Genomic DNA, 57,671 nt, shown 5'->3' with positions numbered 1-57,671 from the left:
ACCCCAAGCCTGAGAACCCTGATGGACAAATCCTTAATTGTTATTGCTGCTACACTCGACGTAGAATACTGCAAGATTTTGAAACTTTTGCCTGATGATGACTTTCTGTTCGAAACCGGAATTGGATGGAAGATTGAAGATATAGGCAGAGTTATTAAAAAAGATGCGGCATCGACTGCCGGGTACACGGTGCTATCGAAAAATCCTCTCCTGATAGACGAGTTAAACAAAAAGGGCTCCATTGAAGGAATGGGACTCAAAGGATATCAGGGAATCAGGGCCGGAATAAGCGTCTTGATCGGAACTGTTGAAAAGCCCTATGGAGTGCTGGCAGTCCACAGCACAAAAAAAGAGAAATTTACAAAAGAAGAGGCTTATTTTTTGAATGCCGTTGCATTCCTGATTTTGTTAAATATTGAACGAGATAGGATAGAAGGCACCCTTCGGGATAAGATACATTTTCTTGAAATGCTGCTTGATGCCATTCCTGCCCCCGTCTTTTATACGGACAAAGAAAGGGTCTACCGCGGCTGTAACGAGCTCTTTGCCAGGATGATTCTCGGGAGCTCAAAAGAAAATGTAACGGGACGCTCTACGGACGAAATTTCCGAAGGGATTCACCCTGAACCTGGAAACGCCTTCAGGAGAGTGGACCGACAGCTCCTCCAGAGAGGAGGAAGCCAGGTTTACGAGTCAAAAGTCATGTGCTCTGACGGGATCATCCGGCAGTTTCTTTTTAATAAAGCCGTATACAGGAACCTGAATGGGACTGTGGAAGGGCTTGTAGGAGTAATGCTTGATATAACAGGGCGCAAACGTACCGAAGAGAACCTGGTAAAGAGTGAAGAAAGGTACAGGCTGGCTGCCGAACAGACAGGGCAGCTGATATACGAATTCGACCTGCAGGACGGACATGGTGAATGGGCAGGGGCAGTCACGGAACTCACAGGGTACAGCTACAACGAGATGCAGGATTTTACTTACTACGACTGGCTTGATCACATTCACCCCGAAGAGCGCAGAAGGGTGCAGCAGGAATTTAAGAAGTGCTGGAACACAGGAGAAAAGTTCAATGAAGAATTCAGGTTTCAGCGGAAAGACGGAACTTATTTTTTCGTGGAAAACAAAGGGGTCTATCTGAGAGATGAAGACGGTTGCGTCTGCAAAGTCCTCGGAGTGATGAAAGACATTACTGAAATCAAAATTTCCTCGGAAAAACTGAAAGAAAGCGAAGAACTCTACCGCTCATTCTTACAGAACTTTAAGGGAATCTCATTCAAGATGGACAGAGATTTCAATACTCTCTTCCTGGAAGGTGCTGTTGAGGAAATAACCGGTTACATTGAAGAAGACTTTACCACCGGCAGAACAAGTTTGTATGAGCTCATTGATCCCGATGACAGGAAAATCCTCGACGTAAGCTGGGAAAAAATGAATTGTTTCCCGAACTCCATTATGGAGCATGAGTACAGGCTCAGGCGGAAGGACGGGACTGTAAGGTGGGTTCATGAGTTAATCCACAACATCTGTGACGATTCAGGAGAAGCCGAATTTATCCAGGGCTATGTCTACGATATTACTCAGAAGAAAAAAGCCGAGGAAACTCTTGCAAAAGTAGAAGCTATCGGCATGAGGGAAATTCACCACCGGATCAAGAACAACCTCCAGATAGTATCGTCCCTGCTCAGCCTGCAGGCTGATAAGTTCAAAGACAAAGAAGTTATTGACGCATTCCAAGAAAGCGAAAACCGCGTCATATCCATGTCCATAATCCATGAGGAGCTTCATAAGTCCGAGGACACGACAAACATAGATTTTGCAGCCTATCTCAGGAAACTGACTTCCGAACTCCTTTACTCTTACAGGATCGGAAACGAGAAAGTCCGGTTTTTCCTCGATGTTGATCATGTGTTCCTCGGAATCGACACGGCAATTCCCCTCGGAATCATAATTAACGAACTTTTTTCAAACTCCCTTAAATATGCATTCTCCAAAGGTACTGAGGGGGAGATCAGGATCTCTCTTTACAGACAGCCTGTCCCTTGCAGCCTGCCTTCCTGGAATCAAAAAGCAGATTCGGGTGTGTATTCCAGTTTTACACTGGTTTATTCGGATAACGGGGGAAGTTTCCCTGAAAGTATCAATTTTAAAAGCCCCGAAACCCTTGGCCTGCAACTCGTAAATGCCCTTGTTGAACAACTTGATGGGACAATTGCGCTTGAGAAGGGAAGAAAAACAAAATTTACTATCAGGTTCGATGATAAGGGCCTTTCGGGGAAGAGCTGAAAAAGCTGTTAAACCCGTCGAGGGTACAAATGGAACAGAATTAAATAGTATTGAGAATCACTCTTTTTAGAGTCTTTTTCTTCCTTGTCAGCTGGGTAATAATTATTGTCTGGCAAATGAGAGTCCGTCATTCATACGTAAAACCGGATACCAAACCGCCCTGACGGAGTTATGTGCGGAGTACCGGCGCGTTAGTCGAAACAAAGCACACAATTATTTCTATGTCGAGATCATTTGAAACTGGGAATCAATTAAGCCCAGCTACAAATACTGAAAAAGTACGAAATAAATTGAAAGATGAATTCATTCATGTGAGGATAGGCGAATTGTGAATGCTTATAGGAATTGATGTAGGGGGCACCACCACGGATGCGGTGCTTATCCGGAACGGAGAAGTATACAGTACAGCCAAGGTTTCAACCGAGAGGGAGAACCTGCTGAAGTCTCTGCTCAGGGCTCTTGATGATGTCAGCAGAGGAGTTCCCCCCGAAGAGCTTGAAAGGGTGGTTTTCAGCACAACCGTAATCACAAATCTTATTGCCGAGGGCAAAACTGACCGTGTGGCTCTGTTGCTCATTCCGGGTCCGGGGGTTAACCCTGAAAGTTATATTTTTCCGGACAGTTTCTACCTTAAAGGAGCTATGGATTACAGGGGAAGGGAAATCCAGCATCTTGACGAAGACGAGGTTCGGGAAAAGGTGAGCCTAATCCTGGAACAGGGATTTTCCAGAGCTGCTATTGTAAGCAAGTTCGGGCAGAGAAACCCTTCCCATGAATTCAGGATCGAAGAAATACTCAGGGAAATGCATCCCGGCTGCAAAGTAGAACTCGGGCATAGGGTTTCGGGAAAGCTGAACTTCCCGAGAAGGATTGCAACTTCCATGCTGGCTTCTGCAACAGGGGAACGCTACCGGGAGTTTGTTGCCGAGATCAAAAAAGCCCTTGAGGAAAGGGGGATCATGGCTCCTGTATACATCCTTAAGGCGGACGGAGGGACTCTCCCGATTGAAAAATCCGTAGAGGTCCCTGTGGAAACTATTTTTTCGGGGCCCGCAGCAAGTACGATAGGCGCTCTTGCCCTCACGCCTGAGGGACATACATCTGTTGTGGTGGATATAGGCGGGACAACTACCGACCTTGCCCTTATCCTTTCGGGAAAACCGCTTCTGGCATCCAAAGGCGCAAAACTCGGAAGCTTCCTTACCCATGTCCGGGCTTTTGCCGTCCGCTCGATAGCTGTAGGAGGGGACAGCATTGTAAGGGTCAGGGAAACAGAGAGCGGGACCAAAATAACCATTGGTCCGGAAAGGGCAGGTCCTGCTTACTGTATGGGAGGAAAAGAACCGACCCCTACGGATGCCCTGAGAGTGCTCGGGCTTGTTGAGGTAGGAGATCCCGAACGTGCAAAAGAGGTTATTGCATCTGTCGCTTCCAGTTTCGGAAAATCCGAGACTGAAACCGCTTCCCTGATAGTGGACATAACTGCAGGGATGATTGAAAAAGCCGTCAGGGAAATGTTTCTCGAATGGGAACAGGAACCTGCTTACAGGATATGGGAAGTACTGCAGAAGAAAAAAGAAAGGCCCGAAAATGTGGTCGGAATCGGGGGAGGTGCAAGAGGCCTGATTTCGGCAGTTGCAGAAAAACTGAATGCAAAACCGATTATCCCCGAACATTCGGAAGTAGGAAATGCTATAGGGGCAGCTGTTGCAAGGCCTACACTTACCCTTAACCTGCGCATCGATACACAGCAGAAGGTCTATTCGGTAGCAGAAGATGGAGAGATCGTAAGTCTTAACTCAACGGATATCGGGAATTTCAATAAAATGCGCTCGGAGGAAGCCGAAGCCCTTGCAAAAGAACTTCTCAGAGACCGCGCAAAAAGGTTTGGGATTTCGGATTATGCAGATGAAGCCGAAATTTCGAACAGTGAGGTCTTTAACGTGGTTGAGGGCTGGTTTACCGCAGGGCGGCTTTTTGATGTGAGCATGCAGATCCCTGCAGGCCTGATCCCTGAATGGAGGAGGGAAAAAGTATGAAACTCGGGCTTGGGAAAATTAAAGATGCCCTCAAAGGCGGAGCAGAAAAAAATGCCGAAACGGAGAAAAATGAACTAAAAGAAGAGACAATTAAGCCTGATAAAGTAGAGGAAGTTGCAATGAAAACAAAAACTTCAGAGCATAAATCTGAAGATGTATTGAAAAATGAACCGGAAAATGAGCCCATGGTTCCGGCAGACCGGTCAGGAGCAAAAAAGACAGGCCTTATTTTCTTCCCGGCTTTTGACTGGGCAATTTCTCCAACCCACCCGGAAAGAGAGGAGCGCCTACTCTATACACGGGACCAGATCTTTGAAGAAGGCCTGATGGATCTCCCGCAAATTGCGGAGTATAAACCCCGACTTGCTGATTTTAAGGACATTGCAAGAGTACATTTCTGTGTCCCTGACATAAAAGCCCAGGCTACAACTCCTCACCTGATTGCATCAGGTAGCTGCCTGGTCCTTGCTGACGCGCTCATGCGGGGAGAAGTAAAAAATGCTTTTGCCCTTGTCCGCCCTCCGGGCCACCATGCAATGACAGTATCCCATGGAAACCGCGGCTTTTGCAATATCAATAATGAAGCAATCCTTGTCGAGTACCTGAGAAAGAAGTATGGAATCCGCAGAATCGCAATCGTGGACACGGATGTCCACCACGGGGACGGGACGCAGGATATTTTTTACAACGACCCTGACGTGCTTTTTATCTCATTCCATCAGGACGGAAGGACGATATTTCCGGGGTCGGGTTTCACGAATGAACTGGGAGGCCCTAAAGCTCTCTGCAGGACAATCAATATTCCTCTACCGCCCGGGACGCCGGATGAGGGTATCCACTACGTGCTCGATACCCTGGTATTTCCCATCCTTGAGGATTTTAAACCAGAACTTGTCCTCAATTCTGCAGGGCAGGACAACCATTATACGGACCCGCTTGCAAACATGCGCTTTTCCACACAGGGATATGCAAAATTGAACGAGAAACTTGCCCCTGATATGGCAGTGCTTGAAGGAGGCTATGCTATCCAGAGTGCGCTGCCCTATGTGAATACTGGAATAATACTTGCTATGGCCGGACTTGACTATTCATGTGTAAAGGAGCCTGACTTCAGGCCAGGGATGTTTGTGCAGGCTGCAAGGGACAGGCGGGTCCTGGAAGAAGTTGTTGCAACCCAGCTTGAAAACTGGAAAAATCGGGACAGGCTTGTAGCGGCAGAGGTGGCAAAACACGGAGAGTTCTACCGCCGGAAAAAACAGATCTTCTACGACACCGATATGATACAGGAATTCCAGGAGGAAACGGTCAGGATGTGCCCTAACTGCCATGGTTATGTGACCATAGACTCCCACGCGCACAGGAGCATAAACGATACCAGAATATTCGGGGTTTCTGTTCCCATCTATGCCTGTGACCGCTGTCAGGCTGAAGCCAGAGCAGAGTACAGAAAAAGGCTCAATTATCCTGAGTATGAATACGTGTACCTTCAGGATAAAAAAGCGGATGAATACAAAGAATTCGATAAAAGGACAAAAAAGGAAACCTCATATTGAAATCCAGGAAAACGAGTATTGAGAGAGGGAATCAGTTTACTATCCGGAAACCGAGGTTTTTTGACAGTTCCGGTTCATTTAAGGATGTCAAGGATAAAAGATTCTGTGAACAGGTGATTATGGGTTTCTTTTCTCATTTGCTTCTTTTTTCTTTCCCATTTTTAATATGTCCGACTCCTCCTCAGTTCATTTATTTTTTGAGTATTTTTTCCTTCCAGTGTTTTTTCTTAACTTTTGTTTCTTCCCTTTTATTTTTTTCATTTATAATTTCCGGAATATGTGAGCCGTGCTGATATTATATTTTAGATAAGATATCACTTATTTCCGGGGTAAACAGTGTAAATATATTAACTTTTCTCTCCGACATTATAATAGTTATGTCTCTAAAGAAAATCGATTCTACAGTTTGAAAAATACTATCTAAATATATATAAAATATTATAAACATGAAACGGAATGGATTCTAAATGGACAAAATAAAAAAATAATGCTTTTGTGGCATAATAAACCTGAATTTTATACGGATAATGCTGGAAAATGAGCTAATTTTGGTAGAAATTTTCTAAAATAAATTTCAATAAACATAGCTATTATTTGTCCCGATTTTGCTGAAAATATTACCTTTGAAAAATATTAAATAGAACCAGTACATTTATATTGTACACGTTGTTAATTTCTAATTAATTGTAGAATGTACAATTCTAAATTTCTTCTACTTGTAGAGGGAGGGATACGAATAAACATATTAAGGATTTTACTATTAACCACTCTCATACTCACCCTAAGTTCCTTTGTAGGGGCAGCGGATGTAATTCATGCTAATTCTACGCTTTCAATACAGGATGCAGTGGACAGTGCAGATCCAGGCGATGAAATTCTCGTCGCACCCGGAACTTATACGGAAAACATCTTCATAAACAAAGATAACCTGGTAATCAAGTCTTCCGGGGACTCCGGGGACACGACAATTGTTGCGGACGACTCGTCCACATACGTGATCAATATACAGGGGGATAATGTAACAATTCAGGGACTGAGTGTTTCCGGAGGACTCCACGGTATAGTTCTGGAAAATTCAAAAGATAGCACTTTAAAAAATAATGTGGTATATTCAAACCTGTTTTTCGGTATCTATCTGTCAAATTCAAATAACATCACTCTGGAAAACAATACGATTTACAACAATACCAACGGAATCAACCTGGTATTTTCTTCAGGAAACCAAATTTCGGGCAACAAGGTTTTTAATGACACTCTGGGTTCGAGCACTCATAACATTTTCCTGAATAATTCTCACAATAATAAGCTTCAAAGAAATACAGTTTCAAACGGTGACTATGGAATCGCCATGCGGTATTCCAACAATAATAACCTTACAAGCAATAATGCTTATGCAAATAACAGAGGCATTTACCTTACCTTAACGTCCGGCAAAAACACGCTTTTAGATAACCAGGTAAATTCGAATTTAATGAGCGGCATAATTCTGGATAACGCCGGCAGCGGAAACAACCTTATCAACAATACTGTCAGGTTGAACACTGCTACTGGCATCTGGCTTGCAAATTCTAGCAACAATAACCTGAACATTAACAATGCATCTGAAAATAGTAAAGGAATATATCTACAGTCTTCTGCCAGTGAAAATACACTTTCAGGCAATATTGTGAATTCAAACACTGGTAGTGGGATTGTACTTGAAAACGCTGGCAGTAATAATAACCTTACCGGCAACATTGTAGATTCTAATGTTAATTACGGGATCTATCTGGTAAGGTCCAGCAATAATTACCTGCTCAGCAATAACGCCTCGCGCAATTCTAAAGGTATCTACATAGTGGATTCATCCGGGAACAAGGTTTCTAGCAATATACTATCGGATACCATTACCGAAGGGATAATGCTCTCAATTTCTAACGGTAACACTCTTTCAAGAAATAGAGCTTTTAACAACAGCTTTGGAATATATTTGAACTCCTCGGATAGCAACAACATATCAAGTAATACTGTAACCTCAAGCCGTAGATTCAGTATTGGTCTGTGCGCCGCTAGTAATGGTAACCAAATTTTTGATAACCACTTCAATAGCACATATAATACAAGGGTTAGAAACGCTTCAAATGACTGGAACGAAACCAAAACCAAAGGTACAAGTATTGCCGGCGGGCCGTACATTGGAGGTAACTTCTGGGAAAAACCTGATGGAACCGGGCATTCTCAAATCTACAATGACACAGACGGGGACGGCATTACAGACGAGGACGGTATTATTAAAGTATTTACCACAGAGAACGTTATGGACTACCTCCCGCTTGTAGCTGTTGCTCCACCTGTAGTTCCTGCTGCAAACTTCAGTACCAACGTTAGCAGCGGATATGCTCCCCTTACAGTTCAGTTTACCGACCTTTCAGAGGATGCAACATCAAGGAACTGGGACTTTGGAGATGGGAACAATTCAAGTGAACAGAACCCAATCCACTCTTATCCGATAGTAGGAAGTTATACTGTTAACCTGACCGTGTACAACCCGGACGGTACGGATTCAAAAACTGCGGTTATAACCGTGCTGGAAGAAGGGGGAAATGAAGGCAATGAAACTGAAATTCTTCCCACAGCAAATTTCACAGTGAATAAGACCGGCGGTTATTACCCTCTTACAGTCCTCTTTACCGACACTTCACAGAATGCAACAGGAAGAAGCTGGGACGTTGATGGTGACGGAGTCGAGGACTCTAATGAGGCAAGCTTTGCTTACACATACACTTCCAGAGGGACTTACGAAGCTAAACTGACTGCAATCAATGCAAACGGCACGAATATAAAAACTACCACAATAACTGTGGAGAAAAAGAGCAGCGGCGGAAGCAGCAGTGGTGGCGGTGGAGGCGGTTCTCCCGAATCTGCACAGAATGTGGAAGTAAAGGAACTTTCCCAGGTCTTCATCACGAATGACAAGACTATAAAGTTTAATTTTGTGAAGAATGCAACCTGTGTTGTATATGTGGAATTTGATGCAAAGAAGACCGCAGGTAAGACTACAACCATTGTTGAGCAGTTAAAAAATACATCTACCCTAGTTTCAGGGGTGCCTTCGGATGAGATATATAAGTTCTTTAATATCTGGGTTGGAAACAGCGGGTATGCAACTGAAAAGAACATCGAAAACCCTGTAATCGGTTTCAAGGTTGAAAAGGCCTGGGTTCAGGATGAAAAGATCGACCAGTCTTCCATTACCCTGAACAGATACAGCAACAAAACATGGGAGCAGTTGCCAGCCAGTCTGTCAGGGGAGGATAACAAATACCTGTATTTCACAGCCGAAACTCCGGGTTTCTCTTCCTTTGCAATAACAGGAAAGGCAAGTGCCTCTCAGGAAAAAACTGCAACTGAAATACAGTCAGAAGATGAACCTGACAACTCTGAAGAGAATACGGGGGATACAGGATCGGAAGCTGAGCAAGAAACTGAACCGGAAAAAAATATGGGCATGCCGGGCTTTGAGATGATTTATGGTGTGGCTGGTCTGCTTGCAGTATTCCTGTATAAGAAGAAATAAGCAGTAGATTAAAGACAAGAATAGTGAGTTTAAGTTCAGAAATGGGATGAGGGAGGTTTAATACCTTCATCCTGCTTTTCTTTTTGTTTTTCTCTTTTCCTTTTGTTTTCTTTTTTCCTTTTATTTTTTCTGCCTTATTCTTTTTCCTGAACAGCTTTCTTCTTAATTTTTAACTTATTTTCTTGAGTTTGGCTCAACGGATTTGTATTGATACTCTTCCCCGCGTACTTTTACATATATTATTCTGACATTATTTTCTAATAGATTTATATTATTTCATGTTTATTTTATATTGGGAAATGTAAATTGAAAATAAAGAAATATTGGCGTGGGGGATTTATATCCAAAGGTTTATCACTCTATTTTTAGCCTTAGTCATCTTTACGTTAAGTTCGGGGATCGGAGCTGCAACTGAGATTATTGTCCAGCCAGGAGAATCAATACAGGATGCAGTTAACAACACTGTTCCGGGAGATGAGGTCGTCGTGAGTCCCGGAAGCTATACTGAAAATCTCAGGATAACAACAGGGAACCTGATAATAAGGTCAGCTTCCGGGGACCCTGAAGATACTACAATTATAGCGAACAGTCAATATGAGGATGTATTTTATGTCGAAGCAAATAACGTAAAAATTACGGGATTCAGTATTAATGGTCCCGGGACAGATCGTGCAGGAGTTTACCTTGTAAGGTCCAGTAACTGTATCATCGAAAATAACAGGTTAGCAAATGGCACCCTGGGAATATACCTTAAACAGTCAAATTACAACCTTATCCTCAATAATACGGCAGTAAATGGTAAGAGGGCAATTAATATTGAGAGATCGAATTATAATAAGGCTTCAGGAAACACAGTTTCGAATCAGAGGTTCGGAATATATTCTCTCTTCTCCGAAGGGAACATACTCTCGGATAACACAGTAAGTATGAGCGCCGACCATGGCATTGTCCTGGAAAGCTCCAGTAACACCAGCCTTGAAAACAACATTGTAAGTTCAAATGGAGATTATGGTATTTACCTTGCGAGTTCGGGTAACAGCAACCTGACCGGAAATACGGCAGATTCCAATACAGTCTATGGTATCTATCTGAAGGATTCCAGTGGGAACAACCTGGTAAATAACAAAGTATTGAACAGCAGTAGAGGTATTTTCCTGTTAAGGACGGGGGATAGTATGCTCTCGGGGAATCTGGCTTCAAATAATGAAAGAGGTATTCAGATCACATCCGCAGGAAACAACAATGTCTTGAAGAATTCGGTTTCGGATAATTCCTTCTCCGGAATTTCATTATTGAATTCTACTCAATGTAATATAAGTGAGAACATACTATCGAACAACACTATTGGAATTAACCTGGCTTTTTCCAGCAACGGTACCGTTTTTAATAACACTGTACAGAACGGAGGAAGAGGGCTTAACTTGCAGGACTCCAATTACAATGCGCTTTTAAACAACAATGTTGTAAAAAACAGGTACGGAGCTTACCTGCTGCGCTCGGGATGGAACGTCCTCTCGAACAACGATCTGAGCGAAGGTGAGGATCATGGTATTGTCCTGGAAAACTCAAGCAATTATAATGACCTGACCGGCAACATAGCAAGCTATAACCGCGTTTACGGGATCTACCTCAAAGATTCGAGTAACAATAACTTAAATAGCAACGAAGCGGCTGGCAATAATAGGGGAGTTTTCCTTACGAAATCAAACGGGAACACGCTTTTGAACAATACTATTCTGGACAACAGCGAATACGCAATCCTGCTGACTTACTCCTCAGAAAACAACATCTCAGAAAACGACGCTTCCAACAGCAATCGGGGCATCCACCTGAGCACTTCCAGTGATAATACGATTTCAGGTAATAATATTGCTTCAAACGGCGTTTCAGGCCTTTATATGACTTCCACAAGCAACAACAATACCGTATTCAATAATTACCTGAACAACAACGTTAACGCAAATATTAAACCTGCAAGCTTTGGAAATGTCTGGAACACAACAAAAACCTCAGGCACGAATATTGCGGGCGGACCTTATATAGGAGGAAACCTCTGGGCAAAACCTGATGGTACCGGCTTTTCTCAGACTGCAACGGATGCGGATGGAGACGGCATTGCAGACGGAGTGTACAATATAGGAACCAGTGGCTATACGGATTATCTCCCGCTTGTAGCTGTTTCTAAAACCGAACAATCCACACCTCAAGTAGATGTAACAGAGGAACAGACGGAAACACCTGCAGAGGAATCTGAGACCTCCACTGATGACCAGATAGGAGCACCCACGGATGAATCTGAGACCTCCACTGATGACCGCTCTGAATACGATGATCAATCTGAATACGATGATCAATCTGGGTCCGATGATCAATCTGGGTTCGATGATCAATCTGGGTTCGATGATCAATCTGGGTTCGATGATCAATCTGGGTTCGATGATCAATCTGGGTTCGATGATCAATCTGAATACAGATGAATCAGAAAGATTTATGGACTAATCAGAGACAGCTGCAAACTAACAATAATATTACTTCCTATTCAATAAAAAGAAGCTGACATAAAAGGAGCTGACATAAAAGGAGCTGACATAAAAGGAGCTGACATAAAAGAAGCTGACATAAAAGGAGCTGACATAAAGCTTGGTTTCATAAAGGTCATAACCGAATAACTGAACCAGCACGAAGAAACCGGGTGGAGGAATGACCCCTTCATCCTGTTTATTTCTTTATTATTTCTTTATTTTATGTGTACGAAGTTTCGGGAATCTATACTGTTAATCTGACTGCAAGCAATGCAAACGGCACGGTTGCAAAAATTCTCGAAGTCAAGATACTGAGGTACAAGCTCGAAAACAGCCATTATATCGATTATTTGCCACTTGTGGTTTACAATCCCCTGAATCCGCTTATTCCCACCGCAAACCTGATCATCAGTATCCCTGGGGGTTATGCCCTGTTTTCTTACAGCTTCCGGGACCTATATCGTCAATTTGACCGCAACCAGTGGGAACGGAACAAATTCAAAACTCATTATAATAAATGTTGAGGAAAATACCGTAGTTGAGATACATCCTGGATCAGAATCCGGGAGAAAAATATGGACATTCCGGGATCACAGGCCGGGCAGAATACAGAGCAGGAAGGTATCAGCAGCATACCTGGATTTGAAATTATTTGCGGAGTCTTGGGGTTTCTTACAGTATTCCTTTATATATAATCCGGATAATGAGCAGCAAGTGAAACAGAAAAGTGAAACAGAAAAGTGAAACAGAAAAGTGAAACAGAAAAGTGAAATAGGAAAGGGAAATAGAAAAGGGAAAACAGAAGCTTCATCAGGAAGAAACCGCACACTAAGGAAGCATCATAAGGTGAATTTTCATCCGGAGGGACCTTAATAAAACCCTGGGAAGCCTTTGAAAGATATGCAGAAGAATACGATTCCTGGTATGAGAAATATAAGCCTGCATACGAATCCGAGCTTCTTGCCCTGAAAACATTCTTCCCGGAAAATCCGGGAAATCTCAGAACCCTTGAAATCGGAGCCGGGACAGGCAGGTTTTCAGCTCCTTTCGGGATTGTGTACGGGCTTGAACCTGCAAGGCCAATGGCAAAGATAGCAGAAAAAAGAGGTATGCGAGCCGTTCTTGGAGTTGCCGAGTCCCTGCCTTTCAAAAGACATAGTTTTGATCTTATTTTGATAGTAGCTGCCCTTTCTCTTTTCAAAGACCCGGTACATGCACTCCATGAAGCTGCGAGAGTCCTTAAACCTGGTGGGCAAATCGTCATAGGGATACTTGACAGAAACAGCCTTTATGGAGATTTTTATGAATCGAGAAAAAAAGAGGGCAGTTTTTCTTCGGAGGCAAAATTTCTCTCGACTGCAGAAGTGTCAGGCTGGCTTATACAACTTGGATTTGAAGAAATTAAGACCTGCCAGACCCTTTTCAAGCAGCCCGAGAAAATAGAGCGGATAGAACTCCCACAAAAAGGATCAGGAACAGGGAGTTTTGCTGTGATCTCAGCTAGAAAAACATTTTGTGGATTCGTTGATTGAAAGATTAATATCCAGGATTAATATAATAATGAATGAAAAAACAGAGTATTTTCACTCATATTTTTAAAGGGAATAATAAACCTAGGGGGTTAAGACCCATGTCTATGGAAAAAATTCCGGGTTACACCTATGGAGAAACCGAAAACAGGGCTCCTTTCAACCTGGAAGACCTGAAACTTTTAAAAGAAGCCGTAATGTTTACAGCAGAGGATGAAGAGTACCTCCGGAAAGCCGGAGAAGTGCTGGAAGACCAGGTCGAGGAGATCCTTGATACCTGGTATGGATTTGTGGGCTCACATCCTCATTTACTGTATTATTTTACCAGTCCGGACGGCACACCTGATGAAAAATATCTTGCTGCTGTTCGAAAACGTTTCTCCAAGTGGATTCTTGATGCCTGCAACCGTAGCTATGACCAGGCATGGCTGGACTATCAATATGAGATCGGGCTGCGGCATCATCGAACCAAGAAGAACCAGACCGATAATGTAGAGTCTGTTCCAAACATCGGCTACCGCTACCTTGTAGCTTTTATCTACCCGATAACAGCAACGATAAAACCTTTCCTTACCAGGAAGGGGCATACTCCCGAGGAAGTAGAAAAAATGCATCAGGCCTGGTTTAAAGCAACTACACTCCAGGTAGCTTTATGGAGTTATCCCTATGTGAAATATGGTGATTTCTGAGGGATTTAAAAGCTCGAAATTTTTATTATCACGATACTGCCTGGGAAACTTTTTCAAAAAATAGAGATGTGCCTTAATTAAATTAAGGCTCTTTTGTTTTTTCTTTCTTTATCCTCCTCTCTTTGTCTGCATTTCCTGCCTTACAACTATCTTAAATCCTGGCATTATCTCAAAAACTTTGAGACAAAAGGAGAAGTTTCTCCTCTGCGCAGGAAATGTCCGGAAGGCTCTTCTCCGAGGAATTCGGAGAACCATGACTCATGTTCGATTTCTTCGTTAAGGATCGCTTGGGACAGGTCATAGGTGCGGTGGTCTTTACCGGCAGTTAAGTTGCAGATTTCGGTGTATCCGCGCACTGCACATCTTTCTGCTTCAACAAGCACTTGCAGCATTGCCCGGATGTCTGTCGGGTCTTCCGGGAGATATGCCGGAGAGCAGGCAGAAATATCGTGGAAGTCATTCATGTTTCTGGGAAGTTTCCCGCCCAGTTCGTAAATCCTGGGTACAAGAGCTTCAAAGTGGTTCCTGTCTTCGACCCGGGCCGTTTCTGCAATCTCTTTTATCCCTTCCCCTTCCAGGCCAATTAAATTAAACCTCAGTATGGTATAGTAGTAGTAAGTTGTGAGCTCGGCAGAAGCATTTTTGATCAAAAGTTCTAACAGCTTTTCAATATCAACTCCTGCCTTCTCTACAACTTCTCTTGCCACTTTTGCCACAGTAATCACCCCTGTTGTAGTTATCGATTTTGATCTATTGTTCTATTGTTATGTTTTTATTAAATTATTAATATATTCTATTTGGCCTTATATATCCATTTTGAAACAATCTTACCTCTATAATCTTAAATCTAAAAAAGAAAGCAAGCAACATGAAAGCAAGTAACCTTATTCTGTCTTTTCTCTTTGATTCTCAGGGAGACTTGGGCCAGAAAAATATGTCACAGATCTGAGAAAAATCCGAAACCTCCGTGAGAAGTTAATCACACGGAGATTGTTTGAGATAAATTGTCAGCCAAAAGCCACATCAAGAACCATCATTACCGAGAAGCCTATCATTGTACCTATTGTTGCAAGGGGAGCATTCCCTCCGTGCTGGGACTCGGGGATTATTTCTTCGACCACAACAAAGATCATGGCACCTGCGGCAAAGGCAAGAGCATATGGCAGGATAGGCCGTACCAGAATAACTGCTGCTACCCCGACCACACTTGCAATAGGTTCGACTATTGCGGAAGCCTGGCCGTAATTGAAGCTTTTAAAACAGGACATACCTTCACGCCGAAGAGGAACGGAAACCACAAGCCCTTCCGGAAAATTCTGGATCCCGATCCCTGTAGTCAGGGCAATGGCGGCCGGCAGGCTATACATGTAACCTGAAGCTGCAGCTCCAAAGGCAACCCCGACGGCAAGTCCTTCCGGGATATTGTGCAGTGTTACGGCAAGAACCAGCAGGGTGTTTCGCCTCCAGGATGTTTTTAAGCCTTCGGTAGCTTCAGTCGCCGAACCAAATTGAAGGTGAGGAAGTATTTTGTCTATCCCTCTGAGGAAAAGGCCTCCGAGGAGGAAGCCCATTACGGCAGGAAGCCATGCTGGAACATCCCTTCCTTCCGACATTTCAATAGCTGGAGCGAGCAGGGACCAGTAACTAGCAGCGATCATTACCCCAGCTGTAAAACCCAGCATCAAATCAAGCACTCTCCTGCTAACCCCGCTGGTAAGAAATACGGATGCTGCTCCGAGCGCAGTCATTCCCCATGTGAAAATTCCTGCAAGTAGTGCCTGTTCCAGTGGGTGCAACTGCTGCAAAAAATAAATAATATCTCCAACCCCCTTATATACATCCGGGATAAGTAACCCTTCTAAAGTATTCGCAGCCACATTTTTTGAATACAAACATTTCCAAAGTTCACATTAAAAGCCTGAGAAGCATGACACTCGGGAACTAAAATTAAATCTGACTAACATTGAAAACCTAAAATTAAGATCTGTAAATGAATATGTTACGGTAATATTATATAAGAATAGAAAATATTGTTTCGAATTTGAGATTCATCATTTCTGAAGCTACATTTTTTTTCGGTACGTTTTTTTCGGTACGCTTCCGTCAAATCTTCATTTTAGCTTGTATTTCTCTCAGTCTTTTTTTCCCGAGCTCAACAATTTTCATCAGCTCTTTATGCTCGCTTTCTGAGATCAAGCTTCCTGGAGGTAAAGTTTTTACAGCATCCCCGTTAGAGTAAAGCAAAATTCCATTCCAGGCCGCAAAATGAGAGCCAGACAGGTATTCACAGGGGAGTTCCCATCTGGGTTTTATATTTTCAAACCCTTCAAAATTATAGAAAACTTTTCCGTTTTTCAAGATCATGGTAAATTTCAGGAGTACATCAGCCATACTCTCATCCGGTTTGGTTTTATGAAAAAACTGAAAAGGAGAAAAATAGTACAGAAAAAGTAAATTTCCATTTTTAAGATTTTTTGGAAATCCTCTTTTGTAAGTTATCTTTTGCAAGCTATCCTTTGAAGGCTGTTAACGTTCATCCTTTAAAGTTTCTTTTATCCCTCTTAGCCTTCTAAAGACAGTTAAAGCCCTATTTCGGTTACTTTTTCTCCTTTTGCGTTGGTAACGGTTACGGAAATGTCTTTAAATTTAGGGATCCCGGTGCCACCCGTTTCATCCGAGACCAGCATATTTGACCAGGGGCTGGCGGGCATATACGCAATTCCCCTGTGAGGGTTTTCATATCCGGACTCCTCAGCTTTGACCACAATAGTTCCGAAGGAGTTTTTCAGGACTACGGTGTCGCCTTTTTTCACGTTCAACTGCTTGAGGTCGGCAGGATCCATTTTTATTACGGCAGAAAGGTTCCTGTACTCTTCTCCAAAACGGTTTTCAACCATCGCTTTGTCCTGAAAGATATCACTGTAGGTTATGACCCTTACGTTTATTTCAGGGGCTTTAAGAAAAGATCCGAAATCCATCAGAGAGCCTCCATTATCTTTTTGAGAACAGCTTCATCCGAGAGCCGCTTTGTTTCAACAACAGGTTTAAAGTCTACCTTTACCCCGTCCATACGCGTGGCAGTCCCTCCGGACTCAACTCCGCTGATTGCAGTGTTAATATAGACTTTCGCGTTTCTGGAAGTCAGGGTTTCGCAGGGATTCAGCGAGATGACAGGAATTTCAAGCAGGTTCTTTACAATGGACCTGGGAAGGCTTGAAAGCGGGTCTGAGCCGATGATAAGGGCCGCATCCGGGGTTTTTGCTTTAAGAGATTCAACGATCGAAAATTCGGGTCCGTGTTTCACGGCGCCGTCTTCAAACTTTACACTGTTTACGTGCCCTGTTTCCTCAAAGAGGTTTTCATTAAAGCCCCGTGTGTTGGAGTGCCCCACCATGGGTATCAGGTGGAAATTTGCTTTTTCGTTCAGGGCATCCATGAGCCGGAAAAGAGGTTCCAGGTTTTCCAGGGAGTAAACCAGGCCAAGCCCTGCAAAGACCACTCCGAACTTTGCCCCCTTAAGGATGTTTGCCAGTTCAAGGATTCTTTTTGGGGGGAAGTTGTAGGAGGTTTTCGGAAGCTTTCCGGAAAGGGCTGCAATCAGAGCATCTATGAACTCGGCATCTCCTCCCGGCGGGATCTCAAAGAAATAGTTTCCGCAGATCTTTGCGGTATGGGACTTCCGGACATCTATTGCAATTGCAGTCCTCTCTTCTTCCCAGCCCCGCTGTTTTTCCTTGCCTCTGGGGAAATAGGAATGTTTCGAAAGGTGGCGGGGATGAGAGTCCGAAGGGTTCGTCCCCCAGAAAATAGTAACATCGGCTTTATTCCTCACATCATCAAGCGTACAGGTCTTAAACCTGTTTTGAAGGAGGGCTTCAACAACACTCCCCAGGAGGAAGGAAGAAGGATCATCAAGAGTTGCACTGGTTTTTTTTGCAATCTCGATTGCAAGTTTCTGCGCTTCATTGCTGGAAGTCCCAAGCCCGAATATCAGGGGGTTTTTTGCATTCTTCAGGATAGCTGCAGCCTCACCGATTGCAGTTGCTTCATCAACAGGCTTGTCGTCAACCCGGAAAACTGCACTATCCCTGCCTTCTTTCATGTGGGCTACCCCAACTCTGCAGGCGGTATAGACTTTGTTTACGATATTCTTTTCAGCCTCGACCTCGATATCGTCGCAGAGCATTCCACAGCCTGTGCATACGTAGTAATTTTTTTCCATCCTCTCTGCCTCACACAAACTCTATTGCCTCTACCGGGCAGGTTACTATACAACCGTTACAGAGGATCTTGTTCTTCCCGAATCTGCGGCACTCCCCCAGGTTCTGGGCTTTGACAACCCCGTCTTCTACGGTCAGGACCAGCTTATTAGGATTCGTAGGGGCATTTCCCGAGCCTACCCCGTAGGGATCGTTTGCTACATTAGGAGGGCAGGCAACGACGCAGTTTCCGCAACCGAAACAGAGGTCTTCATGCACTATGAGCCCTGTTTCGGTTGCGCCTTCCGACGGCTTGAAAAGGCCGCTGATCTTTTCGTAGTTTTCTTTATATTTGGTTTCTTCTTTCAGGGGCGGGCAGTCCTCAGGCGTCAGCTCATGGGCCATAAGGGCAACTGCAAACGCCATACAGGAGGTTTTTCCACATTTTTTGCAGTTAGTCTTTGGAAGCATCTGGTAGAGTTCCATTGCATTTGTCATTTCAGGTCACCCTTGAATCAAATTTATCCTATAAATTAAAGAAATGGCAGGTCAATACACACCATGGAAATAGTATCCTTAAAGGCCAGTAGTGTGAACCGGAAATTACTCCTTAGAATATCCGATTTGAAGGAAATGCGATCTAAGAATATTGAATGTCTAAGAGCATTGGAATACAATGTTAATAGATTTATTAAAGATGAATTTAATCCACCTTAAACTATTGCTTTTTAATTCTCAATGTTAATTTTGAGTTTCAGTGTTAACAGGCTTCATGTTCCCAGATAAGGTTTTTGCTTTCTGCAGGCTGAAGGACATGAATTTCAATTTAACTGCTCATCCGGAAAGAAAAAAATAAGAATTTACGTTTTTATAATAATTCACGTTTTTTAATTTATCGGTATCGGGCTTCAAATGGTACAAGATATACGCCATCGGCTCTTTTTTGGCCTTTTACCAGCTCACAATGTCTCAGGAGAGCAAACTGGTTTTCGGCTTCGCGGGAGGATATCTCGAATTTTTCGACAACTTCTTCCTTTTTTACTCCTCCCCTGGAGACGATGAATTCATAAATGGCTTTTTGCAGTTCGGTCAGGCCTTCAGTCCCCTCAAGTCCGGCTTCTTCCCTGAAAATCTTTTTCGAACGGACAGCCCAGGGATCACATGCCTGGATTTTATGGTGGCTCTCTATATAACAGTCCTCACAAAGAACCTTGCCATTTTCTTCGTAAATGTCTTCTTTTTCCAGTTTGCATCCGCAGACCGAACACTCGGTTTTTTCTTCTGTAATCTTTTATCCCTCCTAAGTTTCAAACATTCATTTCATCAAGAATTTTGAGAACAACCATTGACCCGTAAGCTACCGAAGGCCCTCCTCCCATTACTATTGCAGTGCTGACAGCTTCCATAATCTCTTCTCGGGTTGCTCCAAGGTTTATGGCTTCGGGAACATGCTTCCAGAGGCAGGGTTCACAGCGCAGGGCAACTGCAATCCCTACCATCATCAGCTCTTTTGTTCGGGCACTTAAAGCTCCGTCTTTGACGACTTCGGAATGAAGCCCCATCATAGAGTTCATCACTCCCGGGAGTTCTCCGGCGATTTCTTTCATCCTTTCGTTCATTTCGGTTATATCTATCAACTTCTCACCTCAGAAAACTTCAGAGTACACATATACATATAAGAAATATTAGGAATCGAAAGGTACCATATACATTTCTTCTCCCATTTTTCTCCACTTCAAAAGTTCGCAGTGCCGCAATATTGCCAGCTGGTTCCTGGTCTCCTGCGGAGTAAGCTTGAAAAGCTTCGATATCTTTTCGGGGGTTACTCCTCCCTCCTCCAGGATAAAGTCATAGATCTCTTTTTGCAGTTCGGTCAGGCCTTCAGCCCCTTCAAACCCGTGCTGTTTTCTGAAGAGTTTTTTAGAACGCACTGCCACGGGGTCTGCAAACTTTATTTTCTGGTGCCCTTCCAGGTAACAGTCTTCACATACCTGCTTTCCGTTTTCTTTGAAGTATTCGTTTCCCGGAATTTCCTTCCCGCATCCAAGACACGTTACAAAATAAGCTATTGACTCGTCAATTTCCCTGTTCCCGGCTTTATTAGTCTTTATAAGGCCGTGAAACTCCAGATAGCCCACTATTTCGTAAACTGTCGACCTTGATAATCCATATCCGTTTTTAGCTTTCTTTATAACGTCTCGAATGTGAAATCCCTTGTCTATATGGGCTTCTTTTATGCATTCAAGAACCCATATCTCTTCTTTATCCAGCACAAGAGCCATTGAAATTTAAGTCCTTTGAAGTTCATTAGATTCTTATTCGGTCCGGAGTAGTATTTTGAATACTCACTGTCTTGATACCTTACTTTTTCATTCCCTTGCTTCTTATATTGTTCATTAACAGCTTTTCTCACTATATCCGTTTTGTCTCTCTATCTCTGTCATCATTATATTAATAACTATCGATAACAATATATACAATATTTTGCAAAATCGACTCCTTGATAAAATTAAGAAATTTCTCAAATATTGGATGTTCTTCGAAAAAATTCGGAGTTTATGGGTTTTATGTGGACTCGCGATTTTCTGGAAACTTCCGGTCAGATCCGGCATTCGCGTCCTCTTTCTTTGAGGATCCGGACCTGCTTTTCATAAGAATCAACAAACTCGTCCTGCACGGCTTTTCCTGTAGTAAGGGCAGGGTCAAGAGGGGTATGGTGATTATATCCTCTTCTTCCCATTTCTTCCACAAGAGCCTCATGCCTCAGGTAGAGAGGATCTTACTTGGACTGATCGTCCCTGTCGGGGAAGAAAGCCGGGATTTTACTCCGGACCCGATCCTTATGGGTCCCGGACTTGCTGAGGAAGGAGAAGTGTCGGAGACTTTAGAATTACCTGATGGATAAGGGGCAAAGGTCTTTTCGGGAGAGATGCCTGAAAGCGCAACATACGAAGGCTCTACTCCGGCTGCTTTCTACCCCCTTGCTCGGGCAGATCTCCAGGCGCCGGAAAGCGGCACATACTATGTAGCGGTGATTTCTATTGAGGAGAGAGGCAATTATGGGATTAGTCTGGGATACCAGGAAAAATTTTCCCTTCTTGAGCGGCTGTTAATTCCTCTGAACCAAATAAAACCTTACCTCTGGGGAGGACAGAACCTGCCTTTCATTTTCTTTCCGTTGGGATTAACGCTTGCTGCAGGGATTCTGGTAATTTCACTTAAAAAAGAAGCTGCATCCGGGTTTAATCCGGCACGCTGGGCAGAAGCTCGACTTCGCCCGAAGTAAATCACTGTCCTTTCAGAGCGGCAGGACTTTTCGGATAGGATCTAAGTGAAAAACTTTGAGAGGCTGGAAGGACAAAAAGTATTTATAGAAATTGTCCTCCCCCACCTTCGCTGATAACATTTAAAGCCCGTTTTTGGGGCAGGTCTGGCAGAACAAAGTCCTATCAGGAGGGCTTGAAGAAAAGTTCACAGTGGCAGTTTCCGTCTTTTTCAATTTCATCTTTATGATAGATGCAGGGGCAAACTATCTTTTTATCCTCATCCTCATCCCCGGTTACTATCCTGCAGGGACAGTAGCGCCTCCCAAACTTTTCAATCCTTGAAGCAAGCCCGTCAAGAACATAATCAAGAGCCTCTCTATCCGGGTTAAGCCTGTAGCCTGCCTTGTTTGCGTATTTTTCTGTCCATTCATACATCTTATTTTTTAATTCATCATGTTCACTCATTAGAGTTCCCTCCTGTTTTTGTAAGAGTGATACTGGTTATTCGTGAGAAGATAGTACACGGAAATATTGGATCGGGAGTCAGAAGCGCTCTTATTCCGGCATAATTGTCTGAGATAATTACCTGAGAACTGTATTATTCAGGTTTTTGACAATTATTTTTGAGAATTATTTTTGAAAATTTTATTATACCCCTGCTCACAGGAAAATTCCCGCATACATAATAAATAACAATTCGACATTGACTGGTAGATTACGAGTTAAGTTCTCAAACTATAAATTAATTGGTGAGCCCAAAAAACCTTCGATCAGTCTAACTGAGATTACTCTCTCAAATTAATCAGTATCTTTTCAGGGAACTTAAACACAGGCCTTGGTAAAAATCTAAAACTTAATATATATGAAATTAGTATAACTCTGATATAAATATTTATTATAATATATATAATATGTGTAAATATTTTTTCCTATATATAGTCTACGGATTACGCATGATGAATTGCAGCTGCCTTGAATATTTGTTTATACTACTAATAAAACTAAGGAAGGGTAATATGAAAGCCGCTGGAAAAACTAAAAAGGTTATTGTTTCAGGCCAGTGATTTTGAATTTGATAGAATTTATCAGGAAAAAGCTGCAGGACAGAGGCTTTGAAAACCTTTACAAAATAAAGGTTTTGATTTTGTATAAAACGGCTACATTTTTATCCTGTTTGAGGGAAAATTTATATTGAGATTTATAAAACACAGAGTCCACAGGTACCCGGAAAGTCTGAAGGAAAGCCTGAGTGGATAACTAAAGGATAACTAAAGGAAGTTTTACTAAAGGAAGTTTTTTCAAGCTCTTGCAAAAAATAAGCCGAACCGGGACCATACAGGACCTTACTTTTACTGCACAGGCGTGAATGATGTGTAGAAAAGTGTTCTGAATTATAATTTTCAAAATTTTAACTTATATATTATATATAAGATCACATCAAAAGATATATCAAAACTCAATTCGAAGAATATTTGTAAATATAAGGAGTCAACAAGCATGCGAATCGGAGTCTACATTTGCCATTGCGGACTGAACATTGCAGGAGTAATTGACGTTTCAGCCCTTGAGGCAATGGCAAACGAACTGGAAGATGTGGTGCTTGCCCGGGAAGTACAGTTTCTATGTTCCGATTCCGGACAGGAAGGCATCATTAAGGACATAAAAGATAACAAACTTGACAGGGTTGTGGTAGCTGCCTGTTCCCCAAGGCTGCACGAAAAGACCTTCAGGCACGTCATGGAAAAAGCTGGCCTTAACCCTTACCTAATGGAAATGGTAAACATAAGAGAGCAGTGCTCCTGGGTGCATGCGGATGACCCGCAGATGGCAACCCAGAAAGCTTTTGACCTGATAAGGATGGGGGTTGCAAAAGCCCGGTTCCTAAGGGAATTGAGTGCAACAAACTCAAAAGCCAGCCGAAATGTTCTTATCATAGGGGGAGGGGTTGCAGGAATCGAAGCCGCCTTAAACCTTGCAGAAGCCGGTTTTCCCGTAACCATGGTCGAGAAGGAATCTACAATCGGAGGCAAAATGGCCCTGATGAATGAAGTATTCCCGACAAACGACTGCTCGATCTGTGTGCTTGCTCCCAAAATGACAGAAGTTCAGAACCATCCCAACATCACTCTTTATACATATTCCGAGGTTACCGATATCTCAGGGTCCGTCGGAAAATTCCACGTCAAAGTCAAACGCAAACCAAGGTTTGTACTTGAAGACAAATGCAAGGGCTGCGTTGACCTCTGTTCCGGGGTCTGCCCCGTTGAAATCGAAAACCCCATGAACTACGGGATCGGAAAGACCCGGGCTATTTATATGCCAATCCCCCAGTCCGTTCCGCAGGTTGTACTTATCGACCCTGACCACTGTGTAGGCTGCGGACTCTGCCAGCTGGCCTGTCCTGCAGAAGCTGTGGATTACGAACAGAAGCCGGAGGAAATCGAATTCGAAGCCGGGGCCATAATTGTTTCTACAGGTTATCAGCTCTTTGACGCTTCCCGGAAAAAGGAGTACGGGTTTGGAAAATATCCTGACGTCATAACGAATATGCAGCTTGAAAGGATGCTGAACTCTGCAGGCCCGACAGGAGGGAGAGTCCTAGTACCTTCCACGGATCAGCCCCCGAAAAGCGTTGCATTTATCCAGTGTGTAGGGTCAAGGGACAAAACCGTAGGCAATGAATACTGTTCAAGAGTCTGCTGTATGGCAGCCCTTAAAAATTCCCAGATGGTAAAGGAGCGCTATCCTGATACTGATGTTACGATCCATTATATCGATATCCGGGCTGCCGGAGAGATGTACGAAGAATATTACACAAGGACACAGGAAATGGGTGTTGACTTCATCCGCGGAAAGGTTGCCGAGGTCTATGCCGGTGAAGACGGAAGGCCGGTTGTCCGTTACGAAAATACCCTGGAATCCAGTGTTGAAGAAGAAGCCCACGACCTTGTTGTGCTCTCCACAGGCTATGAGCCGACCAAGGCAGCAGAGGGAATAGGCAGGATGCTTAACCTTGCCCGGCGCCCGGACCGTTTCTTTGCAAGTGCCCATCCGAAAATGCGCCCTGTAGATGCCCCGGTAAGCGGAGTTTTCCTTGCAGGCTGTGCTTCGGGGCCCAAAGAAATCCAGGTCTCCATAGCTCAGGGCAGTGCCTGTGCCTCCAAAGTTATGCAGCTTCTCGGGACAGGAGAACTTGAAGCCGATCCTATGGGAGCCCATGTTGATCCTGATAAGTGCATTGGCTGCAGGACATGTGTGGAAGTCTGCAAATTCGGAAAGATCAGCATTGAGAATAAAAAAGCTGTTGTGGACGAAGTCTCCTGTTACGGCTGCGGGGACTGCAGTGCCGCATGCCCTGTTGGGGCAATTCAGATGCGTAACTTTGAAAACGAGCAGATCCTTGCCCAGGTCAGGGAGGCAACTGCTCATAAGTCCCAGTGCCCCTTTATTGTGGCTTTCCTCTGCAACTGGTGCAGTTATGCCTGTGCCGACCTTACAGGGATGTCAAGGATCCGTTATCCGACAAACATCAGGGTAATCCGTACCATGTGTTCGGCAAGGGTAAACCCCGAATTCGTGCTTGAAGCCCTCAAAGGCGGAGCGGACGGCGTGCTTGTTGCGGGCTGCAGGATGGACGAGTGCCACTATATTCACGGAAACTTCGACGCTAAACAGCGTATGGACGTCTTAAAGGAGATCATAAAGGAAATCGGGCTTGACCCGAAAAGACTCCGGACTCTCTGGATCTCGGCTGCCGAAGGAGAGCGTTTCTCAAATACGATTAACGAGTTTGTAAAGGAACTCGAAGAAATAGGGCCCATAGGAAGCGAGTTCAAGCAGGAATGTGCTGTTCCCGGGGTTGAGGAGGTGACACAGTGAGCGAGAATGAACCCGAAGAGTGCCCTGAACAGGAAACTCAGGCATGCGATGGGTGCTGCTGCGGAGCCGGAGAAAATGAAGAGCCCGAAAAAGGAGAAAATGAAACTGAGGATCTCGAATCCGAAGATTTTGAGGAGCCGGAAGAGGCAGAACCCGAAGAAGAAAATCAGGAAAAGCTCACGGTTACGACCAGCATGGACCTGCAGGGAAGCCATTTCCTCTATACGCAGGCAACCGAAAAGTCCCTCAAGACCCTCGATTACGATTACAAGCGCTGCAACGGCTGCGGGATCTGTGTGGATATCTGCCCCACAAAAGCTCTTGAACTGGGCCCCATGCATGAGATCGCAACCGGACTTGATGCTCCTCCTGTAATGATGGACCTTGATAAATGCACCTTCTGCAGGATGTGCTCAAACCTCTGCCCTGTGCACGCCATAACCTTAGAATCCTTAGGAGATGTTCCTGATAAAAAACAGTATCCAAAATACGATGCGTTTGTGAATATCAATGAGAAATGCCTCCCATGTGCCCTCTGTGAGGGAGCCTGCCCGCAGGACGCAATCGAAGTCGAGTTCACTTTCCCGAAAAAAGAAGAGATCGCTCCCTTTAAGGAAGGAGCGGAGGGCGAAATCGAAATTGATCCCGACAAATGCAACTTCTGCGGAATATGCGCCCGTTTTTGTGACGCTTTCATCCTGCTTGAACGCGAACCTACCCCCGATAACCCTGTGCCTTTTGAGCAGCTCCTTGTTGACGAGGACAAATGCGACTACTGTGTGCTCTGCCAGGATCTCTGCCCGGAAGAAGCGATAAAGGTTAAAGGGGAGCGCCCCTGCGAAGCCCCTAAAGTGGAAGGCAAGGTAACAGTTGACGACATGAAATGCACACAGTGCGCTCGCTGTCAGGCTGTCTGTCCCTACGAAGCTGTGGACCTGCAAAAGCCCATGGAAGGGAAACTGAGTCTTATTGAGCTTAACCTGAAAGAGTGCGACCCTCAGGGCTGTCGCGGCTGCTTTAATGTCTGCCCATCGGAACTCTGGTACGTGCCTACAGATCCCAAAGACCCGCGAAAGATTGCCTTTGCCGAGGATTTCTGTATGTACTGCGGGGCCTGTGTGAAAGCCTGCCACCTCGGAGCCATAAAAGTGGAAAGAACCGATGTCCACCATACCGAGATCCCGGATACCCCATGGGCTTCCCAGTGGAAAGATGCAATCGAGTCCCTGAAGACCGGAGTCCGGAAAGGAGTTGATCGTGCCGTCTTCAGAGAAACGGAAACCCTCAAAGCCCAGAAGTTTATGGGCATAGAGCTTCCATGTACTGATGAAGAGGCGCTTGCAGCCGTACAGGAAAAAATCGATTCTCTAATGCCTGTCCTTAAGAGTGCAAAGGTCAGGAAACTCTGGGAAACCGATTCTCCGGAAAGCACTGCTGTAGCCGTGAAAAAGAAGATCGAAGGCTGAATTGAAAACTAATTGAAAGCTGATTAAAAGCTGGATTGAAGTCAGATTGAAGTCAGATTGAAGTCAGATTGAAGCCGGATCTAAGTTAAAACGAAATCGTCTGCCAGGTTAAAGAAGAAAGTAAAAGAAGGACTGCTGAATAGAAATAGATTGATGAAGATGCAGAAAACAGAAACCTGAGGCTGAACGTTATTTTTTGGGGTCTTCAGCCTCGGTATTTGCATTTTTCGCTTATAACCATTACCGGTACCTTGGAGTGCCGGACAACTTTTTCTGCCACACTGCCGAGCAGCAGCCTGTCAAGCCCGGTCTTGCCGAGGGTTCCCATAATAACGACGTCCATTTCGTTGTCTTCAGCATAACGGATCAATTCTTCTGCCGGATGTCCTTCAAGCAGGATTGGGTCCACATTGACCCTTTCCATTTCTCCTGCCCTTTTTACATAATTGACGGCAGAATGTCCCTCTTTTTTCAGGGCTTCGTTCATCCTTTCCCAGTCAAAATCCACAGCCATAGAAGAGAAATAATCCGTAGACACAACATATACCGCATAAATAGTGCCTCCGCTCAAACGGGCAAGCTCTATCGCATAGTTCGCAGCTATCCTGGAACAGACAGAACCATCGGTTGCGATCATTATTTTCCTGAAATTGACAATTCCCATTCAGTAACCCCAATTACTTTATTCACCTGCAAGAAATATAATTGCATCGGATTTAAAAGATCTAAAAAGGAAGAGAAATTTAATTTCTGGAAGGGTGAAAGGGCAGAGAACTGAACAAAGGTCATCCCAGTGCAGCATAACTTATTGTCCTTGATCATACGAATACAAACTATGAAGATAGAAGACGAAAACTACAGGTTGCTGGAAGATAAGGCAAAAGAGTTGGGCGCAAAAAGTCTCAGACTCTTGCCCGCAGAAAACATCGTGGTAGAAGACCGAACCGTCCTGAAGTGCATTTTCGGCTGCAATGGCTATGGAAGCCGTGTCTGTCCCCCCTTTATTCCGACAGTGGAAGAATTCAAAAAAATACTTGCAGACTACGAATGGGCCCTTCTCGTTGAATGGAACTCCAATAATGTCTTTTCCCGGGAAGTCAGCGAGAATTTCATAAAATACGGCTTCGAGCCTCCTGAAGACGAAGCTGTAAAACAGCATTTCCAGAATAACCTGAAAACAATAATGAAAGACCGAAAAGAAATAATTCAGCCCGGAGTTCTGGAAATCGAAAAATTCGCCTGGACCCTGGGATATAACACCGCCCTTGCCACCTTTCCAGGCATGTGTACCTGGTGTGCCACAAAAGACTACTCCGACGTAAAGTGCGCGGGAGCAGGCGGACCCTGCCATCACCCGACTCTCCGCAGGCCGTGTCTTATGGGGCTCGGGGTAAGGATGGACAAAACCCTGGAAAAAATCGGCACTCCGCTTCAAAAGTTCCCGATGGATGATACGGCTCCTGTACCGTATACATTGATTCTGCTGGATTGAAAAGGTTTCAGTTTTCCCTTTTCTACAAAAACGGGAAAGTTCAACGCAGTGACTTTCCCAGGCAAAAAGCACAGTTGTCATAACCCTCCCAGTGAGCCTGAGCGAGAGTGTCTTTTGCAAACACAAGCGCATGTCCGTTTCGGATTATTTTATCTATCTGGCACTGTGCTTTTTCATTGTTCAGGTCATGGACCTCCCGACTGTTAGAATTCGCAAGGAAGCGCTTATCATCCGGCCTGGATTTTGCAGGGATAACCGTGATTTTACGGGCTTCCTCCCAGCGCTTTCTGGACTGTTTCATGGTAAATTCGTGTTCAATACGTCGCACAGTCCGGCTGTACAGGCGCACGTGGTTGCCGTCGGATTCTATAGCAAAAGCCCTGCGACTTTTCAGTAGGAGCTGCCTTTCTGCACATGCTCCGAAGTAGTGAACAAGTTCTTTTGGCCTGGAGGGATCCTTGAGTGAGAGTTCCAGGCTTTCGCCGTTTGTGGCGTGCAGGAAAAGTCGGGTTCCGTTTAACCTCACGGAATCACAGGCTGGCATGTCCGGCAGCCGGGAGACCAGTTCGAAACCTTCTTCTTTTCGGGAAAATAGGGATATTTCACAGGTTTCAGGAGTGCCGGAGGCGCCCGGAAGTTCTGAAGTGGCAGTGGTGATAAGCCATTTATCGGTCAGGGCAGATTTTTCGAGAGGTTTCGACTCAAATGTTGAAATGGTACTCTCTTCCTGAACAACTCCCGGAGTTTCGTTAGCTTTTTGGGGTACATTGAAGGTCCGCAGTAGCTTGCTGTCCGCAGTGGCGAATAAACGCTGCCCTTTCACTGTCACAGTGTAGAGGGTACGGACCCGGGAATCGAAAACTGTCCTCCCCATGAAAACCGGGGTTTGAAGTTCATGGACATCATAAAAATCCACATTTTTCCCGTTGGCGATAGCCAGGGTATGCCCGGCAAAAACCAGCTTCGAGACGGGGGAGTCAAACGCCAGTTCTGCTTCATATAGCAAAACGTCTCGTTTGACAAAAAAGTGAGGTTCACCGATCCCTTTTACCGGAACCGCCTTAATATCGTAAGATGAAGAGGCATTTCCTGACAGGGTAAGGGACTTTGTCTGGCTGCCTGTCGCAAAGGCAAGGATATTGCCTTTCTCATCAAATACCTGTAGCTGTTCTACGGCAGGGTCGATGGCGCTGACACAGAGTAAGTCAAGGTCATTAGGACCGGGCAGGTCTTTCCAGAAATCTGGAAATAGTTCAAATTCGGCAGCCGCCTGGAACATATCATCCGGGGTGTATAACTCAACCCACGGGTCAAAACGCATCGGGTCTTTTAAGGACATGGATAGACTGGAAGTTATCTTTCCCTTCAGGTCAAAGTACTGCCGGTGATTTTCCCAGGCCCCGTTTGTGCCCCGGATCTTGTAGTTTACCTGCAGGCGTGCACTGAATTCTTCTCCGCAAGCCGGATGAAGGGGTGCCCATAAAGCAGGTTCGCCATCCAGGCCGCCTGTTAAACGGGCAAAGTGGGGGCCAAAGGTAACCGTTACAGGAACAGTATTTTGCGGGGAGACAAGCTTGCTGCCCTTCAGGGTCGGAAGCTCAACATCTTCGGGCACCGCATCTTCCAGGGGTAGGGCAGGGTAGTCAACTACGGAGAAACAATGGTTGTTGTCGTCGACAATCTTCCAGCCACAGATGGCTACAAGTGCATTATCTTCTTTTTTCAGGTGGAATACCTTACTATCGAAGCCAGTGCTCACTTCCATCTGGTCTATTTCGAAAGCGAGAGCTCCGAGAAGTTCTTCTACCAGGTTCCCGGAAAAAGAGGCTTCCTGATCCCCGCTTTCCTCAGGTTCGGCGTCCTGATCTCCGTAGAGTACAACCCTGCCTTCGCTGTCAAGTGAAATTTCAACCAGCCTGAGAGGCCAGCCCAGACCCCCGTACAGGCCCAGTGCCTCGACCGGTGTTACGCGAATACGCCAGGTTTTGTCCCCGGCCCGCCACATCTTAAGGCCAGGCTCGTGCCAATTGTCCAGGTTGATCTTACGGGCTACCATATCGTCAAGAACACTATCGGAAAGGGCTGCAGCAATGGGAGTACAGAGGAGTGTTACCATTGGGGTCATCAGAAGGGCCATTGGGAGAGGAATGCTGTCAAAGAGCATGGAGAGCACTCCGCAGATCTCGGCCTGGCCCTCTTCCACATAGTTAGCATAATCGAGGTCGATATCCAGCTGGATATCGAGCACTCCCCCGGAAATCCGGAAGGTCGCTTTAATTTCATAATCCAGGTCAATGTCCACACTCACAAGGCCACATGAACCGGTGTAACTGACCCCGCCCGTAACCTTCAGGCAATTTTCAGAAAATTCTATGTTTCTTCGGGAAAGGGGTGAAAAAGAGATGTTTTCAAGCTCTATTTCCTCAACTGCAGAAAAAGCATCCAGAATCCTGTCTTTCAGGTACTCCTGGTCCACCGCAACCGCGAAACGGTTATGAGCTGCAATATTGCCCTCGATGATCCCATGGTTGTTTTCTGCAAATTCCGACGCGCTCGGGTAAACATCGGTTGTCAGAGCAAAAAGGGCATGTCCTGCCTCAGTTACCTTAACATAATAACGATATACGTTTCCGAACAAATTATTTTCAACAGGAAGGCGATAAATTACGGGCTTCAGGTGTTTCAGATACGCGAGAACCATGTTGAATTCCCAGAACATTTCCCAATCAAGCAGGCCCGTAGATTCCTCTTCCGTTTCCTCTTCCGGTTCATCCGCAGACTCGCCCATCAATTCTTTCATCAATTCATCCATTGATCCGGCCTTTATAAACTCCAGTTTGACCTCTTCATTATGTTCTCCGTCAAGGAAGAGCCTGAGCAAAATGTTTTCTCCAGTATGGGCCCCACCCAACCCGATACCGAAGCACAAATAGAGACTGTCCGTACCAGAATCTTCCGAAGGTTCCGGAAAATTAAGGTTCTGAACAGTCCATTCCACACAGACATTATTTATGCAAAGAGCTTTCTCACAAATAAAAAATCGGTTGATAGCATTTTCAATAACTTTTGGATCTAATTGCAGTTCAAGTTGTGCTCTTCCCGTTTCTACTGGCATCCTAATCTCTCCCAACTGTTGAATTTAATTATTCAACTTACAAAAGTATGGAATCTGTATGTAAAATAAGTTTTAGCCAGGCGTAAAAAATAATACCTTCTACGCTCTTAGACTCTATAATACTTTTATTTATTGTTTTGTCCCGGAAATGTTTCTCATCAAAATGTTTCTCATCAACTATGTTGATATGCCTAATTTCCACTGAAAGCAATCAAGCTCTTCTAACTCATTTTATGTCGTGAAAAGAATCAATAATTACTTTACTTTATATACAGAGATACCTTTATACATTCTACCGCACCTTTTACATTCAGTTTCTTTATGACAATTCCCTATAACTGCTAATGCAGCACCTAACAGAGCTAAGAGAGGAAACAAGCGCAGAAAGAGGGTTTAAAAAGAAGAGGAATTAATAGCGAGCCGATGGGCTTAAAAGAGAAGGAAGAGCAAAAAGAGCTGGATTTGCAAGAAAAATTAACGGAAAACTAAAAAATAACTAAAGGGAAGACTAAGGAAAAATTAGAGAGATTTAAAAAGGATTAAGGCGCCTCCTGCTTAGATTCGGGTGAAAATATGGAAAAATACGACTACAGTGAACTTGGGCTGAAAGCCGGGCTTGAAATTCACCAGCAGCTTGACTCAAAAAAGAAATTGTTCTGCAGGTGTCCTACCCTGATCAGGGACATCGGGGATTCGGACTTCGAGTTTTTCAGGTATCTCAGGGCTACGGAAAGCGAGATGGGAGAAAAGGACAGGGCTGCGGTGGAGCAGACAAAGATCAGGAGGAAGTACATTTACAAAGCTTATGACACTACCTGCCTTATAGAAAACGATGAGGAACCTCCAAGGGAACTCAATAAGGAAGCCCTGGACATTTCCCTCGGGGTTGCCAAGCTTTTCAACATGAAGCCTGTAGACCAGATGCATGTGATGAGGAAGATCGTTGTGGACGGGTCAAATACCAGCGGCTTTCAGAGGACTGCATTTCTGGCAAGCGACGGGTATATTGAGACTTCGGAAGGGCACTGCGGAATTGACAGCCTCTGTGTGGAAGAAGAAGCCGCCCAGAAAATCGAGGAAAAAGGAGACTCAATAGTCTATTCCCTGGATAGACTAGGGATTCCGCTTGTCGAAATTGCAACTGCGCCTGACATAAAGTCCCCAAGGCATGCCCGGGAGGTTGCAGAGTATATAGGAATGGTGCTCAGGTCCACAGGGAAGGTAAAAAGAGGACTTGGCACTATAAGGCAGGACGTTAACATCTCAATTGCCAGAGGGGCAAGGGTTGAAATCAAAGGAGTGCAGGCTCTTGACCTTATAGAAGACATCGTCCGCAGGGAAGTTGAACGGCAGTTAAACCTTCTTTTTATCAGGCAGGAAATCCTTGAAAGAAAAGCCTTTGTTTGCGAGGAGATCTATGATGTAACAGGGCTTTTCATGGACACAAAGTCCAAAGTCCTGCAAAAGGGCGTAAAGAAAGGCTCAATCCTTGCTGCCCTCCTGAAAAAATTTAATGGGCTTGTGGGCAGGGAAGTCCAGCCCGGAAGAAGGCTGGGAACCGAGTTTTCGGATAGGGCAAAGACTGCAGGTGTTGGAGGCCTTTTCCACACGGATGAGCTTCCGAACTACGGGATAACCGAAAAGGAAGTCCAGGCTGTAAAGAACGCAATCGGCGCAGGTCCTGAAGACGCCTTCGTTATGGTTGCGGATGAACCCGAAAAGGCCAGGCTTGCAATTGAGGCAGTAATTATCAGGGCAAAGGAAGCCTTTGAGGGAATTCCTGAGGAGACCCGAAAAGCTCTTCCCGACGGAAACACCGCTTATATGCGCCCTCTCCCGGGCGCGGCAAGGATGTACCCTGAAACCGATGTTCCCCAGATAGAAATCTCACAGGAATATTTCGATTCCATAGAGCGTCCGGAACTTCTGACCGAAAGGGCAAAGCGGTTTGCCTCTGAAAGCGGCCTGAATAAAGAACTTGCCGAAAAAGTGGCCTATTCAAGGTATTTGCCCCTATTCGAGGCTCTTCTCGAGACCTACATGAAAAACAAAAATGTTAACTCGACCCTTATTGCCAGAACCCTTGTAGGAATTGTGCCTGAAATCCGGAGAAATGGGGTTGAGACAGACCACCTCACAGATGAACACTTCGAAGGGCTTTTTGCAGCCATTTCAAACCAGGAAATTGCAAAAGAAGCCATTCAGGACCTTCTGACTGCTCTTGCAAAAGAGCCTGAACTGACAGTCCAGCAGGCAATCTCAAAGCTCGGCCTGAGCGCCTTTGACCCCGAGGAAGTAGAAAATTTCATAAAACAGATGGTTTTGGAAAAAGGAGATTTCATTAAAGACAAAGGGCCTTCTGCCCTTGGTCCTCTCATGGGTATTGTCATGAAGGAATATAGAGGGACAGTTGACGGAAAGATCCTGAGCCATATGCTGAAAAAGGAGATTGATAACTTTATCAATCAGGGATAAAACCCTGATTTTTTTCAGGTTCGGCTTTTTCAGTTATTTTATTTTTTTATCGCTCCTACCTTACTTGCCTTAATTCTTTCGCATCTTCCTGAACTTTTTTTAATAATAATAAGTATTTTTTGTAAAAAACAAATAAAATTGTTATAATATCCGAGCATCTTGTGAAATAACTTATTTACGTAAGATAACTTTTTATATTAATTAAAAGATCTTCTTACATATAGCATAAAAACTCAGTTGGGAAATATGCTCTAATGGTATTTCAAAACCATACAATATCAGATGACTTAATTCCTGTCTGTTGGGGTTGAGCTTGCAAAAGGGGGATAGAAGTATGAAATTATACCTTAGCTTGGCATATATGAGTTCCATGCAGGAACTACTAAAAATGCAACTGAACTGCAAAACCTCTTAACGGGAACATGGTGTTCCTTTTATATTGCAAATCGTAATGTTGCGGAGAAAACCCCCATGAAAGTACTGCTTGTAGACGACGACCCAGTATTTCTGGAGCTGTCAAAAACGTTCTTAGAGGTATTCCACGACATAAACTCCGATACCGTGGAATCCGCAAGACAGGCTCTTGAGAAATTAGATGAGCTCTCCTATGACGTAGTGGTTTCGGATTATGATATGCCTTATATGGACGGCATTTCGTTTCTGAGAACTATCCGTGATAAGAGAATTAATATCCCGTTCATCCTGTTTACGGGAGTGGGCAAAGAAGAAATTAAGAGTCAGGCTATCGAAAACGGCGTAGACTCCTTTATTCAGAAAAGAGGAGATCCTAAAGCCCAGTACTCTGAACTGTCACAGCGGATCTGGCAAATAGTTAAAAATGGTTCAGGTTAATAAGATTACAAATATGGATTGGATATCCTTGAGCATTTTTAACTAACCATTTTTAACTAACCATTTTTAACTAACCATTTTTAACTAACCATTTTTTAATTAACCATTTTTAATTAACCATTTTTAATTAACCATTTTTAATTCGTCCCTGTCACTCCTTTAGGAAAGTTATAAACAATAACAGTAGAATACTCTGAAAATATTTCAGTTAATCCGAAATCGTTTTCAGGATATCTATAAGTGGTATTATACTCATTGTTTCAGGGGGAATTGTGTGGTTCAGGAGTATAAATTGCATATAGGTGGGGAGTCAAAAGACTCAGCAACCGGAGAAACCTTTGATGATATCAATCCTGCTACTCTTGAAAACCTTGCCACTATACAGGTAGCCGGAAGCGTGGACGTTGACAGGGCAGTTGAGGCGGCAGAAGAGGGGTTCAGGGCATGGGGTGAAGTTCCGGTACCCAGAAGGGCTGAAGTGCTTTTCAGGGCAGCTCGCATTTTACAGGAGAGAAAGGAAGACCTTGCCAGGTTCATGACGGAAGAAATGGGAAAGGTGCTGCCAGAAACAAGGGGAGATGTGCAGGAAGCAATAGATATTGCCATTTATGCCGCCGGGGAAGGTAGGCGGATGTTCGGGGAGACAACGACCTCCGAACTCAAGGACAAGTTCTGTATGACCGTGCTCAGGCCTATAGGAGTTGTGGGCATGATAACTCCCTGGAACTTTCCTATGGCGATTCCCGGCTGGAAGATAATGCCGGCTCTTATAGCAGGAAATTCGATCGTGTTCAAACCTGCAAGCGATACGCCTCTGCTTGCAATTAAACTTGTGGAAATCCTTTTGGAAGCCGGCCTGCCTCCGGGGGTTGTAAATATTGTTACGGGGCCCGGTGGAAGCACTGGAAAAGCCATAGTCCAGCACCCCCGGATAAAAGCAATTTCCTTTACAGGAAGTCTTGAAACCGGGAAATGGATTATGGAAGAATGTGCAAAAACCATGAAGCGAGTCTCACTGGAACTGGGAGGAAAAAACCCGGTAATTATCATGGACGATGCCGACCTTGAACTTGCCCTGGAAGGTGTGCTCTGGGGGGCTTTCGGGACAACAGGCCAGCGCTGCACGGCAACAAGCAGGCTGATCCTGCATGAAAAAATAAAAGACGAATTTACAGCAAGGCTGCTTGCAAAAACAAAACTTCTCAGGATAGGAAACGGGCTTCTGCCTGAAACGGACATTGGACCCGTAATCAATAAAGCTCAGCTTGAAAAAATAGAAAGGTATGTCAGGATAGGAATAGAAGAAGGTGCAACTCTCCTGCTAGGAGGAAAAACCATAGATTCCGGGCTTCCGGGATATTTTTTTGAGCCGACTGTTTTTACGGATGTAAAGCCTGATATGAAGATTGCCCAGGAAGAGATCTTCGGACCTGTGCTCAGCATTATTACGGTTTCAGGGCTTGAGGAAGCAATTGAAGTTGCCAATAACACCAGATACGGGCTTTCCTCGGCAATTTACACCGAAAGCGTTGGAAAAGCCTTCAGGGCGGTTAATAAAATAGAAGCAGGAATCACATACGTCAATGCCCCTACAATAGGGGCTGAAGTCCACCTTCCTTTCGGAGGCGTAAAAGGGACCGGAAACGGTTTCAGGGAAGCAGGGACAGAAGCAGTCAAAGAATTCACAGAGGTAAAAGCCGTGTATATAGACTACAGCGGTAGGCTGCAACGAGCCCAGATAGATACGGAATGAAATATGGGGAGAGGGGGGAAGCATTCTGAATTACGACGATTCCGAAACTCTTGATAAACGGGATAATTCGGAAAAACCAGAAAGTTCAGAAAAAACAGAAGGATCAAAGGATCCTATGAGAAAACAGGAAACAGAACTTGACTTTTTCGGACAGGAAATCGGATTGCCTGATGTGGTCGGTCCAAGAGCCATGGAGATCATAGGGCAGGACTGTAAGGTAATGTCCGCATGTGTATCCCGCCCTTATCCACTTGTTGTTGACAGGGCAAAAGGTTCCATAATAAAAGACATAGACGGAAAAGAGTACATCGATTTCATCGCAGGGATTGCGGTCATGAATGAAGGTCACTCAAACCCGGAGGTTAATGCCGCCATCTCAGCCCAGCTGGAGAAAATGGTCCACTGCGGGTACGGGGACTTTTTTGCCGAGCCTCCGTTAAAGCTTGCCAAAAAACTAAGGGAACTTTCAGGCTACTCAAAGGTCTTTTACTGCAACAGCGGAGCCGAAGCGGTGGAAGCTGCAATGAAACTTGCTCTCTGGAAGACAAAACGCCCGAACTTCATCGCCTTTTATAACGCTTTTCACGGCCGGACCCTGGGTGCTCTTTCCCTGACCTGTTCCAAAGTCCTGCAAAAAGAACACTTTCCAACCATACGTACGGTTCACACCCACTATGCTTACTGTTATCGCTGCCCTCTGGGCCTTGAGTACCCTTCCTGCGGAGTCGAATGTGCAAAGCAGATCGAAAACCTGATTTTCCGAAAAGAACTGAGCCCCGAAGATACGGCTGCCGTTTTTATCGAGCCAGTCCAGGGAGAAGGGGGGTACATAGTCCCTCCCCCGGAGTTCCACAAAGAAGTGCAAAGAATCTGCAAGGATAATGATGTCCTGCTTGTAGCCGATGAAGTCCAGACAGGCTGTTTCAGGACAGGCCCCTTTCTGGCCATGGAAAACTTTGAGGTAAGGGCTGACATTACCTGCCTTGCAAAAGCCCTTGGTGCAGGTCTCCCCATAGGCGCAATGCTTGCAGATAGCACCCTCATGGACTGGCCACCCGGAGTCCACTCAAACACCTTCGGGGGAAATCTCCTCTCCTCAGCTTCGGCCCTCGCTTCCCTTGAATTCCTGGAAAAGGAAAATATGGAAAACCACGTAAGAGAAATGGGAGCACATATTCGGCAGCGTCTGAGGGAGTTACAGGAAAATTTCCCCTGCATAGGAGACTTGCGCGGGCTAGGCCTTATGATAGGGGCAGAAATCGTAAAATCCGACAAATCCGTAGATCCTATCCGAAGGGACAGGATCGTCAGGGAAGCGTTTAAAGAAGGAGTCCTGCTCCTCCCCTGCGGAGACTCCGTAATCCGCTTTTCCCCTCCCCTCGTCATGACCGAAGAAGAAGCCGACATTGGCCTTGACAAATTCGAAAAAGCGATGAGAAGAGAAGCGAAGTAAAAAAGTTTCAGTCTTTTTCGAAAAACTCCGGAAGCCGAGAAATTTTCCGGGAAAAGCCGTGGTAGAGAAAAAGCCTGAGGGGGAATAATCCAATAGAGAAATAGCTTGTTCAGCGAAATAGCTGTCTCAGAAGGTTAGGTGTTCCTGGAGAGAAAAAAAGATAATGGGAGTCCAATAGAATTCTTACGGGCTAACCACCCAATTGAGGAGAAGGCATTTGAAGCCCCGTTTTATTCAATGCCTTCCCCACTCAGTATTCCTTTTTTATGTTTTTTTCAGTTCCGGCATGTATGCAGGGAAGGGTTCGTCCTGCATCCATTTACCAATCATTTCCAGGCTTATCTCAGGTTTGTAATACGGGACCTGGTGTCCGGAATTGGGCAATTCGATTTGGGTCAGGTTTTTGTACTGTTTAATAAACCCTTTCACTTTGTCAGAAGGTTGTGCCCAGATTTTTCTGGGTAGGTTTTTCCAGGCTTCATTGTCTGCCGGATTATTCCATTTATTTAATTCGTACAGAATTAACTCCGTACTTAAGGAGCCACAGGCAGTATCAAAAGTTCCCGTGTACATCAGGATCTTATATAAATTTTCATTCCCGATAAATTCGGAATATACCGGGGCCGAATCTTCCATGTTGTCTTCGATGAGATTGTCGGCTACAGGGCCTTTGTTATCCGCACAATTCCATTTTTGGGCTTCAGGGACATGAAGTTTTTCTTTTACCGCAGGCATTTCCATATAGGCCTTAACCTGTTTCATCGAAATTTCTGAAAATCTCCGAATGTTGTAAACATTAAAGTTTCCACCCAGTGCAGATACGTTATTAACGATATTGTTCGATATGTTGTAGGCATCTTCATAGTTTTTGTTATCCAGGGCAGCACAGAAATTTTCGTAATCGCTCATCATCTGGAGTTGCTGGTTTGTGTCCAGATATCCCATCGTATAGGCATAATCGATGTACACTTTCATCTGTAAACGGGCGTCGATCCACCCATCTCCGACAGAAATTCCCTTCAAATTGATTTTCTTGGTTTCATTGGTTTCGGCGCTATTTTTGGTATGGATTTTCAGTGCGATATTGGGAACATATTTGCCCCCATAACTTTCTCCTGCAACGTAAACCGGACAGGAACGGTATTCGGGATGTTTGGAAAGAAAGTCCTGGAACGTAAGATAGAACATTTCGCTAAGTTCATCCTCATTTTTGGCAAAGGTTGTCTGCGTGTCCTCTTCCTTTACTCTGCTGTATCCTGTGCCTATCGGCTGGTCCCAGTATATAATGTGAGCATCTTTATTCCAGCTGTAAGGGTTTTCAAGCAGTTTTCCACCTGCGCCGTCCTGAATTCGGTAGGGGCCGTTTTCAAGAAAGAGTCCTAATGTAGAAGGCGCTCCCGGACCGCCATTTAACCAGACAAGTAGTGATGTTTTCCCTATTTCTTCATCATTTCTTGATTGGGTGGGATGGAATTTCTGGCTTTCAAAAAACCAGTAAAATAATTAAATCTCTTTACTGTTATATTGGGCATCTGCGTATCCGGCATAAGAAAGTACATTTAAGACGATTGTTCCTGAATTCTGGATATCTGCAGGAATCGTTTCTATTAAATCCTCAGCAGAAGCAGTACTGTTCATACTAATCCTCTTCATTTAATTTTTCAACCAAGCTTCAGTCACACCGATCTTCAGTTCACATGATCTTCAGTTCACATGATCTTCAGTTTACACCAATCACTGGATTCCGGACCAGGATCAGAATGAGAACTGGAGTTTCGGTTTATCCGCTGTTTCTTTTTCCTCAAGTGTTCCAATAATTTGTCCCTGGGGGATTCTTATCGCAGGGAAGCAACCTTTTTCAAACAGGAGAATATTCAACGAACCGCCGTACTGGAAATATCCAACTTCATCCCCTTTGCGAATTTCCACGGCATTTTCAGGGGTTACTTTTTTGAATTTTTCCTCAAAAATCACGGACCCGATGGTGTTAAGCCCGACAGGAATCATGGCTACGTAACCGTATTTTTCGGTTTTGATGATCATGTAACCTCTTCGGAAGTGTTCGAACACACTATAATCATAACCGTAACCGACATTTCCCCCATTGATTAATTCTGGAAAATTATCAATTCCAAAATAATTTCCTGCAACATCTTCATCAGATTCTACCACAAGGCCTGAGACAGGAGCATGATAGCGGTGATACACATTGGGCATTAGGATGCAGGAGACTGCCGTACCTCCTTCGAAATGCACCGCGAGTTCGGATTGGTTCAGCAACTGGCGAACATTCAGTTTCTGGGTTTTCACATTTATTGGAGTGTCAATTGACAGGTTATCTTCGATCATATTGATCACTGCATCTGCCGGAGACACCACAACAGAATCATCATCAACACCACTGATTGGTCTTTTTCCTTCCTTCAATTCCCGGGTAAAAAATTGATTAAACGATACATAACCTCCTTCGGGGATAATGTAGTCATCCATTTTACTGCCCAGTTCATTCATCCATTTTGCAACCAGTTCTTTTGAAGCAGGGGAATCCATTTTTTGCCCGTCTAATTCCACATAATAAAAAGTCATCAAATTGCCCGGGTCAGTAGAAACAAACTCCAATCCTGCTTCATTTTTATAATACAACCAGCTAAACTTTTGAATATATTCCAGACCAGTGGTTAAATCCGGATTCCAGGCATACCAGGCCTGAAAAAAATTACATAAATCTTCAATCGTAGCATCTTTCCAGTCATACATTACATCAGGGTCTGTGTCCGGAGGGATGGGCTGAATATTTTTTACTGCGGCTTTATATTTGTCTGCAAACCCATGATAATTTTCTTCGTACCATGCAGCGATCAATTCGGTAAACTGGTCGATTGAGTTAATTTCTACTTTTTCCTGATTCATAATACCACCAACGTTTTAATTCTTAAGCACATTAACTATAAAAAAAGGGAATCTGTTTATCATGCCTCTCTTATAAAAAGTTTTTTGACTATTTTCCGGTGTTTTTGATGGTTATTGAAGCTTCAAAGCTTTATTCTGGATCATTCCTGATTCAAAAAAAATCAGAAATTTACTCTATGCTGGGTACCTTACTCTCATTCCCTGAAATCCTGTTCATTTCCTGGAAAAATTTTCATCCATCCTTCCAGTAATGAAAAAGCCTCCTTATGTAGAAAATAAGGGTAGTCAAACAAGGGGTCAGGTAGCTCCCATACTTAACGCGGACCTTCAGCGTGCATTAGGGGTTCTGAAAAATCTAAGTAAAAATATTTAACTAGTTATGGTAAGTAAACAAGTACATTTTTCGGTAATAAAAGGTGAAAAAAGGCTAATGATTGCTATTTTTAAAAAACCAGCTTCCGCGAACTAACAAAAGTTTTTTAACTATTGCTGCATATTTAATAGTATGGAGTATGAGGGTAATAACCGGTTGGAAAACAACAGTTCAGCTTTGCTTGTTTTTATAATTGTAATTGCAGTGGCTGTCAGCCTTTTGGGGATAATGGTTGCTATGAAGTAACTCATTTTATAAATCAACTTTTTTTATTAAGTAATCATTTATCTAACCTATTTTCTGCTGCAATATGTAAAGACAGTTATTTTTCACTTAAGGGATAATCGGAAATTTAGGTGGTCCATCATTACATGGTTGATATTTTTGAAAAAACAACGTCTAACTCAAACTCTTGGATTCTGACCCACCCGAGTTCCGCCAGCAGAGTTGCGGCTCTGCAGCCCGAGTTTCGCTTCGGGAGCACGAGATCTGTTTCGGCAGAGTTGCGGCTCTGCAGTGCGCGGTCTGTTTCGCTGTGCTCAAGCAGACTACTTTATAGATTAGAGACAGGCGCTTCACTCAGCCGAACTAAATTAAGATTTCTTCCCCATGCAATGTTACTCTCTATATCGAGTCGTTCTTGTCCCGCTCGACGCAGGAGGGCGGTCTTTCCCAAGATAACAAAAAAGAAGAAATAAACGCTAGCAAATAAAAAAATTAATGGAACGTAAAAAACTAACATGTAAATATGATCGGAAGGCCCTATAATTTCTGTTTTTGCCTTTTCTGCTTTTTGTTAAGGGCCGCCAGACAAGCTGGCGGAGGCGATTATACTTATCTATAAATTTCAATGAGAGCCCTGGGGCAAGATATGAATTGTCTGTTCCTTTTTTTGCGTTGCAGAAGAGAAAAGTTCGACCCTGCAAGGGGCATCAATAAAACAAAAAATCCTTTCGGATATCCGGATAATATCAACCGGTTAATACAGGATCACCGAAATTTAGAAAAAATCAGAAATTTAGAAAATTTTCCTTCCAGGCTCAAAAGGAAAGACCAAACACTGGAGAAAGGTTAAACACTGAAGAGACATGAAACTAGCCCTGATTTTCGAACCTATGTTTCCCAAATTTACGGACTACTAAAAGAAAAGAGAAGTAAGAGCAGTATTACTGCCCCTGAATGAAAATGCCAACGATTTTTACTTCCGGCTTTTACTTTTCTTTCTTTTCCTCTTCAGCCGGTCTGAGGGTAATCAACCTGCTCTCAATAAGCCCCATCGGCAGGTCTGCACCAAGGGTGAGCGAACCGACATTCTCTCCTGCAAGAGTCCTCCCGGGTATGTCAGGCGTGATCTCAAGCTCCTTGCCGACCGGTAATTCAGGATTTTCGGGTTTGAGCCCGGTAAGCGGACCGGGAAGAGTACCTACAAGTCCGAGGGAAGAGTCGGAAACAAGCCTTGGGCGGGTTTCGGGGCTCAGGCGGGAGTTCCCCAGGGGAGAAAGTCCCAGGTCTCGCGCAGGAGAGAGCCGGTTGTTAAAGCCAGGTAAAAGCCCCCTGAACTGGTCAAGAGTAGGGCTTGAATAAGTAGAAGATTCATAGGTAGAAGTAGACTGCCGGGCGGGTTGCCTTTCATGGTTTTCACGGTCAGAATGGTGAGAAGGTAAAACGGAATCTTCGGATTTGCTGCTATTCATGGCTATAAGGATTGTCACGATGGTATATCAATTATACGAGGACTTTTATTCGAGGGCTTTTCCTGTTCTGTTCAGCCACATTTTTCAGATTCAACCACGAACTACGTAGAGATGTTAAAGTTAAACTGGAATTTGAGCTTAAATCGAATTTTAAACTTAAACCGAAGCTAATTGAAAACATTTAGAATGGGGTTTAGTCAAAAAATTCAGAAACTATATCAATACAACTTTCCATACCAGTAAAAATATGGACTTTCCGACCGGAATAATCGTCTTCCGACAAACGTTTGAGTTGAATTCTTTTTTATAATATATATTGCATAATACTGAATGGAGGGTGGGCAACGTTAAGGGGAAAGCAATTGCTACCCAAATCCTGAACTCAAATATTCAGATAGGAACACTTAGACAGAAAAAATCGAGTTAAATACTGAATTTATTCGATAGTTTATGGATTATTTACGAGAACAAATCCAGTAAAGGTCCAGAATGTATTCAAAGGTATCAGTTGTCCTGCAACGGGATTAATCCGGTTAAAGAATCCGGTTAAAACTCCAGAAACGATGTAAACAGTGGAGTTGTATACGTTCTGAAATAACCTTTTCTAACAAAAAGCAGATCAACGCTGTTCATGTCAATGAAAGTTTCAAGAGAAAATAAATCATATGGGGGAATTTTATGCAAACAAGTCCTATCGAAGTTCAAAAAGCTTTAAAGAATATGGATTATCCTGCGAAGAAACAGCAGCTTATCGAACACGCTAAAAAGCACAAAGCTGACAGTAAGGTGATGGAGGTTCTCGAAGACCTTCCGGAAAAGGAGTACACTAACGCTGCCGATGTCAGCAAGGCATTTTCAGGTAAATAATTTTGCTCAGAGTGAACCAGCCCTCAGGTGGGAGGCAGCTTAAATTATGACACCTGCTTGGCTTCAGGGAGCTTTAAATTGTCTTGGAATCTCACAGAGAGGGTAACCTGATAGCAATCCGAATCAGAAAATAAGAAAAGACCCGGATTCAAGAAATTTCCGGTATTAAGATATTGCGTGGAAGAAGCTCGCAACCTCACATCTGAGGCAAGAAAAGAATAAGGAAGCTTTTAGCTCCCCTTTTTTTCAAATTGTTTTTTGAGATTTATTAAGCGGTTTTATTAGCCTTTATTATTCTACATTTATCAGACACTATGACCCGTTTTTTGGTCCGTTATGTCTCATTGACTAGTCTCATTGACTAATTTTTAGTTAGGACGCCAGTTATTTTATTGATTCAGGTTACGGACTCAAGTTAATGAAGACGGTTATTAATTCAGGTTACAGACTCAGGTAACTGACTCAATTTCTCTTTCTAACTTTGTGATATCGAACCATACCCTGAAAAGTTCGTTTTTTCCTGTATCCCTTATGTCAATTTCTACGGGTTGAACCAGGGTAGCTTTAACGGTTTTCCATTCTTCCCTGCGGACTTCGACAATTTCCCATGAGCCTGCAGAACTGTCTTTTGTCCTGTCCCTGGAAAGTTGTAACAGCAAATGTTTCTTTTCAACAGGTGTAAGCTCTTCAATACCCCTGATTTCAGTCTCGTTCACGGTAGCTTTCCCCATTTTGGACTTTACAACTATTGGTTCACCGGGTTCTTCCTTAAGACTTCGTTCCATGAATTTGCCTCCTTTCCGGCCTTTAAGAGACTCAAGGTGTGGGCCTGAAAGTCCTCGGGTCAAGGGAAATGGTTCTCTGGCAGTAGCTGCAGATGGTCTCAAGGTGTTTTCCTGCAAGAAGCGCTCTTTCAACTTCTTCTTCGGGAGAGATATACTGGGTCATTTCCTCCCCGCAGTAAGGGCACTTTATCTTCAACCAATCCAGTTTCGTAAGTTGCCTCATGTTCTGTATGAGTTTTCCCAGAGCATCCTCATAGGCTTCGGGAGAAAAATTAATTGGCGGAAGATGACGTATAAGGATAGGCAGTTCGACTCCTGCCTCTACAAGAGGAATTATTAACTGGTCGACTCCCACTGCCAGCCCGATCTCCTGATTCACCTCAGGGGATATCACTCCTTCCTGGGTGATAATAGGGATAATGCAGTCTGACTGGCGGATGCCGAAACGTATCCTTTCGGACAGGGAAAGAATCCGGGCTTTTCTGTACAGGGCCGAAAAGCTCTCCAGTTCCACTGTCCAAAGAGCCCTTGCAAGTTCCTGGGCTAGCGGTTCGTCTTGCTCGCAGTGCGAAATGTAAACTTTTGTTATCATGTCTGCTATATTTGACCTGTATTATCTTTTATCCTATTTTTTCGGACTTATGTTCAGTCTCAGGTTCAGGTTCAGGTATCGGTTCGGGTGAAGGAACCGGTTGTGGCTCCGGAGCAGGTACCGGCTCAGGTTGAAATGACGGTTTTCTATCTTCTTTTCCCAAAATTAACTCCCCCTCTTTCAATAATATTGGTCCATACTATTTTCAGAAAAAATTGTTTTCATGCTTGCTTTATTACGCTGTCATGAATTCAAGCTGCTAGTTTATCCTGTTAAAAACAAGTCCTATAGGACCTTTTAACGGTCAGTCAGAGGTAACATCACGCCTGTGGTTTTAATTCCTGTGTAGACTGCGCGTTCTTCTTCCAAATCCGTATGTTCGGTTGATTTTTTAATGATAATGAAAGTGATTAGTTTCCACGGCACCCGGAAGTTCGACTACGATTTCCGAATTAACCATTTCGTGAGCTACTTTTTTGACTTTAGTTCAGAACATTGCATGCACTTATTTTCGTACCTATTCCCAATTCGGGTTTTTTGTTAATCAATAAAGGTTGGTCTTGTGAATTAAAGAAGCATAGGAATCTGGCTTTCTGAACTTAGTTACTTAACTTTAAGGCTTCATTTTCGAGCTTTACGGATTGGCTCCCCTCCCCCCGGGAAGAATACATCTCTCCGGCAAAATTCCCCTGGTTGGAAAAGGAAAATTAAATGAGCATCCGGTTCGATCTCTCCAGAGCGAAGACCTGAATAACGAAATCTATTATCTGGGAAAAATCTGGGAAAAAAGGTGCAAAATTTATTGAAAAATGGCCTGTCCCAGGACCCGGAGGCAACTTTTCCGTACTCGATGATCCCCCGGAGCAACAGTATTCAGCTGTTTAATAGGGAAAAGGAAATACGAAAAAGGAAAAATATGAACCTGCAGATGAGGGGCAATTAATCGGAAAAATCGTGAGATTATGATTTCTGATTTATAGCTGTCATTAGTGGGTGAGTTCTGTTTAGAATGTTCTCGAACCTATTGAAAAAATATATTCGGATGGCTGCAAATCAAACCATAACTAAGACAAAGGATATATTTGAATGACGCATCATTTCATATACTCAATTTGTATTGGGAATATCAATGGGGGATATGATGAAACTGAAAGTTGCATCAATTGGTTTGGTTTTGCTCCTTACTATGGGGGGATTAGCCCTGTTCTCCTTCTCTCTCGGCTGCACTGAGCAGGAAGAGGCTCCTGCTGAACCGGGAGAGAATGCTATTGTTGAACCTACTATTGCTGAACCTGTAGCAAACACTACTCCGGAATTCGAACCGGTTTCTGCTGAGAATATTACCGGTATTGAATGGCAGTGGACCAGTTTCCAGAGTTTTGAAACGCCTGAATACCAGATAATGGTACCCGATCCTGAAAACTATACACTTGCCTTCTTCCCTGACGGCACGTATCGTATTAAAGCCGACTGTAACAACGGCAGTGGGAACTACACCCTGGAAGAAAACAACTTAACCCTTGGCCCGGCTGCTATTACGCTTATGGCCTGCGGACCCGAGTCTATGGACAGCGAATATCTGTCGATTTTATCCCGTGTGGAGACAGCAGCTTTTGAGGACGGACAGCTTGTTCTTTATCCCGGAACCGAAGGGGACAAGATGTTCTTTACAAATGGAGGAGAGGTTGAGCAGTAAAGTTTGATATGAATTATGAATTCGGTAGTCTGAGGCTCGAAAAGTTGTAACAGCTTCAATGTGATTTTTTACTATATCTTGGGATCTTCAATTCGCTATAGCAAGTCACTGTAATGTGAATTCATAAGTAAGTACTGATATAGCGATGTTGAAGAGCCCAACAAAAAATAAATTTTTTGACAATCTGTTTTTCTCCTTGCGCTCTTCATATTCATCCTCATAATTTGCCCTTACACGATCCCCACTAGCAAAAGAACCTGACAAAACTCCTGCTATTACAAAAAAAATCAAACCTGTTAAGCCTATTATGTCTATAATAAACCCGGGGTCTCTCTTCAAGAAGGCTGTGACAGCTGCAATAATAAAAATTCCCGCATCGATAAAAAGTAAACTCTTCATCCTTTCCACCGCTTCATTTATTTTGTGAGGCGGATATAATAATATATTGGTAGGTTTTGCTCTCTCCGCGGGAAGCAGGTCATTTATTGTGGAAATAGTCGAGTATCCGGCATGGTTTCAGCAATTGCCTGATCTGAATTTTTCTTTGCGAAGGCCTTATATATTGAGAAGAGCCCTTTTGTGGAAGGACCTTTTGCAAATTACTTTCTTTCTCCATCCGATTCCAACAACTTTAAAAGCAATGCCCGGTATCAAAACGTGAATTATTATGTTACGGATCAGGGTTGACGATTCCCTGATTATTTTCTTAAAATGCCGGGCAGTTTTCCCCGGAGTTTCAACCGTAGAAGCTTTATGAGAGATCAAAATGGAACTTGACGAAGTCATAATCACACGGGCAATATTTGATGAGTATTCCAAAACCTTCCTTGACTACACGGACATCGATGTAGCACTCGTTGGAGGGGGACCTGCAAACCTTGTGGCTGCAAAATACCTGGCTGAAGCCGGGGCAAAGGTCGCTTTGTATGAGCAGAAACTGTCTCTCGGGGGCGGCATGTGGGCTGGAGGCATGATGTTTCCCCGTATCGTCGTGCAGGAGGAAGCCACCCGCATTCTGGACGACTTCGGGATCAGGTATAAAGAGTACGAGTCCGGGTATTATGTGGCAAACTCCGTGGAATCCGTCGGGAAGCTGATTGCAGGGGCAACTTCGGCAGGGGCTGAGGTCTTTAACCTTGTGAGCTTTGAAGACGTCATGATCCGGGAAAATGACAGGGTTAACGGCATAGTCATCAATTGGGGGCCTGTCACGACCCAGCGCCTGCACGTAGACCCGCTCATGATCCGCACAAAACTCGTAATAGACGGAACGGGCCATGATGCAGTTGTCTGTAACACGATTCTAAGGAAGATCCCTAACGCAAAAATCGGAGAACTCGGGCTGCTCGGGGAAAAGCCGATGTGGTCTGAGGTTGGCGAGCGCCTGGCTGTGGATGCAACCCAGGAGATCTATCCCGGGCTGATTGTTGCGGGTATGGCTGCAAATGCCGCAACCCGTGCCCCGAGAATGGGTCCTGTCTTCGGAGGAATGCTCCTTTCCGGAGAAAAGGCTGCAAAACTCGCCCTTGACAGGCTTAAAACAATCTGAAACTTGCCTGAAGCCAGCAGAGACCTGCCAGAAATCTACCTCAAACGCGCTTGAAATGAGCTGAGCTGATCTGAAGAGGGACTTTTATACTCCAAACTGCCGAAAAGCAAAAAATTCCCAGCTTCCTGGAGAGTTCTCCTGCTTTTTCCGGCAAAAACTTTATATAAAAAAACTCCTTCTATAGGTTGCTTCAAATCTGAAGTACCAGACCCTGTGGCCGGGGTAGGGTAGAGGTCCATCCTGTAGCCCTGTGGAGGCTACGACCCGAGTTCGATTCTCGGTCCCGGCCCTAAATATTTTTTTATGTTTTTTTCTCTGGACTTATCTTCGCAGAATTTTACTATTCATCTGAATTTTACTGTTCGTTTTGCTTGTATCCATTCCTCTTGTATTTATTTTGCCTTCATGAGTTTAATCACCTGTTTTATCAGGTTTCAATCCGCCTCTTATTTAATATCCAATGCGTTCTATACTCCACTCTTCAGTTAAGCAAGGAAACGAGAATTGATATGAAAGCACTCATCATAGACGGCTACGTGGATGAACCCGCCTGCCTCGGGGTTCCTCCTTATCTATCTCCTTACTCCCGGTACATAGCAGGAGCTCTGAGGGAGCGCGGGCTTTCCGAAAAAGAAATTCATTACCTCACAATCGATACCCTGCGGGAAAACCCTCCAGGAACTGGCGAGCTTATAGGGAAAGCCGATCTTCTGGTCATTATTGCAGGCATGACCGTGCCGGGAAAATACCTCAGGGCATCCCCTATCACGCCGGGTGAGATAGAGACTATTTTCCGGGTTGCAAACGGGGTAAAAGTTATAGGCGGCCCTGTCAGGCTTGGCTTCAGCAACCAGGGCGGAAGGGCTGCAAAGGGGGCAGAAAATGGGATCAGCCTTGGAGAAGCCGTACTTGCAAAAATGGATCTTGAGGCTTTTGTTTACGATCTTTTTGAGAGAAGGGCTGGTGGGGGAGGAAGTGATAATAGCGGGAGCCTTCCTGCCGGACTGAAAGCCCCGGAATCCGTTGACCACCGTTTCAGGACAACAGCAGAGATCGGACGCTGGGGTCCGAAGGGGGCTTTTTTGATCCGACAGCACCCGGACTACCCTTACTGCATGTGCGAGCTTGAAACCTACAGGGGTTGCGGCAGGCGTGTTCACTGCTCCTTCTGTACCGAACCATTTTATGGGGCTTCGGATTACAGGCCTGTAGAGGACGTTGTTGCCGAAGTCTCTGCACTGTATTCTCACGGAGCCCGCTATTTCAGGATAGGAAGGCAACCGGACCTTTTTTCTTACCACGGGACCGATGCAGGAGGACCTGTCCCGAAACCCATGCCTGAGGTTCTTGAAAAGCTCTACCAGGGAATAAGGAATTCCGCACCAGAACTTTCCGTGCTCCACATGGATAATGCAAACCCTATAACTCTTGCAACATATCCCGAAGAGTCGGAACAAATCCTGAAGACGATTATCAAATATCACACTTCCGGCGATGTAGCCGCCTTCGGCATGGAGACTGCTGACCCGAAGGTGCTTGCAGCAAACTCTCTCAAGGCGACTTCCGAAGAGGTTTTTGATGCTATCAAACTGGTAAACAGGTTGGGGGCCGGGTGCGGAGCAAACGGGCTTCCGGAAATTCTCCCTGGTATCAATTTTGTGCACGGGCTGATGGGGGAGACTAAAAAAACTTTCCAGCTGAACTATGATTTCCTGCTTCAGGTGCTTGATTCCGGACTGTTGCTCCGCAGAATTAATATCCGGCAGGTTATGGCATTTCCCGGTACTCCGATATACGGCAGGGATGAAACCGCAAGGAAGCATAAGAAACTCTTTCTGGTTTATAAGGAACAGGTCCGGAAAAATATTGACCTTCCAATGCTCCGGAGAGTCGTGCCGGAAGGAACGGTACTGAAGGATGTAATGTGCGAGGTGCACTACCGGGGGGTGACTTTCGGGAGACAGCTTGGTTCTTACCCACTGCTTGTAGGAATCCCTGCCCTCATGCCTCTTCGGAAATTCACAGACATTACTGTCACAGGGCATGGAATGCGTTCTATTACCGGAATTCCCCACCCCCTGCAGATAAACACCGCGTCTCCTGCCCTTATCCGGGAAATACCCGGGGTCAGCAGAAAAGCGGCAGATTCCATAGCTTCCGGAGTTCCCTATGCCAGCAGGGAGGATTTTCTCAGGAGAGTAAGTGAGGGAAAAAAGATCATTAGCTTTATCGGAATTTGATGCGCTAAAAGGGTATGAAACTCTGATTCTGGGTATTAGATTCTGAATCCGACGCTTTAAATCTAATACTCTAAATTCGATGCCTTAATCTAACACTCTAAACCCGACACTCTAATTCTTCACTCTGAATCCGAATTATTATTCTTTTTCTTTCTTTTTCCGGTGTCCTATTCTTATTGGTTTTTTTTATTCATCGACTCATGATATCGTAAATTTTATTCAGGGATATCTATTTTCAACCGGAAAACATTTTTAATTTATGGAGTTTAAATCTCCAAATCTTTCAAATAAACAGCTATTTATTCAATCCCGAATCAATTATAAATGGGGTATTCAAGGGGGAGTTGCTTGATCAGAAGCGAAGAAAATATTTGTAGAGTTAAGCTTGCTTTTCAGTTGAGTTTTATTTTGTGGGTCATGCTTGGAATTCTCATTTTTTATGCTACTGTTGAGGTGCAGTCCCGGATGTTTGGGACATTTCTACTTCTCTGTTCGGTTATCCTTTTCACACCTTTTCTTCCTGACGGCACCGACTATAAAGAAATTGAAAATCTGGAAGATTATGAGGGAAAAACTAAGAGAGAACTGTTTGAAGAAGCGTAGTGTTTCGGTACAATGGCCTCAATAAAACAGACCTTCTCCTCATGTCGCGTTCGTTTTTATCTTTAGACTGTTTATTCCTCTCAGGCTTCGGCAACTCCAAGGATCCTGGCAATCTCTGTGCCCTCACCCCCTATGGATGAAAGTTCACCTGAAGCTTCAGACTTCGAAATGTATTTTTCGGTCCGTACGCTTCCTGGCTCCTCCATCTTGATTGTGACCTCCCCTTTGGTATACCCTCTTTCAATGCATTCCCTTACGAGCTTCCCGTATATGCCGGCTATAATCTTCAGGCAGTCAAACACGGCATTCTCTTCAACAGCATTTTTCCCGTCCAGTAGGACCATCTTGAGCCTTCTAAAGTCGACGGATTTTGTAAAAAACTCCTTGAGCTTGCCCATAAACATATAGAGAGCCTCACTATCTATGAGAGCGGCCAGTTTTTCGTCTCCTGTTATATCATGGTCTCCATGCATGATCAGCAGCGCCGTTTCATCTGCAGAGATTTTGAACATGTGCTCTGCATCCTTGTCTTGAAGCACTGTTCGAACATTGTTTTCTTCGTACTCGATGCTCATAATATGGAAACCGGATACATCCATCTTTTTTGCTTTCTCTTCTCTGGATAGGATGCCGCTCTTAACCCACAAGGGCAGGGTAAGTTCCTGAAAGTTCTCAACTTTCAGGGAATCATGAGCAAAATGCAGTTCAAACTCGTACTGCACGCCGTTAACTGAACTGACTTGCCTTCCTTTCATTTCCTTGGCTTCAACTGAAGCGTAATAGACATTCTCAGCTCCGTAGATGCTCGTTTCAAAAAAGGGGCTGAGGGTTGTGAGTATCTGGGTTTCAAGCTGCTGCACTTCCATAAGTGCCTGTCTGTTTTGCCTATCAATGTCTTCAAGCCTTTCATTCTTTTTTAAAAGGGCTGCCGTTGAAGCGGCCTCAATTGTTTTTTCTTTGATCTCAAGAATCTCCGCGGATTCGATTCCCTGCGTACGTTCTTCGATATAACCGGTAACGTCTTTCTGGAACCTGTCTATCTCCTCAAGCTTTTTCTGAGAGATTTCCGTCTCTTCCTTAGTTCCCCGCTTTATCCCTATAATTGATTTTTCGAGAGTTATGGCTTCTTTTGAAATTCTTATGAAGTCCTGCAGATCTTGGATAAAATCTCTCTGGACAGGAAGTTCTGTAGAGTCCTGAAAGGTATATTTCATTTTGAATTCCTCCCCTGTGGCATGAAATGCCTTTTGGTAAAGTATGTTGTTTCACATTTAAATCTGTGAGTATATACTTTTTAGAGGGAGAAGCTTGTTCCTTTAATTTCCAGTATTTTTTCCATTCTTTCTGATGAACTCTTTTCGTTAAGAGTGTTTACTTTTATATATTTTCTATGTGGTTACTTATAAGTATTCCAATTATTTAAAATTAATTTTCAAAAATTCTTCATTATTTAATATCTATTATATCTTTCGGACTATATTTAACATCTAATAATTTTTAGAAAGATTTATATCAAATATTTGCATAAGTTATTTCATATTATCATCCTAGGATAATATAAAAAGACATATGCTATATTAAATGTGAAATATTTATAATCCATAAGGATTTGCCTGGTGGAGAATTTGCATTTTACAATTAATAGGTGTATGTCTGATGGTCGGGCTGATGGGTCAGTTCAGACAATAAAAACGGGGTTGGTTCATAATTCCCCTGCTGTGCAAGACTTAATGGGGTTAAGACTTAATGGGGTTAAGACTTGCCGCTCCAGAGGGAGAAGCTAACACATTCCTGCCTGAAAAAGGCTTTGGAAAGGTGGTAGCTTTTTGATCTACTAATCGAGGCAAAATTGATTCGATTAATTAATTTCAGGAGGTGAGGCGCAAAACAGTTTTATCATTAAAAGCTGTAAATTTCCTACAGTCTTATTTTATTTAATTTTTAACCAATAATTACTTCAAAAATTTCTAGACTGTTCGTATGGTTGTGTTCAAGCTAACTGGAATCTGCTACAACTCGCTACTTTAAAAATTTATTTCATCTAATATAATACTCAATGTTGGACTCAGAATAAAATTGAACATTTGCGGAATCTAGGTGCAGAATATGAAACAAAAAATAATGTTATTTGGTGCACTGCTAATTATGTTCCTTTTAGCAGGAACAGCAAGTGCAATAGGAGATACGGAAAATACAGATACTGTATCGCTTCCAGTTGATCTGTGCGTTGATAATATCGTCTACAGTGACGAAGGTCCTTTCGCGGCGGGAGACGTTGTAGAAGCCACTGTAACCTTCAACAAAGCCGTCAATTATGCGGCTTTCACTGTTTGTGACTATGGTCTGAATCCCACCGTCATTGTAATGACTCCAAAGGATGACAGTGGTACTGTCTGGTGTGGTGAATACTTAGTTCAAGGCGATGTAAACGATGCTGTTGACGTGATAGTATATGGAGCCATTTTGGATAGCGCATATGCTCCTGGAGCCATCTTAGGCGGCGTGCCACCGGAAGGGATACCGGCGGAAGTTGTGATTGAAGGGGTTGAGGAGACTGATTACTACGCCTTTGTGATTGACAACGAAGCTCCGAAGTTTACTATAATTGAACCGGGAATTGGTGTCAATACAAATTGTGTATGCTTCAATATCCAGGCCATCGATAAACTGAGTGATACAGTTGCCTATGCCATCTTTATCAATGATATTGAGAAGAAAACAGGGGTTGTGGATTGTGACGGATATGTCACATATGAGACTGATCTGGATGATGGCTATTATCAATGGAGAATCGAACTCGAAGACGAAGCAGGAAACATTTGTATCTCTGGAGACTTCGACCTGTACGTGGACACCGACTGTCCGAGTGCGGTACTTATTTCCCCGGAAGCCAGCTGCGTCATCAATCCCGATCTCTTTGATCCCGAGGATCCCTTTGATCCATATGATCCGCGCTTTGATCCTCTGAATTCCTCATATGATCCCTCCTATCCCATTCCCTTCATGACATTCAGTTTCACCGCTGATGATGATTTCTCTGACGACTGTGAGCTGGATCTATGTTACCAGGTGTACATCAACGGAGAACCTGCTGAGGGGTACCCGGTGTTCATCAACGGAGAACTTGCTGAGGCAATGTCCGGGTATATGCCCTCCGACAGTCTCGTAACCATAGACGTCCCATATGCTTTCGCGGACGGGGCTTACACATGGTACGTTGAAGTTGAGGATCTTGCAGGAAACTGCTTTACGAGCGAAGTCCAGGAGTTCTATGTCAACTGTGAAGGGCTTGAAGTCTGCCTCAATTTCCCGGATGATGAGTTCGTTTCTGCATGCCCGGAATTTAACTTCAGTGTTTCAGGAGGAGCAGGGCTGCCTTTCGATTACGAACTGCTCATTAACGGCGAGGTAGTGAAGGAGGGCACGTGCGTTGTCGGTGAAGACGAGGTTAACTGTTATTCCGTGAATGTGGAAGTGGATGAAGGCATAGATATGCTCTGGACAGTGTGTATCACTGACTGTGCAGGCAGGGAGTACCAACCTGACCCATGTTCTTTCTCTGTTGACTGTACTGCCCCGGCTGCCGTAGCAAACCTGTGTGTTGTTGACGCGCTGAGCCAATCGGATATGCCTTGGCTCTATACATGTGATGCGCCTAGACTGTACGTTAGCTGGGATAATAACATCGAGGACGATCTTTGCTTCGACCCAACCGATCCTTTATCTACTCCATATGTGGTTTTAATCAGCGAATGCGAGCCCTCATGCATTGAGGAGATGCAACTGGCAGAACCATATTATGACGGATATACATTCGACGCACTTACATCCGAATATGATGAAAACGGCGTGTGTATCCTTGATACAGACATGAATATCGGAGGATTTGGTGGAGAACCTCTTGTCTATGGTCGGGACTACTGGGTAGCTGTTATTGCCCTGGATTGGGCTGGCAACTACAACGATTGCTTTGCCGTTTGCGGGCCTGTCCGGACATACGAAGACATGAGCCTCATGCTTGATGCAGGCTGGAACCTGAAATCCGTGCCCAAGACTCCGGCTACATTCAATGCTGACCCGGACTCGGTCTTTGGAGAATGCACCACAGTCATTTACTGGGACGGTTGTGACTGGGTATTCCCGGACTGCATCGAACCATGTAGGGGCTACTGGGTCTACACTCCGGAAGCCTGCGTGAGCAATGTAAAGTTCAAGCCAATGTCACTTGATAGTTCAACTCCTGATGTGCCTCCGTCTCTGGACCTGGATTGTGGATGGCAGATGATAGGACACACCTCTACAGTACCTGTACACTGGTCCGAGACTCTGGGTTCACTGCAGGGCCTTCTGGGCTTAGAGTATAAGTTCTCCAACATCATCACGTATTCTTGCAATGAAGGTTGGGGGGGTACAATCTCTCTTGGAGTCTTAGACCTGGTCGGTGATGACGGTGTTCCAGAAGGAATGGATCCGTGCCCTGTTGGAACACTTGAATTTGATGGTCTTATGGTCCCAGGACAGGGATACTGGGTATTCATGAAGGAACCCGGTACCTATGCTTCCGTCGAAAACGTGGAGTTCTACGTCGATGGAATCATTCCCGACGATGGAGCCGACGATGGTACCGTGTAAGGGGTGAAATTTCGAAAGCAAGCAACTTTTCAGCCATTCAGGCTGAAGTTTTTTCTTTTTTCTTGTTTGCGTAGCAATCGGAGGTAAATCATGAACAGGATATTAAAAAATAGTTTATTGGGAACAGCTGTACTTATGTTGTTTTTTTTAACAGCGTCTCATACATGTATGGCAGAGGAAGGGGCAGTTCCTTTGCTTCCGATGACAGTGGAGGGGGTCGCCCTGATTGATGGAGATCCGGCTCCTACGGGCACTGTTGTTGCAGCTTACCTTGATGGAGAGCTGGTAAAAGAGGCTATCATAAATAGTTCCTCAGGAAGTTTCTATCTCTTGATTCCCGGAGAATCCGAGGACGAGGGAAAGCCAGTTACTTTTAAGGTAGATGAAGAGGATTCGGGTCTGAATTATGACTGGGAATCCGGAAAGCAGGTCTTATCCATCGAATTGTCGGTAGGGGATGTAGCCGACTCAGGAAGTTCTAAAAAGAGCTCAGCATCAAGTTCAAGTTCCGGATCAGTAGAAACCAGCGAATCGGAAACTTCTGGAGCTGAAGTCATTAATAGTTCAGTCACTCAACCGGAGGTAGAGGTTCAGGAAAGTGCAGCTGCCAATTCAGGTGAAGGTACCGAAACCGAACAGAGTGCGGAATCTTCTGACGAATCTTCTGAAACAAACAGTACTCCAGGTTTTCAGATTATTTATGCGGTTGCAGGCCTCATTATGCTCACTTTCGGCTCAAAGCTTGGGAGGGAAGCAAGAAGGAAACCCTGATGGATTTCTCTAAAAGGATCTGCACGGGTAACGTGAAAAATCTCAAGGTGATAAGATGACCATCAAGGACAAATACTTAAGAACATTAGTGTGCCTGGTTATTCTGACACTGGGCATATCCCTTGTTCCGGTTGCATCTGCCAGCAATACTATTCCTTCGCTTCCAAACGTATTTTCCGGAAAGCTGATTACGGAAGGTGCAGATGTACCCACAGGAACTATAATTTCAGCATATATAGATTCCGAGCTTGCTGGTAGTAGTACTATCGATAAAGCAGGAGAATATGAGCTTGGTGTCTCGGGTACTGAAGAGGATAATGGAAAGGAAATTATCTTCAAACTGGGTCTCGTTGAATCTGAACCTGTTTCTGTGACCTATCAGCATGGTGCTGTTCCAGTAGAGCTCGATCTTACTTTTGAAGGGGAGTTTGTACCTCCCGTCATAGAAAGCTGCTCTGCATCTCCTGTGTACATCCTGAATGACGGAGAGGATTACTCAACTATCAGGGCAAAAGTCTCGGATGAAACTTCCGGGGTTATGTCAGTAACCATCGACCTCACCCCCCTCGGTGGAGAAGTTGTTTCTCTGACGCCCGAAAGCGGAGACATTTACACTTGCGATGTGAGCAGCACTCTGGCAGGAGAGTTTAAACTCGCCCTTACAGCTACGGACTACTTTGGGAATACAGTTACAGACAGCGATAGTATCTCGATTACCGTAGTTTCAGAAAATGAGATTGCGACAATGTTTGGAGGCGCTGATAAGAGTCTCTCTGCCGAAGAAATCAAAAACATTGTAAATAATAATGAAATTTCCAGCAGGCTCAAATATGAA

47 protein-coding genes, 1 tRNA gene and 1 pseudogene (2 of these 49 cut by a window edge) are annotated in these 57,671 nt (G+C 44.2%); 27 read left to right on the top strand and 22 right to left on the bottom strand.

The annotated features are described in order from the left end of the window. The 9 genes from MSSIT_RS13665 to MSSIT_RS13625 form a co-directional block, all read left to right on the top strand. On the top strand, positions 1 to 2,286 hold the 3' portion of the coding sequence (locus MSSIT_RS13665) for a PAS domain S-box protein (protein WP_048173063.1). Its footprint begins 363 nt before the window's first position; only the last 2,286 of its 2,649 coding nucleotides appear in the window; its start codon lies beyond the left edge, outside the window; it ends in the stop codon at positions 2,284 to 2,286. Between the two features lie 332 nt (positions 2,287 to 2,618). After that, positions 2,619 to 4,325 carry a hydantoinase/oxoprolinase family protein gene (locus MSSIT_RS13660; RefSeq protein WP_048173061.1) on the top strand — a complete coding sequence of 569 codons (1,707 nt, stop codon included), beginning with the start codon at positions 2,619 to 2,621 and terminating at the stop codon, positions 4,323 to 4,325. Next, positions 4,322 to 5,878, top strand: coding sequence for a histone deacetylase family protein (locus MSSIT_RS13655; protein ID WP_048173059.1), 1,557 nt, complete (start codon positions 4,322 to 4,324; stop codon positions 5,876 to 5,878). The genes MSSIT_RS13660 and MSSIT_RS13655 overlap by 4 nt, the downstream gene beginning before the upstream one ends. A gap of 691 nt (positions 5,879 to 6,569) precedes the next feature. Continuing rightward, complete coding sequence (locus MSSIT_RS13645) at positions 6,570 to 9,434, top strand: NosD domain-containing protein (protein ID WP_197080276.1); 2,865 nt, start codon at positions 6,570 to 6,572, stop codon at positions 9,432 to 9,434. Between the two features lie 323 nt (positions 9,435 to 9,757). Next, a complete protein-coding gene (locus MSSIT_RS13640; RefSeq protein WP_082089008.1) occupies positions 9,758 to 11,911 on the top strand; it encodes a NosD domain-containing protein in 2,154 nt (717 codons plus the stop codon). A gap of 81 nt (positions 11,912 to 11,992) precedes the next feature. Further along, the gene (locus tag MSSIT_RS25750; protein WP_148706250.1) at positions 11,993 to 12,103 is read left to right on the top strand and encodes a hypothetical protein; all 111 of its coding nucleotides are present in this window, start codon (positions 11,993 to 11,995) and stop codon (positions 12,101 to 12,103) included. 77 nt (positions 12,104 to 12,180) lie between these two features. Continuing rightward, entirely contained in the window at positions 12,181 to 12,480 is a 300-nt protein-coding gene (locus MSSIT_RS23485; protein ID WP_148705638.1) for a PKD domain-containing protein, read from the top strand. Between the two features lie 348 nt (positions 12,481 to 12,828). Beyond that, positions 12,829 to 13,488, top strand: a complete 660-nt coding sequence (locus MSSIT_RS13630; RefSeq protein WP_048173054.1) for a class I SAM-dependent methyltransferase — start codon at positions 12,829 to 12,831, stop codon at positions 13,486 to 13,488. A gap of 98 nt (positions 13,489 to 13,586) precedes the next feature. After that, a complete protein-coding gene (locus MSSIT_RS13625) occupies positions 13,587 to 14,174 on the top strand; it encodes a protoglobin domain-containing protein (RefSeq protein ID WP_048173053.1) in 588 nt (195 codons plus the stop codon). 164 nt (positions 14,175 to 14,338) lie between these two features. On the opposite strand, the gene dps is transcribed toward MSSIT_RS13625, so the two are convergent. The 9 genes from dps to MSSIT_RS23480 form a co-directional block, all read right to left on the bottom strand. Then, complete coding sequence (dps, locus tag MSSIT_RS13620; protein ID WP_048173051.1) at positions 14,339 to 14,890, bottom strand: DNA protection during starvation protein; 552 nt, start codon at positions 14,888 to 14,890, stop codon at positions 14,339 to 14,341. Positions 14,891 to 15,181: 291 nt separating this feature from the next. After that, complete coding sequence (locus MSSIT_RS13615; protein WP_231589832.1) at positions 15,182 to 15,979, bottom strand: ZIP family metal transporter; 798 nt, start codon at positions 15,977 to 15,979, stop codon at positions 15,182 to 15,184. A gap of 298 nt (positions 15,980 to 16,277) precedes the next feature. Then, the gene (locus tag MSSIT_RS13610; RefSeq protein WP_231589831.1) at positions 16,278 to 16,538 is read right to left on the bottom strand and encodes a hypothetical protein; all 261 of its coding nucleotides are present in this window, start codon (positions 16,536 to 16,538) and stop codon (positions 16,278 to 16,280) included. A gap of 215 nt (positions 16,539 to 16,753) precedes the next feature. After that, complete coding sequence (locus MSSIT_RS13605) at positions 16,754 to 17,152, bottom strand: molybdopterin dinucleotide binding domain-containing protein (protein WP_048173050.1); 399 nt, start codon at positions 17,150 to 17,152, stop codon at positions 16,754 to 16,756. Continuing rightward, complete coding sequence (locus MSSIT_RS13600) at positions 17,152 to 18,396, bottom strand: formylmethanofuran dehydrogenase subunit B (protein WP_048174824.1); 1,245 nt, start codon at positions 18,394 to 18,396, stop codon at positions 17,152 to 17,154. The genes MSSIT_RS13605 and MSSIT_RS13600 overlap by 1 nt, the downstream gene beginning before the upstream one ends. 10 nt (positions 18,397 to 18,406) lie before the next feature. After that, positions 18,407 to 18,871 carry a (Fe-S)-binding protein gene (locus MSSIT_RS13595; RefSeq protein ID WP_048173048.1) on the bottom strand — a complete coding sequence of 155 codons (465 nt, stop codon included), beginning with the start codon at positions 18,869 to 18,871 and terminating at the stop codon, positions 18,407 to 18,409. An 809-nt stretch (positions 18,872 to 19,680) separates the two neighbouring features. Then, positions 19,681 to 20,010, bottom strand: coding sequence for a carboxymuconolactone decarboxylase family protein (locus MSSIT_RS13585; RefSeq protein ID WP_048173045.1), 330 nt, complete (start codon positions 20,008 to 20,010; stop codon positions 19,681 to 19,683). A gap of 48 nt (positions 20,011 to 20,058) precedes the next feature. Continuing rightward, positions 20,059 to 20,655, bottom strand: a complete 597-nt coding sequence (locus MSSIT_RS13580) for a helix-turn-helix domain-containing protein (protein WP_048173043.1) — start codon at positions 20,653 to 20,655, stop codon at positions 20,059 to 20,061. A gap of 317 nt (positions 20,656 to 20,972) precedes the next feature. After that, a complete protein-coding gene (locus MSSIT_RS23480; protein WP_231589830.1) occupies positions 20,973 to 21,122 on the bottom strand; it encodes a hypothetical protein in 150 nt (49 codons plus the stop codon). A gap of 9 nt (positions 21,123 to 21,131) precedes the next feature. On the opposite strand from MSSIT_RS23480, the gene MSSIT_RS24230 reads away from it, so the two are divergent. Both MSSIT_RS24230 and MSSIT_RS24225 read left to right on the top strand, forming a co-directional pair. Continuing rightward, a complete protein-coding gene (locus tag MSSIT_RS24230) occupies positions 21,132 to 21,278 on the top strand; it encodes a hypothetical protein (protein WP_187151755.1) in 147 nt (48 codons plus the stop codon). A 24-nt stretch (positions 21,279 to 21,302) separates the two neighbouring features. Next, entirely contained in the window at positions 21,303 to 21,659 is a 357-nt protein-coding gene (locus tag MSSIT_RS24225) for a hypothetical protein (protein ID WP_052721656.1), read from the top strand. Between the two features lie 163 nt (positions 21,660 to 21,822). Here MSSIT_RS24225 and MSSIT_RS13565 read toward each other — a convergent pair whose 3' ends face one another. Further along, positions 21,823 to 22,104, bottom strand: coding sequence for a ferredoxin-thioredoxin reductase catalytic domain-containing protein (locus tag MSSIT_RS13565; protein WP_048173041.1), 282 nt, complete (start codon positions 22,102 to 22,104; stop codon positions 21,823 to 21,825). 1,032 nt (positions 22,105 to 23,136) lie between these two features. Here MSSIT_RS13565 and hdrA2 point away from each other — a divergent pair. Both hdrA2 and MSSIT_RS13555 read left to right on the top strand, forming a co-directional pair. Next, positions 23,137 to 25,518 carry a CoB-CoM heterodisulfide reductase HdrA2 gene (gene hdrA2, locus MSSIT_RS13560; protein ID WP_048173038.1) on the top strand — a complete coding sequence of 794 codons (2,382 nt, stop codon included), beginning with the start codon at positions 23,137 to 23,139 and terminating at the stop codon, positions 25,516 to 25,518. Beyond that, positions 25,515 to 26,984, top strand: a complete 1,470-nt coding sequence (locus MSSIT_RS13555) for a 4Fe-4S dicluster domain-containing protein (RefSeq protein ID WP_048173037.1) — start codon at positions 25,515 to 25,517, stop codon at positions 26,982 to 26,984. Before hdrA2 ends, MSSIT_RS13555 begins: the two co-directional genes overlap by 4 nt. 205 nt (positions 26,985 to 27,189) lie before the next feature. Here the strand turns inward: MSSIT_RS13555 and MSSIT_RS13550 are convergent, their stop codons facing one another. After that, complete coding sequence (locus MSSIT_RS13550) at positions 27,190 to 27,648, bottom strand: universal stress protein (RefSeq protein WP_048173035.1); 459 nt, start codon at positions 27,646 to 27,648, stop codon at positions 27,190 to 27,192. A 171-nt stretch (positions 27,649 to 27,819) separates the two neighbouring features. Between MSSIT_RS13550 and MSSIT_RS13545 the strand changes: the two genes are divergently transcribed. Continuing rightward, positions 27,820 to 28,476, top strand: coding sequence for a DUF2284 domain-containing protein (locus MSSIT_RS13545; RefSeq protein ID WP_048173033.1), 657 nt, complete (start codon positions 27,820 to 27,822; stop codon positions 28,474 to 28,476). A 40-nt stretch (positions 28,477 to 28,516) separates the two neighbouring features. Here the strand turns inward: MSSIT_RS13545 and MSSIT_RS24220 are convergent, their stop codons facing one another. Continuing rightward, entirely contained in the window at positions 28,517 to 31,591 is a 3,075-nt protein-coding gene (locus tag MSSIT_RS24220; RefSeq protein WP_197080275.1) for a hypothetical protein, read from the bottom strand. A 573-nt stretch (positions 31,592 to 32,164) separates the two neighbouring features. On the opposite strand from MSSIT_RS24220, the gene gatE reads away from it, so the two are divergent. From gatE to MSSIT_RS13520, 4 genes are all read left to right on the top strand, one after another. Further along, on the top strand, positions 32,165 to 34,066 hold the full coding sequence (gene gatE, locus MSSIT_RS13535; RefSeq protein ID WP_048173031.1) for a Glu-tRNA(Gln) amidotransferase subunit GatE: 1,902 nt from the start codon (positions 32,165 to 32,167) through the stop codon (positions 34,064 to 34,066). Between the two features lie 471 nt (positions 34,067 to 34,537). After that, complete coding sequence (locus MSSIT_RS13530) at positions 34,538 to 34,918, top strand: response regulator (protein ID WP_048173029.1); 381 nt, start codon at positions 34,538 to 34,540, stop codon at positions 34,916 to 34,918. Between the two features lie 274 nt (positions 34,919 to 35,192). After that, the gene (locus MSSIT_RS13525) at positions 35,193 to 36,671 is read left to right on the top strand and encodes an aldehyde dehydrogenase family protein (protein ID WP_048173027.1); all 1,479 of its coding nucleotides are present in this window, start codon (positions 35,193 to 35,195) and stop codon (positions 36,669 to 36,671) included. A 115-nt stretch (positions 36,672 to 36,786) separates the two neighbouring features. Further along, positions 36,787 to 38,124: an aminotransferase class III-fold pyridoxal phosphate-dependent enzyme gene (locus tag MSSIT_RS13520; RefSeq protein WP_231589829.1), complete on the top strand. Its 1,338-nt coding sequence runs from the start codon at positions 36,787 to 36,789 to the stop codon at positions 38,122 to 38,124. Positions 38,125 to 38,388: 264 nt separating this feature from the next. Here MSSIT_RS13520 and MSSIT_RS13515 read toward each other — a convergent pair. From MSSIT_RS13515 to MSSIT_RS13500, 4 genes and pseudogenes are all read right to left on the bottom strand, one after another. Further along, positions 38,389 to 39,615: pseudogene (locus tag MSSIT_RS13515) on the bottom strand (S10 family serine carboxypeptidase-like protein); the annotation flags it as partial. 12 nt (positions 39,616 to 39,627) lie between these two features. Beyond that, positions 39,628 to 39,762, bottom strand: coding sequence for a hypothetical protein (locus tag MSSIT_RS25385; protein ID WP_261788834.1), 135 nt, complete (start codon positions 39,760 to 39,762; stop codon positions 39,628 to 39,630). A gap of 117 nt (positions 39,763 to 39,879) precedes the next feature. Beyond that, positions 39,880 to 41,034 carry a phosphatidylserine decarboxylase gene (locus MSSIT_RS13510; RefSeq protein WP_048173023.1) on the bottom strand — a complete coding sequence of 385 codons (1,155 nt, stop codon included), beginning with the start codon at positions 41,032 to 41,034 and terminating at the stop codon, positions 39,880 to 39,882. Positions 41,035 to 42,618: 1,584 nt separating this feature from the next. After that, positions 42,619 to 43,101, bottom strand: a complete 483-nt coding sequence (locus tag MSSIT_RS13500; RefSeq protein WP_082089151.1) for a hypothetical protein — start codon at positions 43,099 to 43,101, stop codon at positions 42,619 to 42,621. Between the two features lie 678 nt (positions 43,102 to 43,779). Here MSSIT_RS13500 and MSSIT_RS13495 point away from each other — a divergent pair. Then, positions 43,780 to 43,968, top strand: a complete 189-nt coding sequence (locus MSSIT_RS13495) for a DUF2795 domain-containing protein (protein ID WP_048173017.1) — start codon at positions 43,780 to 43,782, stop codon at positions 43,966 to 43,968. 449 nt (positions 43,969 to 44,417) lie between these two features. Here MSSIT_RS13495 and MSSIT_RS13490 read toward each other — a convergent pair whose 3' ends face one another. The 4 genes from MSSIT_RS13490 to MSSIT_RS25375 all read right to left on the bottom strand — a co-directional run bounded on the left by MSSIT_RS13490 (position 44,418) and on the right by MSSIT_RS25375 (position 45,771). Continuing rightward, positions 44,418 to 44,753 (bottom strand): hypothetical protein, encoded by a 336-nt coding sequence (locus MSSIT_RS13490; RefSeq protein ID WP_048173015.1) that lies wholly within the window; start codon positions 44,751 to 44,753, stop codon positions 44,418 to 44,420. A gap of 31 nt (positions 44,754 to 44,784) precedes the next feature. Next, on the bottom strand, positions 44,785 to 45,345 hold the full coding sequence (locus tag MSSIT_RS13485) for a TIR domain-containing protein (protein ID WP_048173014.1): 561 nt from the start codon (positions 45,343 to 45,345) through the stop codon (positions 44,785 to 44,787). Between the two features lie 28 nt (positions 45,346 to 45,373). After that, on the bottom strand, positions 45,374 to 45,508 hold the full coding sequence (locus MSSIT_RS25380) for a hypothetical protein (protein ID WP_261788832.1): 135 nt from the start codon (positions 45,506 to 45,508) through the stop codon (positions 45,374 to 45,376). A gap of 134 nt (positions 45,509 to 45,642) precedes the next feature. Further along, positions 45,643 to 45,771 (bottom strand): hypothetical protein, encoded by a 129-nt coding sequence (locus MSSIT_RS25375; protein ID WP_269430108.1) that lies wholly within the window; start codon positions 45,769 to 45,771, stop codon positions 45,643 to 45,645. A 712-nt stretch (positions 45,772 to 46,483) separates the two neighbouring features. Between MSSIT_RS25375 and MSSIT_RS13480 the strand changes: the two genes are divergently transcribed. Further along, positions 46,484 to 47,041 carry an META domain-containing protein gene (locus MSSIT_RS13480; RefSeq protein ID WP_231589828.1) on the top strand — a complete coding sequence of 186 codons (558 nt, stop codon included), beginning with the start codon at positions 46,484 to 46,486 and terminating at the stop codon, positions 47,039 to 47,041. Between the two features lie 105 nt (positions 47,042 to 47,146). On the opposite strand, the gene MSSIT_RS13475 is transcribed toward MSSIT_RS13480, so the two are convergent. Then, a complete protein-coding gene (locus MSSIT_RS13475; protein WP_052721655.1) occupies positions 47,147 to 47,440 on the bottom strand; it encodes a DUF5316 domain-containing protein in 294 nt (97 codons plus the stop codon). 367 nt (positions 47,441 to 47,807) lie between these two features. On the opposite strand from MSSIT_RS13475, the gene MSSIT_RS13470 reads away from it, so the two are divergent. The 4 genes from MSSIT_RS13470 (at position 47,808) to MSSIT_RS13455 (ending at position 51,433) form a co-directional block, all read left to right on the top strand. Next, positions 47,808 to 48,590 (top strand): sulfide-dependent adenosine diphosphate thiazole synthase, encoded by a 783-nt coding sequence (locus MSSIT_RS13470; protein WP_048173012.1) that lies wholly within the window; start codon positions 47,808 to 47,810, stop codon positions 48,588 to 48,590. A gap of 216 nt (positions 48,591 to 48,806) precedes the next feature. Then, positions 48,807 to 48,879 (top strand) — tRNA-His (locus MSSIT_RS13465). A gap of 220 nt (positions 48,880 to 49,099) precedes the next feature. Then, entirely contained in the window at positions 49,100 to 50,830 is a 1,731-nt protein-coding gene (locus tag MSSIT_RS13460; RefSeq protein WP_048173011.1) for a radical SAM protein, read from the top strand. Positions 50,831 to 51,178: 348 nt separating this feature from the next. Then, complete coding sequence (locus MSSIT_RS13455) at positions 51,179 to 51,433, top strand: hypothetical protein (RefSeq protein ID WP_231589827.1); 255 nt, start codon at positions 51,179 to 51,181, stop codon at positions 51,431 to 51,433. 80 nt (positions 51,434 to 51,513) lie between these two features. Here MSSIT_RS13455 and MSSIT_RS13450 read toward each other — a convergent pair whose 3' ends face one another. Further along, on the bottom strand, positions 51,514 to 52,647 hold the full coding sequence (locus MSSIT_RS13450) for a hypothetical protein (protein WP_048173007.1): 1,134 nt from the start codon (positions 52,645 to 52,647) through the stop codon (positions 51,514 to 51,516). A gap of 931 nt (positions 52,648 to 53,578) precedes the next feature. Between MSSIT_RS13450 and MSSIT_RS13445 the strand changes: the two genes are divergently transcribed. From MSSIT_RS13445 to MSSIT_RS13435, 3 genes are all read left to right on the top strand, one after another. Then, entirely contained in the window at positions 53,579 to 56,065 is a 2,487-nt protein-coding gene (locus MSSIT_RS13445) for an Ig-like domain-containing protein (RefSeq protein WP_231589826.1), read from the top strand. A gap of 168 nt (positions 56,066 to 56,233) precedes the next feature. Then, complete coding sequence (locus MSSIT_RS13440) at positions 56,234 to 56,836, top strand: hypothetical protein (RefSeq protein ID WP_048173003.1); 603 nt, start codon at positions 56,234 to 56,236, stop codon at positions 56,834 to 56,836. A 55-nt stretch (positions 56,837 to 56,891) separates the two neighbouring features. After that, positions 56,892 to 57,671, top strand: the 5' portion of a protein-coding gene (locus MSSIT_RS13435) for a hypothetical protein (protein WP_048173002.1). The gene runs 42 nt beyond the window's last position; the window shows 780 of its 822 coding nt (coding positions 1–780); it begins with the start codon at positions 56,892 to 56,894; its stop codon lies beyond the right edge, outside the window.

This window comes from Methanosarcina siciliae T4/M (genome assembly GCF_000970085.1).
Lineage (GTDB): Archaea > Halobacteriota > Methanosarcinia > Methanosarcinales > Methanosarcinaceae > Methanosarcina > Methanosarcina siciliae.
Note: the sequence above shows the minus strand (reverse complement) of the source record. Positions and strands in the feature narration are given on the sequence as shown.

What these genes read in the sequence shown, in the direction of transcription:
- MSSIT_RS13660 (WP_048173061.1), top strand. Translation starts at nt 2,619, where the DNA reads ATGCTTATAGGAATTGATGTAGGGGGCACCACCACGGATGCGGTGCTT.
- MSSIT_RS13655 (WP_048173059.1), top strand. Translation starts at nt 4,322, where the DNA reads ATGAAACTCGGGCTTGGGAAAATTAAAGATGCCCTCAAAGGCGGAGCA.
- MSSIT_RS13645 (WP_197080276.1), top strand. Translation starts at nt 6,570, where the DNA reads ATGTACAATTCTAAATTTCTTCTACTTGTAGAGGGAGGGATACGAATA.
- MSSIT_RS13625 (WP_048173053.1), top strand. Translation starts at nt 13,587, where the DNA reads ATGTCTATGGAAAAAATTCCGGGTTACACCTATGGAGAAACCGAAAAC.
- MSSIT_RS13610 (WP_231589831.1), bottom strand. Translation starts at nt 16,538, where the DNA reads ATGATCTTGAAAAACGGAAAAGTTTTCTATAATTTTGAAGGGTTTGAA.
- MSSIT_RS13605 (WP_048173050.1), bottom strand. Translation starts at nt 17,152, where the DNA reads ATGGATTTCGGATCTTTTCTTAAAGCCCCTGAAATAAACGTAAGGGTC.
- MSSIT_RS13600 (WP_048174824.1), bottom strand. Translation starts at nt 18,396, where the DNA reads ATGGAAAAAAATTACTACGTATGCACAGGCTGTGGAATGCTCTGCGAC.
- MSSIT_RS13595 (WP_048173048.1), bottom strand. Translation starts at nt 18,871, where the DNA reads ATGACAAATGCAATGGAACTCTACCAGATGCTTCCAAAGACTAACTGC.
- MSSIT_RS13580 (WP_048173043.1), bottom strand. Translation starts at nt 20,655, where the DNA reads ATGGCTCTTGTGCTGGATAAAGAAGAGATATGGGTTCTTGAATGCATA.
- MSSIT_RS24230 (WP_187151755.1), top strand. Translation starts at nt 21,132, where the DNA reads ATGCCTCAGGTAGAGAGGATCTTACTTGGACTGATCGTCCCTGTCGGG.
- MSSIT_RS24225 (WP_052721656.1), top strand. Translation starts at nt 21,303, where the DNA reads ATGCCTGAAAGCGCAACATACGAAGGCTCTACTCCGGCTGCTTTCTAC.
- MSSIT_RS13565 (WP_048173041.1), bottom strand. Translation starts at nt 22,104, where the DNA reads ATGAGTGAACATGATGAATTAAAAAATAAGATGTATGAATGGACAGAA.
- hdrA2 (WP_048173038.1), top strand. Translation starts at nt 23,137, where the DNA reads ATGCGAATCGGAGTCTACATTTGCCATTGCGGACTGAACATTGCAGGA.
- MSSIT_RS13550 (WP_048173035.1), bottom strand. Translation starts at nt 27,648, where the DNA reads ATGGGAATTGTCAATTTCAGGAAAATAATGATCGCAACCGATGGTTCT.
- MSSIT_RS13545 (WP_048173033.1), top strand. Translation starts at nt 27,820, where the DNA reads ATGAAGATAGAAGACGAAAACTACAGGTTGCTGGAAGATAAGGCAAAA.
- MSSIT_RS24220 (WP_197080275.1), bottom strand. Translation starts at nt 31,591, where the DNA reads ATGCCAGTAGAAACGGGAAGAGCACAACTTGAACTGCAATTAGATCCA.
- gatE (WP_048173031.1), top strand. Translation starts at nt 32,165, where the DNA reads ATGGAAAAATACGACTACAGTGAACTTGGGCTGAAAGCCGGGCTTGAA.
- MSSIT_RS13530 (WP_048173029.1), top strand. Translation starts at nt 34,538, where the DNA reads ATGAAAGTACTGCTTGTAGACGACGACCCAGTATTTCTGGAGCTGTCA.
- MSSIT_RS13520 (WP_231589829.1), top strand. Translation starts at nt 36,787, where the DNA reads ATGAGAAAACAGGAAACAGAACTTGACTTTTTCGGACAGGAAATCGGA.
- MSSIT_RS25385 (WP_261788834.1), bottom strand. Translation starts at nt 39,762, where the DNA reads ATGAACAGTACTGCTTCTGCTGAGGATTTAATAGAAACGATTCCTGCA.
- MSSIT_RS13510 (WP_048173023.1), bottom strand. Translation starts at nt 41,034, where the DNA reads ATGAATCAGGAAAAAGTAGAAATTAACTCAATCGACCAGTTTACCGAA.
- MSSIT_RS13500 (WP_082089151.1), bottom strand. Translation starts at nt 43,101, where the DNA reads ATGAATAGCAGCAAATCCGAAGATTCCGTTTTACCTTCTCACCATTCT.
- MSSIT_RS13495 (WP_048173017.1), top strand. Translation starts at nt 43,780, where the DNA reads ATGCAAACAAGTCCTATCGAAGTTCAAAAAGCTTTAAAGAATATGGAT.
- MSSIT_RS13490 (WP_048173015.1), bottom strand. Translation starts at nt 44,753, where the DNA reads ATGGAACGAAGTCTTAAGGAAGAACCCGGTGAACCAATAGTTGTAAAG.
- MSSIT_RS13485 (WP_048173014.1), bottom strand. Translation starts at nt 45,345, where the DNA reads ATGATAACAAAAGTTTACATTTCGCACTGCGAGCAAGACGAACCGCTA.
- MSSIT_RS13480 (WP_231589828.1), top strand. Translation starts at nt 46,484, where the DNA reads ATGATGAAACTGAAAGTTGCATCAATTGGTTTGGTTTTGCTCCTTACT.
- MSSIT_RS13475 (WP_052721655.1), bottom strand. Translation starts at nt 47,440, where the DNA reads ATGAAGAGTTTACTTTTTATCGATGCGGGAATTTTTATTATTGCAGCT.
- MSSIT_RS13470 (WP_048173012.1), top strand. Translation starts at nt 47,808, where the DNA reads ATGGAACTTGACGAAGTCATAATCACACGGGCAATATTTGATGAGTAT.
- MSSIT_RS13460 (WP_048173011.1), top strand. Translation starts at nt 49,100, where the DNA reads ATGAAAGCACTCATCATAGACGGCTACGTGGATGAACCCGCCTGCCTC.
- MSSIT_RS13450 (WP_048173007.1), bottom strand. Translation starts at nt 52,647, where the DNA reads ATGAAATATACCTTTCAGGACTCTACAGAACTTCCTGTCCAGAGAGAT.
- MSSIT_RS13445 (WP_231589826.1), top strand. Translation starts at nt 53,579, where the DNA reads ATGTTCCTTTTAGCAGGAACAGCAAGTGCAATAGGAGATACGGAAAAT.
- MSSIT_RS13440 (WP_048173003.1), top strand. Translation starts at nt 56,234, where the DNA reads ATGGCAGAGGAAGGGGCAGTTCCTTTGCTTCCGATGACAGTGGAGGGG.